The following is a 57,671-nucleotide window of genomic DNA, read 5'->3' on the forward strand; positions in this document are numbered from 1 at the left end:
ATGGTAAACCAAGGAAGTTCGATACGATGATAAACATGATAAGCGTAACGCCAAGCGTTAAGAAACGTCCACCTGTTTTCCAGTCCATCGTACTATTGATAATCCCTTTCACGAAGTCAAACACCCATTCCATGAAGTTTTGCATCCCGGTTGGGCGAAGAGCTAAGCTGCGAGTTCCGATAACAGCGATTAAGAAAACAATAACTGCTGCTACAGTAACCATCATAACTGATGACAAATCGAACGTTAAACCTAGAAATTCAACTAATTTACCGTGTTCCACTAGTAATTCACCTCTCTTCCCTGCTCTTATACTCTAAATAAAGAAAATCTATGATCATGACAAGGTATCCTGTCAGCAATCCTACACCTAGGCCCCACATCGCGATTAACTCTTGATATTTGGCTGCAAATAAAATTAATAACCCAATCGTGGCGAATCTTGAATATGTACTTACCGCTGTTGCCTTGAACTTCACGTTTTCTCCATTTGTTACGCGATCTAGCAGCTTGTCTGTTCTACGTGCAATGATGCGCAAACTAAGAAAACTGAAAATCGTACCGATAATCAGTCCAAGAAATACATCCTTGTAAGAGGTAAATCCCCATCCTAGCACTAGAAGCGCAAGCAAGTAGTACATATATTTCTTTTGTCTTTGGACAAGTCCATGTACGTCTATCATCATTGCTCTCCCGAATAGTAATGTCGAATGAGTCGAATCATTGCGTATACCCCTGTTCCTAGTCCGAGTAATAACCCTATAATAAGAAACAACGGAAACGTTCCAACCTTATTATCAATCCACTGCCCACCAAAGATTCCAACAAGAATAGAACCGACTAATTGAGCAAGAATACCTGACATTAAAGCATAAGCTTTTATATGGCTGCGATCGTTTTTTTGCAAGGATTCATCCCTCCAATATGTAACCCTCATTCACGATGTGTTAATAATAACTCATTTTTTTGCATAAATCCTATACAAAACAAAAAGTTTACATTTTCGTCACGGAATAGATGTAATTTTGTCACTGAAAGCCCTACCATCTATCCCCGTTGTTAGCATACAATAGGGTATTAACAGTGTCAACGAGAAATCGTAAAAAATCTAAAAATTTGAGTATTAGGCATTTCCTCCCAAAAATGAAAACGTTCCCCTTCTAAATACTGGTTACATATATGCAATTTCTAACAGTTTTCTCTTTATAATAGAAGGAAATGTTCACAAGTTTGTCACTATTATATTTTCGAGATATAACGCTTTTCTTCCATAATATAGTGTTCCTCAGACGTAAGACTTCTATATTATATGTGAGGTGTATGCAACTTATGTTGTATATACGATGTATATTTATCCTCTCCCCCTCCCCTACTTGCTTACAGCAAAAAAGACGAGCTGGGGAATCTCCCCTGCTCGTCAGTTGTCTTACTTCGTTCCGAATAAACGGTCACCAGCATCACCAAGACCTGGTACTACATATCCGTGGTCATTTAATTTCTCATCTAATGCTGCTACATAAATATCAACATCAGGATGTTCTTCTTGTACTACTTTTACCCCTTCTGGAGCTGCAACGATACACATTAATTTAATTTGTTTCGCACCGCGCTTTTTCAGAGAGTTAATTGCTTCAGCCGCAGAACCACCTGTTGCTAGCATCGGATCTAGTACGATAAAGTCACGCTCTTCTACATCCGTTGGAAGTTTCACATAGTATTCTACCGGTTGCAATGTTTTAGGGTCACGGTATAAACCAACGTGTCCTACTTTTGCTGCTGGAATTAATTTCAGAATTCCATCAACCATTCCTAAACCTGCACGTAAAATCGGAATTAAACCAAGTTTTTTACCAGCGATCACTTTTGTTGTCGCTTTGCTTACAGGTGTTTCAATTTCAATGTCCTTAAGTGGAAGGTCGCGAGTAATTTCGAAAGCCATTAAGCTTGCTACTTCGTCCACTAATTCACGAAAATCTTTCGTACCTGTATTCTTATCGCGAATATATGTAATCTTATGTTGAATTAACGGGTGATCAAATACATACAGTTTTCCCATGTGAATCTCTCCTTTAGATGATATTCATGCGTTTGCACGCTTTTTTACACTATTTACGATTGTAAAGAAAACGCTACTAATATTCAAGGGCAAATTTGGCAAAATCATGATTTTACAATGAATCTATCTAGTATCTTTACCAATTATGGGAGCTGTATCCTTCATTATATCGCCAAAATTTATTCATCATTTGTATACATACTTTAAAAATAATATATGTCCAAAAAAAAGACCGCCAAAACAATTAAGTCTCAGCAGTCTTCTTCAATCTATTATAGATTTGGATACATTGGGAATTTGCTAGTTAACGCTTCTACACGCTTACGTACTTCTTCTAACGCAGCTTCATTTTCATGATTTTTTAATGTATAAGCAATAAGTGACGCAATTTCATCCATTTCTTCTAAACCGAAACCACGAGATGTTACAGCTGCTGTACCGATACGTACACCACTTGTTACAAATGGGCTTGCTGTTTCAAATGGAATTGTATTTTTGTTCACTGTAATACCAACTTCATCTAATACGTGCTCTGCTACTTTACCTGTGATTTCTAAGTTACGAACATCAATCAAGATTAAGTGATTGTCTGTTCCGCCAGAAACAAGTGTAAGTCCTTCTTTTTGAAGACCTTCAGCTAAGCGGTTCGCATTGTTAATGATATTTTGTGCATATGTTTTGAAATCATCTTGAAGTGCTTCACCAAATGCAACAGCTTTTGCAGCAATTACGTGCATAAGTGGACCACCTTGAATACCAGGGAAGATTGATTTATCAATTTGTTTTGCAAATTGCTCTTCACATAAAATCATACCACCACGCGGACCACGTAACGTTTTATGTGTTGTCGTTGTAACGAAATGTGCATGTGGTACTGGATTTGGATGTAAACCAGCAGCTACTAAACCTGCGATATGTGCCATATCAACCATTAAATAAGCGCCCACTTCATCTGCAATCTCACGGAATCGCTTGAAATCGATAACACGAGGGTATGCACTTGCACCTGCAACGATTAATTTTGGTTTATGTTCTTTCGCTTTTGCTAATACATCATCGTAATTAATACGGTGAGAGTCAGCATCCACGCCATATTCTACGAAATTATATTGTACTCCACTGAAGTTAACAGGGCTTCCGTGTGTTAAGTGACCACCATGAGATAAGTTCATACCAAGTACTGTATCGCCTTGCTCTAAAATCGTGAAGTATACTGCCATGTTCGCTTGTGCACCAGAGTGTGGTTGAACATTTACGTGCTCTGCGCCGAAAATTTCTTTCACGCGATCACGTGCGATATCTTCTACTACGTCTACGTGTTCACAGCCACCATAGTAACGTTTTCCAGGATATCCTTCAGCATACTTATTCGTTAAAACAGAACCTTGTGCCTCCATTACTGCTTCACTTACAAAGTTTTCCGAAGCAATTAACTCAATCTTTGAACGCTGTCTTCCTAGTTCTGCCTCAATTGCAGCAAATACCTTTTCATCTTGACGTTTTAAATGATCCACCAAAATCCCCCTTTTCTGAACGAATTACATCGATTCCCAACAGTTTTTTCTTATTTATTCAGAAAAAACGAAAATTCAGGTTGTAATTCTTTCGAACCTTCATGTTTTCAACTACATTCTAACATGACTTTCTATATCATAAAAGAAAAAAAAGACCGAAAATCGGTCTTTTCTTTCTACTATTATAAAGTCAGACAACATACCTTTTACCTTATGATAAACAGGTACTATATGACTTTCTAATTTCTCATATTTAACGGCAAGTGGTAGTCTCTTCCACTGCCGCATAGACAGCACGTGCTCCACCAATTAGTTTTCCACGTGTTTTGGCCATCGTTACATGCGCACTTCCAATTTCCTTCACACTTGTACGAACCGGAACAGCTACATGCTTTAAATGCATACCGATAAATGTATCACCAATATCCATTCCTGCATCAGCTTTAATAAACTCAACTACTACCGGATCTTTCAAATTGTGATACGCATATGTCCCCAATGCACCACCTGCTGATCTAACAGGCGTAACTGTTACAATTTCAAATTGATATTTTATCGCTACTTCTCTCTCAACTACTAAAGCACGGTTTAAATGCTCACAACATTGAAACGCTAATTCAATACCTGTTTGCTCTTGAAATTGTTTTAACTCAGAGAAAATCGCCTCTGCTACTTCCATCGTTCCTGATGTTCCAATTCTTTCGCCTAGCACTTCGCTCGTGCTACAACCCACTACAAAAATTTGACCGCTTTGTAATGAAGCTTGTTCTTGGAAATCAGAAAGCGACATTTGTAGCTGTTCTCTTACCTTTACGATTTCTGTCATTACGCCTCTTCCTTTCACAGGTTGGTTCACCAAATTATATTTCACACTACTGATAGTTAGAATCTATTACTTTGTTTCGTATGTTTTAATTTTTCCTACGCGGTTTTCGTGACGACCACCTTCATAATCAGTTGTTAACCAGATTTTCGCGATATCACGCGCTAGACCAGCACCAATTACACGCTCGCCCATTGCTAGCATGTTAGTGTCATTATGCTCTCTCGTCGCTTTCGCGCTGAAAGTATCATGAACTAACGCACAACGGATACCATTTACTTTGTTTGCTGCGATTGACATACCAATGCCTGTCCCACAAACTAAGATACCACGATCTACTTCACCATTCGCTACCATTTCAGCTGCTGGAAACGCAAAGTCAGGGTAATCAACAGAACCAGCTTCACATTCACAACCTAAATCAATATATTCAATATTTAACTCTTCTAATAAATTTACAAGTTCTTTGCGGATATTCATACCGCCGTGATCAGATGCTATTACTACTTTCATTTTTACCCCTCCAAAGTTTCAATCAATTATCTTCATTTCACACTCGCTACCTCATATAGGAAGAAGTGATCTCCAATATCGTATTATACACGAAACATCAACCTACTGAATGTTTTTTCAGTAAAGTTTGTACAAGTTTTTCCATCTCATCTAACGTTTCTTTATAAATAGAAAGCGAGCCTCCAAATGGATCTGAAATGTCCTTGCCTATACCTTCAGTTAATCCATATAACGTATTTAATTTCTTTTCAACGCTCGGATAATGCCCAAGTACAATTTGCTTATGGTTTTCTGTCATCGTTACGACAATATCAGCCCAATCAAGCAAAGTTTCATTTACTTGCTGCGCCGCATGATCAATTGAAATTCCTTTTTCAGCTAAAGCTTCCTTCGCATGTACCGATGCATCGCTCCCAGGATAGGCGAAAACACCAGCAGATTGCACTTCAAACTTATCTCCTCCGTGATGACGAAGCAACGCCTCAGCCATTGGACTACGACATGTATTGCCAGTACAAACAAATAACACTCGTTTCATTCAAACCCACCCCTATATTCGATTTCTTATCATTCATCATAACTTACATTAGAATAGAACAAAAGAAATGTGAATATACAAAAGGCGCATTTCTCTTATATTTTTTCTAAGAAAAATGCGCCTTATCCACATATATGTGAAACCCTATTTCCAAGTGCCTAGAGTATTTTAACATACATACTGAACACGCAACAAAAATAAGGAATCCATTTCATACGAAACGGATTCCTCTTATATTGCAATTATTTCATTGTAACTTTCATTACTTCTGTTGAACCTTTTGTAGCTGCTACGCCTACAGTTGTCTTAATAGACTCAGCTGCATCTGTGTTTGTAATAACAATTGGAGTAATTGTGCTTTTCGCTTTTTCACGGATTAATTCTAAGTCGAATGAGATTAATTTATCTCCAGCTTTTACAGCTTGGCCTTCAGAAACGTGAGCTTCGAAACCTTCACCTTCCATTTTTACAGTTTCTAATCCAACGTGGATTAAAATTTCTGTACCGTTTTTCGCTTTAATTCCGATAGCATGTTTTGTGTGGAATAATTGTACGATTTCACCATCAACTGGAGATACAACTACACCTTCAGTAGGATCAATTGCAACACCGTCACCCATCATACGACCAGCAAATACTGGATCTGGTACTTCTTCAATATTTTTCACTGCTCCAGTTAATGGAGCTACGATTGTTTCTTCATTTGTTTTTGAACCAAGACCGAATAATTTTTTAAACATAGGATAGTCCTCCTTATAATTTACCTAAAAGTTTATAGGGCAATCCCTAGTAAAACTCGGGATACATGTAAGACTTCATACTTCGAATATTATACTGTAAAAACGCTTTCGAAATAAATTATGTCATTACTAATAGACTCTTATTGTAGCGCTTCACAAAATTCCAGTCAATTCTGATTGTCTGAATAACAATAAGAAGTTAACTTCTATTTATATTTTCTCTTTTTTTGTCCAACTTGTCTAGAGGTCTTTACTACATTTTATTTTTTGTTGTTAATTTGTAAAATTTAATTCAAACTTTTTTCAAAATCCACTTGACTATAGTAAGTAACTATTTTATTATTACTTACGTAAGGTAAGTTAATAACTTTTAGGAGGTTTTAAAAATGATGGATTTCGGTCTACTTATTATTCGTCTTATTATAGGAATTACATTCATGGGTCATGGCGCTCAAAAATTATTTGGTTGGTTCGGCGGTTACGGTTTAAAAGGAACAGGTGGCTGGATGGAGTCAATCGGTTTACGTCCTGGTGTATTTATGGCATTTATGGCTGGCGCAACTGAATTACTAGGTGGTTTCTTATTCGCATCAGGTATTTTCATTGTAGTTGGTTCATTATTTATCGTTGGAACAATGTTAATGGCTATCTTCACTGTTCACGGAAAAAATGGTTACTGGGTAACACAAAACGGATATGAATATAACTTAATGTTAATCGCTGTCGCTGTTGGTGTAGCTTTAATTGGACCTGGCGCATACGTCTTACTTTAATTTTTATCTCAAATTTGAGATTCTTGAAAAAGAACTTACTTCATTACAATTGAAGTAAGTTCTTTTTATGAAACAAAATATTATTTCCAGCAGGATTTTCTCATCGTTATCTTGTAAACAAACAATAAGTATTCATATTTAGAAAGGGGATTACAAGCATGTTATCCATTAATCCAAATGAACAAACTGAAAAAGATAATTACAAATTACTTACCGGAAGTATCATCCCTCGTCCTGTCGCATTCGTTACTTCTGTAACAAAAGAAGGTGTACTAAACGGAGCACCATATAGTTATTTCAATATTGTCGCTGCTAATCCACCACTTATCTCAGTATCTGTACAACGAAAAGCAGGAGAAAGAAAGGACACTTCCCGAAACGCAATTGAAAAAGGAGAATTTGTCGTACATATTTCTGACGAATCATATGTAGCAGCAATTAACGAAACAGCAGCTAACCTCCCGCCAAATGAAAGTGAAATTGAACTAGCAAAACTAACACCAATCGAAAGTGAAGTCATCTCTGTTCCAGGTGTAAAAGAAGCAAATATTCGAATGGAATGCGTATTAGAACGTGCAATTCCACTTGGCGGAACGGAAGACTCACCAGCTTGTGATCTACTAATTGGACGCGTCGTTCGTTTCCACGTTGCCGAACATCTATATGAAAAAGGGCGCATTCACGCAGAAGGACTCAAACCAATAAGCCGCCTAGCAGGACACAACTATGCAAAATTAGGAGAACAATTTGAATTAGTTAGGCCAGTTTAAAAGTGGAAGTGGCCCGTTTAGCTCTGACCAGCTAAGGTTCTCTCGCACAAAAGGTGCTTTTTACCTTTCGTGCGGGAGGTTCTTAGATGCGAAGAGCTGGCCACTGGAACTGGATAATATCTAAAAGCGGAAGCGGCTCGTTCAGAATGGGAGGAGGATGGAGCTTCTGACGTAGAGGCGCTTTTTGCCTCACAGGAAGACGCGAAGCCACCGACCATTCTAGCCGCTGAAGCTGGATAATATCTAAAAGTGGAGGCAGCTAGATTCCTCCCATCACTCAAATATAAAATCCCCTGCTTTTTAGCAGGGGATTTTATCATTGTAATTCTTCCTTCTTTTCCTCTAAAGTAGGCATTTTCTCTTTTTTCGGCTTCCCTAGCTTAATTACGAAGAAGTATAGGGAAAGCAATGTAATAAGAAAAACAATTAAAAACGGGTACGGAGAGTAAAAAGCACGCGCCGCCTCAGTCTTTCCCGCAACAAATTTCAATGACTCAATATCTAAAAACTCAGCAAACATTTGTACACCGAGCATACTAAACCAAAAAACAAAAAAACTAATAATAATACCAAAAACTTGCTTCAATCTCGTCATTCATCTCATCCTTTCTATATCTGTAATTTTTAGCGTAATAAATATAGTACAAACAAAATATTCACAGAAAGGAACTATCTCACCATTCACGAATTAACTTAATCCAACCTAACATCGAAATTTGCAAAATAATACCCCAAATTATAAGTCTTCTTAGCCATCGAGGAAAGAAGGTTAAAAATTTAACATACCATTCCAATAGCTTGTTCATAATTCCCTCCTACATAAAATTATATAGGAAAAAGGATATATAATCCAAACCCAACCAAAATGATACCACCTACTATCTCACCGTATGTACCGAGCATATCTTTCGCATGTCTCCCAATTAATAAACCAATCCACGCTAATAACATGCTAACAAATCCAAACAGTAAAATCGTAATAATTGTCTGTGCCCCATAAATACCAAGACTAAGCCCTACTGAGAAACTATCTATACTGACGCCAAATGCAAATACGAATAAACTAATTCCAATAGGGGCAGTTCTAGTCTCTTCATTTTGTAAAATGGTCGAATATACGATATAAAACCCTAGTCCGATTAATAAAATAGCACCCGCAAAATGTGCGATATCTCCATATTTCTCTGATAAAAAACGACCTAGTACCATTCCTATAAACGGCATAATAATATGAAATATCCCTATCGTCATACCAATATACAGGATTTGTCTTAACTTTAGGGGCATCATCCCCATACCAAGACTCACCGAGAACGCATCCATCCCTAAGGCGAATGCCATAATTATTAAAGGTATTAGCTGTTCAAACGTCATTCATGCCCCTCCTTGGACGTGCTACTTCAAAATATGCTTATCCAAGGAGAAATATTCTGTTTGCTAATCTTACCTTATCATTCAATAATAATATGATGTCCTGCCGCTTTTGTTAAACGATTCATAATTGCATTCCCTATTCCTTCATTAGGGAATGACTCACTAAAAATAACATCCACTTCACTTGCATCAAATGTTCTAAGTACATCATATAATTTAGTCGCAACGCTAGCTAAGTCACTTCTAACACCACAAGATAATATAACATCTGCACTATATACATACTGGTACTCTTCTGTCGTTAATACGCCTACTTTAAATCCTTCTTTCTTTTTCTCATCCACAAGATGCTGAATAAACTCACGTGAGCCCTCAACAATACTAAGTGGTGCTTTCGGCGCATAATGTGTGTATTTCATTCCAGGCGATTTCGGTTTTTCCTTCTCATCCTTTAAAGCTGGATCTAAAGAAACAGTACCTATCACCGCTTCTAATTGTTCTTTCGTAATCCCACCTGGACGTAATATTGTTGGAACCGTGCTTGTACAATCAATTACAGTTGATTCAACGCCTACTCCAGTTGCACCACCATCAACAATACCTGCAATCTTCCCATTCAAATCTTCATATACGTGAGAAGCTAATGTTGGACTTGGACGCCCTGAACGATTCGCACTTGGTGCCGCAACAGGTACATTCGCCTCTTCAATAAGAGCAAGTGCAATTGGATGATCAGGCATTCTTACTCCAACCGTATTAAGTCCTGCCGTCACCTTCTCTGAAATTCCTTCTTTTCTCGGCAAAATAATTGTTAATGGTCCTGGCCAAAAATGCGCCATTAACTTCTCTGCAACTGGTGGAATTTCTTTCACAATCCCATCTAACTGAGATTTTGTACCTATGTGGACAATGAGTGGATTATCACTCGGTCTTCCTTTCGCTTCGAAAATTTTCGCGATTGCTTCATCATCCATCGCGTTTGCCCCTAACCCATATACTGTTTCCGTAGGGAAAGCAACCGCCTCATTTTCTCTTAATAATTTTGCTGCTTCTTGTAACTGTGGATAATATTTTTTTCTTTCCACAACATTATCCACAACCCACATATTTGTATGCATTTTTTTCCACGTCCTTTTCTAGCCTTAAATACTTGTCTATTTTTAGTTTACTATGAGATTTATCCAAAAGACAAACAAGGTTTATCCACAAAATGTGGATAAACCTAATTAATCCGTGGATAACTTTGTGAATAGCTGACAATTTAGTATTATTGCATTCTGCTCTTTTATATTTTTACAAAAATGTTCTAGCTGTTGAATTCCCTCTGGAACCTCATCCTTTTCTATAGTAAAAAAGTCAAAGAACTGAAAGATCGGTACAGATTGTGGATGATTTGTTAGTAAGTACAATTGTTGAACACTTTTTTCTTTCATATACTGCAAAAACATTTCAAAAAAATATAAGAAAGTCTGTTTATCCACATGAGGTGTGAATAAACAAGAACGAATAAGTACATCTTCCCCACTTTGTTCATAACCAATTACAGCTCGTATTTCTTCCGCCTCTTCCAAAATCATAAATTGTGCGTACAACTCATTTATTTTATCATCTTTTTTATTAGCTTGTCCGAAAAAAGAATGTAATCTTTCCACATCTGCTTTCGTAGCAAAATACACTTTCTTCATAATAAATCCCTCCTCATTTTTATATATGAGGAGGGATTTATTAATAGTACTATTTAGAGAATAAAGATGTAAAAGCTTCTACAATAAACAATTTAACTTCTGGCTTTTCTTCTTCCTCTTCTACTTTTACATACTCATTTTGCTTTTCTTGTTTTTTCTCCACAGGTTTCTCCACTTTTTCCACATTTTTTGTTTCTTCTTTACTTACAGGCTGCTCTTCGACTTTTGTTTCATTTTTCACTACTTTCTTTTCAGAAGCTGTTACTTTTTTTACTGCTTCCCGCTTTACAACTTTCGTTTCTTTTACCTCATCCTCTTTTTTCTCTTCTACATTTACTACTTCTTCATTATCTATTTGTTTTACTTGCTCCTCTTCAGGAGATTCAGCCTTCACAACATGTTCTTCTTTCCTTACAGCTGTACCACTTGAAAAATCTAAGAAACACATCGGTGGAAATAATACACACCACCAGTTTGCCCCTTCACCTTCCCCAATTGTAATTAAGACTGCTTCATATTCCCCTGCCGGATAAATAAAATTCCCATATACCTTTGTAGGAAACTTAACATTCTTACTAAATTTCACTTGAAATGAATCTTTACTTCCTTCTCTTTTTAACGTATTTTCCACCGTTTTCTCGATTTCTGGAATATGACTTTGAATTACTTTGCGTGCCTCTTCAAATGAAGTTAAATCCGCTACCCATCCATCAATTTGTGCTTTTACTTCATCACGCACTTTACGCTTCAATGCCTGGTCTTTATCTGAATCACTATTTGCTAAAATTCGTAATCGAACGGCCTCTTTCGGAATAACTGAAGGCCCTTTCGCATCAGCTTTCATATATCCAAACTGCACAAGTAACTGTGCACCAATTAATAGTATAAGAAGATAAGCAATAACTTGTTTTTTCATTTCCTCCACCGTCCCTTCTACAAACAGTGTGGACAGACTTTCATCTTTCTAAACTATTAAATTCAAAATCTATATGAATTTTCCCACAAAAAAATAGAGTAAGGTGTGAACCTTACTCCATCTCTGCAAATACCATACGATCTTTTCCGTTAATATCGAAAACAACCTCAACATGAGCATGTGGAAAAGCTTGTTGTAACAATCTTTTTACATCCTCACCTTGTCCTACTCCAATTTCAAACGCCACAATCGCTTTCTTCTGCAACACATTCGGCAATTCTTCCATAAAACGGCGATAGAAATCTAATCCGTCTTCACCACCAACAAGTGCTCTCTTCGGCTCATGCTCTTTCACAACAGGAGAAAGACCACGCCAATCCTCTTCCGGTATATATGGAGGATTTGAAACAACAACATCTAGCTTTTGACCCGTTTTATGAAATGGTGACAATAAATCACCGTGATAGAACGTTACTTCTGCACCTAAAGCTTTTGCATTTTCTTTTGCAACTTCAATCGACTCTTGTGCAATATCTACTGTATACACATGAAGATTTTTATTTTCTAAAGCAAGCGTAATAGAAATCGCTCCACTACCTGTACCTATATCTGCTACATGTAGTTTCTCATCACCAAAATGGCGCTCGATTCTTTCTAATACTCCCACTATAAGCTCTTCTGTTTCCGGCCTTGGTATTAATACTTCTTCATTCACAAAGAAAGACCGTCCATAAAATATTTCATAACCAATCATATATTGAATAGGAATACCTTCTACATGCTTATGGATAAACTCCGTAAAGCTTTTCTCTTGTTCCTCAGTTATTTCTTCACGCATATTCATAAGTAATCCTGTTCTGTTCACCTTTAATACATGACAAAGGACAATTTCTCCCGCATTTTCATCTCGTCCATTTTCCTGTAAAAAAGAAGAAGCCCATTTCAGGGCTTCATAGACACGCATTACTCAGCTGCCTCCATCTTTTGAGCCTGATCTTCCATCACTAAGGCATTGATGAAATCATCTAACTTACCTTGTAAGATTTGATCTAGCTTTTGAATCGTTAAACCGATTCGATGGTCTGTAACACGGTTTTGCGGGAAGTTATACGTACGAATACGCTCTGAACGATCTCCCGTACCAACAGCTTGTTTACGGTTTTGATCATACTCAGCTTGCGCTTCTTGTCTAAACTTATCATAAACACGTGCGCGTAATACTTTCATCGCTTTTTCTTTATTCTTGATCTGTGATTTCTCATCCTGACAAGATACAACTACACCAGTCGGTAAATGCGTTAAACGCACCGCTGACATCGTTGTATTAACGCTCTGTCCACCAGGTCCACTAGAAGCGAATGTATCAACACGAACATCTTTCTCATGAATATCAATTTCTACTTCTTCTGCCTCTGGTAATACAGCTACAGTTGCTGTAGATGTATGAATACGTCCACCAGATTCCGTTTCAGGAACACGTTGTACACGGTGAGCACCATTCTCGAATTTCAGCTTCGCGAAAGCACCTTTACCATTAATCATAAAGATAATCTCTTTATATCCACCTAACTCTGTATAGCTAGCCTCAATAATCTCCGTTTTCCAGCCCTGTACCTCAGCGTAACGGCTATACATACGGTATAAGTCACCAGCAAATAAAGCTGCCTCGTCTCCACCAGCAGCTCCACGAACCTCAACGATAACGTTCTTATCATCATTAGGGTCTTTTGGAACAAGTAAAATTTTCAGACGCTCTGATAATGTTTTATCTTGTGATTCTAACTCAGAAACTTCTTCTTTTACCATTTCACGCATTTCTGCGTCTAACTTATCTTCTAACATTGCTTTCGCATCTTTTAATTGCTCACGAACATCCTTATACTCACGATACACCTCTACCGTTTCCTGTATATCAGACTGTTCCTTTGAATATTCACGAAGCTTATTTGAATCACTAATAATCGCTGGATCACTTAACAATTCATTTAACTTCTCATAACGATTTTCTACAGCTTGCAAACGATCTAACACATCATTCACCTCTACATCCTAGTATCTAATACAAATAGTATATGGTACTTACTCAAAAAAACGCAAATTATATTTAAAAGTGGTGGTGGCTTGTTCAGCTCTGACCAGCTAAGGTTCTTTCGACCTAAAGGTGCTTTTTACCTTTCGGGCGGAAGGTTCTTAGATGCGAAGAGCTAGCCACCAGAACTAGATATATTTAAAAGCGCAAGCGGCTCGCTCAGAATCGCAGGCCATTGGAGCTCTCGACCTTGAAGCGCTTTTTGCTTCGAGCGAGAGAGCGAAATGGCCTGCGATTCTAGCCGCTGGAGCTAGATAATATATTTAAAAGTGGCAGTGGCTCTTTCAGCTCTGACCAGCTAAGGTTCTCTCGCACAGAAGACGTTTTTTGTCTTCTCGTGCGGGAGGTTCTTAAACGCAAGGACCTAGGAGGCGGAGCTAGATAATATCTAAAAGCAGCGGATCACACCACTCACACTCTCTATTTTGAAAAAAACCCGCCTTGCGCAGCGAGTTTTACTTATCTTTGTTTGCAGGTACTGCATGACAATGACGACAACGTGGTTCATACGATTCTGAAGCTCCAACTAAAATAATTGGATCATCAAATGCCGCTGGTTCTCCATCAATTAATCGTTGTGTACGACTTGCTGGAGATCCACATACAGAACATACTGCTTGTAGTTTTGTCACATGTTCAGCAATCGCCATCAGCTGAGGAACTTGTCCAAATGGTAGACCACGGAAATCTTGGTCTAAACCAGCTACAATGACACGATAGCCACGATTTGCCAATACTTGCACCACTTCCACAATGTCCCCATCAAAAAATTGCACCTCATCGATTGCAATAACATCCAGCTCTTCTGTAATATGTTCAAATATATCCTTTGAAGCTGAAACAGGAACTGCTTTTACCTTTAATCCGTTATGTGATACAACATCTTCTTCACTATATCGATTATCAATACATGGTTTAAATACAATTGCATGTTGTTTTGCAAATTGCGTACGGCGCACACGGCGGATTAGCTCTTCTGACTTGCCAGAAAACATACTACCGCAAATCACTTCAATCCAGCCATTTTGATTTATTAAGTACATGAAGCTCTCCTTTCATCTACTTTTCAGTTAAAAGTAGGGTAAAGGTATAATATTTTCGCAAAAAAAACAGACAAGCGAATACATACACTTGCCTGTTTTATGTTTTTATTACTTAAGACCGTATTTCTTATTGAAGCGGTCAACGCGTCCGTCTGCAGTAGCAAACTTCTGACGTCCAGTGTAGAATGGGTGAGAATCAGAACTGATCTCAACTTTTAGTAATGGATAAGTGTTACCATCTTCCCACTCAACAGTTTCGTTAGATCCTTTAGTAGATCCGCTTAAGAATTTGAAGCCTGTGTTTGTGTCCATGAATACAACTTTCTTGTAATCTGGGTGAATTCCTGCTTTCATTCTTTTCATCTCCTTCCGCCCTGAATCATTTTCGAAACAGAGTTTTTCATCTTCAGCTGCATACACAACTATATTGATGAAACACATATGATGAAATTATAACAAGGCTAACTTCATTTTGCAACTACCTGTTTTTGTCTTTTGAAATTAAAAGTGTAGACGGCTCGTTTAGCTCTGACCGGCTAAGGTTCTCTCGCCCTAAAGGTGCTTTTTACCTTTAGGGCGAGAGGTTCTTAGACACGAAGAGCTAGCCGTCGGAACTAGATACAATTTAAAAGCAGAAGCGGCTCGTTCAGAATGGGAGGGGATGGAGCTTCTGACGTAGAGGTGCTTTTTACCTTGTAGGAAGACGCGAAGCCACCGACCATTCTAGCCGCTGGAGGGAGCTCATCCAGCTCTGACTAACTCAGGTTCTTTCACTTATTTCTCTCTTTAATATCACCTAAACAGCATAAAAAACTCGCTTACTATAAAATAAGCGAGTCTTGATTTTTTCCCTTTACTTAGTTGTTACATACCTTTTCGAGTCTGCAACAATGTTTTGTAAAAACTCTTCATTTGTCTTCGTTTGACGAAGCTTACGTAAGAAACTTTCAACAAAGTCTGGTGTATCACGCATTGTCTTACGAATGCCCCATAACTTGTCTAAATGTTCTTTTGGAATTAATAGATCTTCTTTACGTGTACCAGAACGACGAATATCAATCGCTGGGAAGATACGACGTTCAGCTAATGAACGATCTAAGTGAAGTTCCATATTTCCAGTTCCTTTAAATTCCTCGTAAATAACATCGTCCATACGTGATCCTGTATCAACAAGGGCTGTTGCTAAAATTGTTAAGCTACCGCCTTCTTCAATATTACGTGCAGCTCCAAAGAAACGCTTCGGTCTATGGAAGGCAGCTGGATCGATACCACCTGATAATGTTCTACCACTTGGTGGAATAACGAGGTTGTAAGCTCGAGCTAAACGGGTAATACTATCCATTAAAATGATAACATCTTTCTTGTGCTCTACAAGACGCATCGCACGTTCTAACACAAGCTCAGCTACTTTAATATGATTTTCTGGTACTTCATCAAAAGTAGAACTTACAACATCTCCTTTAACAGAACGTTCAATGTCTGTTACTTCCTCTGGACGCTCATCAATTAAAAGTACAATTAGTTCTGCTTCCGGATGATTTGTTGTAACACTGTGCGCGATTTCTTTTAATAGACTTGTTTTACCAGCCTTTGGAGGCGCAACAATTAAACCACGTTGTCCAAATCCAACTGGTGCGATTAAATCCATGATGCGTGTCGGTAACTTTTTCGGTTCCGTTTCCAATTTCATTTGGCGATCTGGGTATAATGGTGTTAATGCAGGGAAATGCACACGCTCTTTTGCTGAATCTGGATCATCTCCGTTTACAGCTTCAACTTGTAATAACCCAAAATAGCGTTCATTTTCTTTCGGAGGTCGTACTTTACCAGAAACCTTATCTCCATTACGTAAATCGAAACGACGAATTTGCGAAGCTGAGATATAAATATCTTCTGAGCTTGGAGAATAGTTGATAGGACGTAGGAATCCAAATCCTTCTGATTGAATAATTTCTAATACGCCTTCCATGAAAAAGAAACCTTCTTTTTCTGCTCGAGCTTTCAAAATAGAAAAAATCAGCTCTTTTTTCGTTAACTTGCTATAATACGAAATCTTAAATTCTTTCGCAAGCTCGTATAACTCTTTTAATTTCATGTTTTCTAATGCTGCAATTGACAAATTCATTCAGACACCACACTTTAACGTTATTCTCTTTTTTCATGGGTAAAGGGAAAAAATACGGAAGGCAAATAATTAATAATGAAAGGCAATAAGTTCAAGTAGGGTAATATTCACTATTGTAACCCTTTTATCTAGTTTTAATCAATACGTTGGAACACAAATACAAGAAGCGAAGACAAGAAAATTTGTCTTCGCTTCTTATTTAATTTAGTTCCAGCTCCGATAGTTAGAAAGATCGACCATTTTAACCTTTCTGAAGGAGCTGCTTACGCTTTTTATTTAATCCAGCTCCGGTCATTTTACTCTCTCACTCGAAGCAAAGAGCGCTTCAAGGTCGAGAGTTGAAAGTTTCCTGCGATTCTGAGCGAGCCGCTTCCACCTTTTACTTAATAACCAAGTTCGGTTTTTTATTTAAGCTATGACGACCATCTACGAAGCGAACTGTGCCTGATTTTGCGCGCATAACAAGGGATTGCGTTGTTCCTACGCTACCTTTAAATTGAACACCGCGTAATAGTTCTCCATCTGTTACGCCTGTTGCTGCAAAGATTGCATCGTCACCTTTTACTAAGTCCTCCATGCGAAGGATACGATTAATGTCTTCTATGCCCATTTTTTTACAACGTGCTAATTCAGCTTCGTTTTGTGGCAATAGTTTTCCGTGAATTTCTCCACCTAAACATTTTAAAGCAACTGCTGCTAATACACCTTCAGGTGCTCCACCAGATCCAAATAAAATATCTACACCTGTACGATCAAACGCTGTATTAATCGCTCCAGCTACATCTCCATCATTAATCAATTTAATGCGCGCACCAGCTTTACGAATTTCTTCAATAATTTCTTGATGACGTGGACGATTTAAAACTGTCGCTACAACATCTTCAATATCTTTATTTTTCGCTTTCGCAACTGCACGTAAGTTATCAATAATAGGCGCATCAATGTCGACCGCCCCAACTGCTTCTGGGCCAACCGCGATTTTATCCATGTACATGTCAGGGGCATGTAACAAATTACCGTGGTCTGCAATTGCAATGACAGCAAGAGCATTCCAGCCACCAGCTGCTACGATGTTTGTCCCTTCTAAAGGATCAACCGCAACGTCTACACGTGGTCCATATCCTGTACCTAATTTCTCTCCGATATATAGCATTGGTGCTTCATCCATCTCACCTTCACCAATTACAACTGTACCTTTCATCGGAATTGTATCAAATACATCACGCATAGCTGATGTTGCTGCACCGTCTGCCTCATCCTTTTTCCCGCGCCCCATCCAACGCGCTGATGATAAAGCTGCAGCCTCTGTTACACGTACTAACTCCATAGATAAACTTCTTTCCACGATAATCCCTCTCCTTTAAGCCTTTATATTTCTGCCGTATTTTGTGAACCGTGTTTTTCTATAAAGTGTACTTCCGCAAGTAGTGATGCTTCGCTTCCCCCTTGCGGAAGTATCACTTATGCGTTCTTCATTTCTTCAATTTCTTGCTTTGTCATTTGTTCTCGCCAAATGTTTGCACCAAGCCCTTTAAGCTTGTCCACTATATTCTCATAACCTCGATCAATATGCTCAAGTCCTGTTACTTCTGTAATTCCATCTGCCATTAACCCTGCAATAACAAGTGCCGCTCCTGCTCGTAAATCACTCGCCTTCACTTTTGCACCTTGCAGTAACACAGGACCAGTTACAATTGCCGAACGACCCTCTACTTTAATTTGAGCATTCATACGACGTAATTCATCAATGTGTTTAAAACGGGCACCGTAAATTGTATCTGTTACAACTCCCGTCCCGTGTGCCTTTGTTAAAAGCGTCGTAAACGGCTGTTGTAAATCCGTTGGAAAACCTGGATATACAAGCGTTTTGATATCAACTACTTTTAACTTTCTATTACCGTTCACCGTAATTTGATCATCGTTCGTTTCAACTTGAACACCAGCTTCTCTTAGCTTTGCAGTAACTGATTCTAAATGCTGAGGAATAACGTTATCAACCGTTACTTCTCCTCCTGATGCAGCTCCTAGAATCATATACGTACCAGCTTCAATACGATCTGGGATGATAGTATGGTGACAACCATGTAAAGAGTCAACACCATCTATTCGGATTACGTCAGTACCAGCACCTTTAATACGTGCTCCCATGCTTGTTAACAATGTAGCTACATCAATGATCTCAGGCTCTTTCGCTGCATTTTCAATAACAGTTCTACCTTTCGCTCGTACAGCTGCTAGCATAATATTAATCGTAGCTCCTACACTAACAACATCTAAATAAATACGTGCCCCGCGTAGCTCATCTGCTCTTAAATAGATGGCACCTTGTTCATTCGTAACATGTGCACCTAGCGCTTCAAACCCTTTAATATGCTGATCAATCGGCCTCGGTCCTAAATGACATCCACCCGGAAGCCCAATAACAGCTTTTTTAAAACGGCCAAGCATTGCACCCATTAAATAATAAGAAGCGCGCAATTTTTTCACTTTTCCATTTGGCAAAGGCATTGCAACCATGTTAGAAGGATCGACTACCATCTCTTCCTCCTGTCCATAAGTTACTTTCCCTCCAATTTCCTCTAGTAAGTCTCCTAACATTTTCACGTCCGAAATATTAGGGACACCACCAATAGTTACTGGAGTATCTGCTAAAATTGTCGCTGGAATTAATGCAACGGCACTGTTCTTTGCACCACTTACTCGAATTGTTCCATTTAAAGCTCTTCCGCCTTCAATTAGCAATTTTTCCATATTGAGCTCCCTTCTTGTGAATGTATTTACTTTCTATCTTTTTATAGAAAGCTCCCCTTAAGAATCTCAATTACTCTTTCCATCCCAAAACTCAATAAATAGGAAACCATTATCTTCATTTCTCCTGTAGCACGAATAGATAAAGATCAACTATTCATCGAATTTACTTTATCAATTTAGATACGTTATCACATTTATTAATAGGACTATGCACATTATTTTCTATTTAAAAACCAAAAATGATAAAATCTTTAGACTTGTTCACGCTTTCATTATACAACGAAAGGAAACCGTCTAAAAGACTAGACGGTTTCCAAAACGGAATTTTATTCTTACGCTTTACCGTTAGAACCGAATTCGCGAATTTTACCAATAACAGTTGCTTTGATAGCGTCGCGGCCAGGTCCGATAAATTTACGAGGATCGTAAACTTCTTGGTCTTTATTTAATACTTCACGAACAGCTTTTGTAAACTCGATTTGGTTCTCAGTGTTTACGTTGATTTTTGAAGTACCTAAAGAGATAGCTTTTTCGATATCAGCAGTTGGGATACCAGTACCACCATGTAATACTAAAGGTACGCCAGTGAAGTCACGAACTTGTTCCATTTCAGCGAATCCTAAGTTAGGCTCACCTTTGTAAGGACCGTGTACAGAACCTAAAGCTGGAGCTAGGCAATCGATACCTGTTGCTTCAACAAGGTGCTTACACTCTGCTGGGTCAGCGTAAATTACGCCTTCAGCGATTACGTCGTCTTCTTGTCCGCCAACTGTTCCAAGCTCAGCTTCAACAGATACGTTACGAGCGTGTGCGTATTCTACTACTTGTTTAGTAGTTTCAACGTTTTCTTCGAATGGGTGGTGAGAAGCGTCGATCATTACAGATGTGAAACCTGCATCGATTGCTTCTTTACATTTTTCGAAGCTTGAACCATGGTCAAGGTGAATCGCTACAGGAACAGTGATGTTCATTTCTTCGATTAAAGCTTTAACCATAGCTACAACTGTTTTGAAACCAGTCATATGACGAGCTGCACCCTCAGATACACCTAGGATTACAGGAGATTTTTCTTCTTCCGCAGCAGCTAAGATAGCTTGAGTCCACTCTAAGTTGTTCATGTTGAATTGACCAACTGCGTATTTTCCTTCTAGTGCTTTGTTTAGCATTTCTTTCATAGAAACTAAAGGCATGGTGAATCCTCCTAAAAAACGTTTTTTGTATCCGATAAGTTCTTATCGCTGGTAGTATGACCAGAATAAGGTAAAATATGTATATCTACATACCGGACTTTTTTCTACACTCAATAGGATAACAACTTGTACTCAAAAACTCAACCGTATTCACCTGCACAATAGTCCATGTAAACGCTTTTTTCCATATTTTTTATAAAAAATTCATTTTTATGCCTCTACAGCGAGCTCATTTCTCACAGCTTGACGAATTTCATCAATATCAAATGGTTTAGCAAAATGCATTAAAGCTCCTAAATCTTTTGCTTCTTGGATCATATCAAGCTCTCCATAAGCAGTCATTAAAATTACTTTAATACTCTCATCAATTTCTTTTACATGCTTTAAAATCTCTATACCATCCATGCCTGGAATTTTCATATCTAACACTACTAAATCTGGATTATCTTTTTTCACGATATCTAAAGCTTGAAATCCATTCGCTGCTTGGAATGTCTGATAACCTTCTTTTTGGAACACTTCATGTAATAACACACGAATCCCATATTGATCATCAACGATTAAAATTTTACCTTCCATAATTCCCAACCTTTCTGTGTAAGTACAAGATTTAAAGCTTCTTATATCTTAACGATTTAATTTCGCTATTCTTTGGCAAATTCCTTCCTATTCTTTCTTATTTTACCGTTTCCTATTTTGTTATGCTACCCTACGATTTCACCTTTCTAAAAAAATAAATTATAATGAAAGCCGGCAAACACGTACGAAGGGAGTAACATTATGTTAAAAATTTTTTCAACTCAATTAAGTGGTTATTTCTCCAGAGTTTCTCAAAAAGAAGAAATGAATATAGAAGATAGCGCTCGTTTACTTGCTCAAGCACTAGTTGGCGATGGTTTCATTTATTTACATGGTACAAATGAAATGGAGGGCGTTGTTGCCGAGGCACTATTCGGTGCTGAACCAATGAAGCAAGCAAAACGCTTATTTGAAAATGGTAAAGAAGCAGAAGTAACCTCTGCGGATCGTGTACTTCTTATTAGCCGTTTTTCAACAGATGAAGCGGTTGTAGAAATTGCAAAAAAACTACAAGAAGAGGGACACTCTATTGTGGGCATTTCTGCTCTTCAAGAAGGGACAGAATCACTGGAACGATATACAGACGTACATATTGATACAAAACTGTTAAAAGGTCTTATTCCAGACGATGAAGGTAATCGCTACGGATTCCCAAGTTTAATAGTAGCTTTATTTGCTTATCACGGGATTAAATTTACAATCGATGAAATGTTAAATGAATATTAAAAAAAGCGCCTTATTTCAGGCGCTTTTTTTATTACTTGCTCTCTTTATTCGTAATAGAAGCTCTTACGAAGTCATGGAACAATGGTTGTGGACGGTTTGGACGAGAAACAAGTTCTGGGTGGAACTGTGCTGCCACGAACCAAGGATGATCTTTTAATTCAATGATTTCAACTAGACGACCGTCTGGGCTTGTACCAGAGAATACAAATCCTTCTTTTTCCATATCCGGACGGAACTGATTGTTGAACTCATAACGATGACGATGACGCTCATATACAACCGGCTCATTATAAGCATTGTAAGCATTTGTTTCTTCAGCAAGCTTACATGGGTATAGACCAAGACGAAGTGTACCACCTAGGTCCTCTACATCTTTTTGTTCTGGTAATAAGTCGATGATTGCATATGGTGTGTCAGGGTTGATTTCAGAAGAGTTAGCACCTTCTAAACCTAATACATTACGTGCGAATTCGATTGATGCAAGTTGCATACCTAAGCAAATTCCTAAGAATGGAACTTTGTTTTCACGAGCATATTGAATCGCAACGATTTTACCTTCTACACCACGATCGCCGAAGCCACCTGGTACAAGGATACCGTCTGTATCGCCAACTAATTCTTTTACGTTTTCTGCTGTTACGTGCTCAGCATTTACCCATTTTACTTCTACATCTGTGTCGAATGAGTAACCAGCATGACGAAGTGCTTCTACAACAGAAATATAAGCATCTTGAAGTTCTACATATTTACCAACAAGAGCGATTTTTGTTTTCTTAGAAAGATTACGCACTTTGTTAACTAGAGCAGTCCACTCTGTCATATCTGCAGCTGGATTGTCTAATTTTAAGTGGTCACAAACGATTTGGTCCATATTTTGTTCTTGAAGAGATAATGGAACCGCATATAAAGTATCTGCATCGCGAGCTTCGATAACCGCTTTTGTATCAATGTCACAGAATAATGCAAGCTTGTCTTTCATATCTTGAGAAACAGGCATTTCTGTACGAACAACGATAATGTTTGGTTGAATACCTAAGCTACGAAGTTCTTTAACACTATGTTGTGTTGGTTTTGTCTTCATTTCACCCGCTGCTTTTAAGTACGGGATTAACGTACAGTGAATGTACATTACATTGTCACGACCGATGTCGCTCTTAATTTGACGGATTGCTTCTAAGAATGGTAGAGACTCGATGTCACCAACAGTTCCACCGATTTCTGTAATAACAACATCGGCATTTGTTTCACGACCAGAACGATATACGCGTTCTTTAATTTCGTTAGTAATGTGAGGAATAACTTGAACTGTTCCTCCTAAATATTCACCGCGACGCTCTTTTTGAAGAACTGAAGAGTAAATTTTACCTGTTGTTACGTTGCTGTATTTGTTTAAGTTAATGTCGATAAAACGCTCATAGTGACCAAGGTCTAAGTCAGTTTCTGCGCCATCATCTGTTACGAATACCTCACCGTGTTGATATGGGCTCATAGTCCCTGGGTCTACGTTAATGTATGGATCAAACTTTTGAATCGTTACGTTTAAACCACGATTTTTTAAAAGTCTTCCAAGAGATGCTGCTGTAATACCTTTTCCTAAAGACGATACTACACCGCCTGTTACAAAAATATACTTAGTCATGAAAAAGCTCCCTTCTATTTTGCTGTTATATAATCACCGTTGCAAAGCGCAACGTATGTAGATAACACTGTATCCATCTTATTGTTAGACTCTTTTTATTTTCTAAACAAAAAACAAAAAAGAAAATTGCTCCCCTCATCACAAAAAGTAATAAGTAGGGAGCAATTTTCTTTTATATTTACACTTTAAAAGTATTATCGTCCTTTTTTAAAGAGCCCAAAAATGATTCTACATGGACGATAATGAAAAGTCAAGAACTACAGTTCTTCCTCTTCTTCTTCTTCAGTTTCGTCATACTCAAGTTCTTCTTCAGCGAAGTCGTCGTCATCTTCGTCTAAATCATCAAGATCGTCGTCATCTCCGTCTTCTTCTTCAAGAACCTTGTCCAAATCTTCTACATCATCATCTTCGTCTTCATTTACATCTGCATCGTCGAAGTCATCTTCATCTTCTTCAATGTAGTCGTCAAAACCGTCTTCTTCAACTTTACGTTTCTTCTTCGGTTTTGGTTGAGGCAAGATTTCTTCATCAATTTGCTCGTATGGGTACCAGCTGCGTAGCCCCCAACGATTTTCTCCTAAATTAATGAAACGTCCATCGATGTTTAAGTCTGTATAAAATTGTGCGATTTTCGCATTAACTTGCTCTTGAGATAGTCCCAGCACTTGAGCGATTTCTTGAACCAACTCGTTGAATGTCGTTGCTTGTTTTTTATCCCCTAAAACGCTATGTACAACTTCAATCATTGAACATTCTTTTAGCTCTTCTGGTGAATATTGCTTAAAATCCACTTATGCGGCACTTCCTTTCATCAAATATAACCTTATATATAACGGCCTGCTTAAAAAAATCCATACTATTCATTATAAACAAAAGTCGCACAAATATGCTACAAAAAAAACGGGAAACTTTTATAGGGTAGTAAAATTATAATTTGTCTGTTCCTTATTTCGGAAGCATATGGGCCCCTTGCAATACATACCTAATTTGCATTTCTGTATATTCTTCGAGCGTATACAGTTTTTGCAGCGCCCAGCGTCTAAATCCCCACATCTGTCCTTGTATAAAAATATTATGGGCAAGAAGCTGTATTTCTTTTTTATTTAATGTAAATGTTCCATTTTCCGTACACTGTTCTAAAATATTCTCGAACATTCCTACCATTTGAAACTCCTTTTCTAATACATACGGAAGTGATTCTTTCGGTAAAAAGCGTACCTCTTGATACATTATCAATACTTCTTCCTGTAATTCATCCATCACTTTAAAGTAATTCGTTATTGCTATCTTTAAACTTTCTACACTCCCTTTTTCTGTACAAACTACTTCCTCTAATCTTTCTTTTACATGTTCATAAATACTATCACAAACTAAATACAAAACATCATCTTTTGTACGAATGTACTCATAAAGTGTCCCTATACTAAATCCAGCCGCTTTTGCAATTTCTCTCGTTGTTGTACGCGGAAATCCTTTTTGTTTAAACAGTTGCACCGCACCTTTAATCATTTGCTCACGTCTTAACGCAACTAATTTTTCATCTTTCACCGATGCATGTACATTATGTTTAACCATTCCCTTCACCTCTCTCTATTATTTTTTGGAAGGAAAAAGCGTAGGAAAATACCTACGCTTTCGTTCCTACTTCGTTAACATACGAGAAATTACAAGCCTCTGAATCTCTTGTGTTCCTTCATATATTTGTGTAATTTTTGCATCTCGCATATAACGCTCTACTGGATAATCTTTCGTATAACCGTAACCACCAAATACTTGCACCGCTTCAGTCGTCACCCTCATCGCTGTATCTCCTGCAAATACTTTTGACATCGCTGACTCTTTTCCATACGGAAGCCCTTCTGATTCAAGCCAAGCCGCTTGATATGTTAAAAGGCGTGCCGCTTCTACATCTGTTGCCATATCCGCAAGTTTAAAGCCAATCCCTTGCTGCGCCGCAATTGGTTTTCCAAATTGATGGCGCTCCCTTGCATATTCTACAGAAGCATCTAAAGCCCCTTGTGCAATACCAACAGCTTGCGCCGCAATACCGTTACGACCTCCATCTAATGTTTGCATCGCAACTTTAAACCCTTGCCCCTCTTCTCCAAGTAGATTCTCTACAGGAATACGGCAATCTTCAAACATAATTTCAGTCGTTGGTGAAGAGCGAATCCCTAGCTTGCTCTCCTTCTTCCCAACTGAAAATCCCGGTGTATCACTTTCTACAATAAATGCACTCGTACCGCGCTGCTTTGATTCAGGATCAGTTAGCGCAAAAACAACGTAAATATCAGCAATACCGCCATTTGTAATGAAAATTTTTGATCCATTTAAAATATAATGGTCTCCATCTCTCTTTGCGATTGTCTTCATTCCACCAGCATCCGATCCAGATCCTGGCTCCGTTAAGCCGTATGCACCAATTTTCTTTCCTTCAGCCATCGGTCGTAAAAACTTTTGCTTTTGCTCTTCCGTCCCAAATTTAAAAATTGGCCATCCCGCAAGTGAAGTATGCGCGGACAGTGTTACGCCTGTTGAAGCACAAACGCGGGATAATTCTTCAATAGCGATTACGTACGCTAAGTAATCGCTTCCAATTCCACCGTACTCTTCAGGCCACGGAATACCGGTTAAACCAAGCTCTGCCATTTGATCAAATAATTCTCGATCAAATCGCTCTTCCTCATCACGCTCAGCTGCTGTTGGTGCCACTTCATTTTTAGCAAAATCTCGAACCATTTTTCTTATCATTTCATGTTCTTCTGATAGTTTAAAATGCATCTCCGTCTCCCCCTCGCCCTTTTATAAAGCACGGCTAATAACAAGTTTCTGTATTTCACTTGTTCCTTCATATATTTGCGTGATTTTCGCATCACGGAAAAATCGTTCTACTGGATAGTCTTTCGTATAACCGTAACCACCGAACACTTGCACCGCCTCAATCGCGACTTCAACCGCTGTCTTAGAAGCAAATAATTTCGCAATAGATGCTTCTTTACCGCATGGTAATCCCTGTGCCCTAAGAGATGCCGCTCTATATACGAGTAACCTTGCTGCTTCGACACTTGTTGCCATATCTGCAAGCTTGAAGCCAATCCCTTGCTGCGCCGCAATTGGCTTCCCGAATTGCTCTCTTTCTTTTGCATAATCAATTGCACAGCCAAGCGCCGCTTCAGCAATTCCTAACGCCTGCGCACCGATTCCAATTCGCCCAACATCTAAATTCGCCATTGCCACCTTAAATCCTTGTCCTTCTTCCCCAAGTAAATTCTCAGCTGGTACTTTCATATCTTCAAAAGTAAGTTGTACTGTACGAGAACCGAGAAGTCCCATCTTATGTTCATCTTTTCCGATGATTAAACCAGGTGTATCTTTCTCTACTATAAATGCAGAAATACCACTTTTTCCTGCCTCTGGATTTGTAGAAGCGAATACAATGTATGTACTTGCTTCACCACCATTTGTAATAAACACTTTCGATCCATTAATAATATAATGATCACCTTTTTTCACAGCTCTTGATTTCAAACTCCCTGCATCTGATCCTGCATTTGGCTCTGTTAAAGCAAATGCACCTAAATATTCCCCAGTTGCAAGTTTAGAAACATATTTTTTCTTCTGTTCTTCTGTTCCGAAATATAAAATCGGATTCATTCCAACTGACGTATGTACAGCTAAAATTACACCAACTGTTGCACTTACCTTTGAGATTTCCTCAATTGCTAGAATGTAAGATATAAAGTCCATTTCTGCCCCACCGTATTTTGCAGGCGCTGGAATACCCATTAATCCAAGCTCACCCATCTTTTGCAAAATCTCTTTCGGGAACACCCCTTGTTCCATACTAGGAACAAAGGGAGCTATTTCCTTCTGTGCAAAATCCCGAACCATTTTCCTCATCATTTGCTGCTCTTCATTAAAACGAAAGTTCATATATTCCGCCTCCATTTGCTATATATCCTTTAAATAATTTGGTAAGACCACTATGTTGTAACAAAGGGGGCATTTATTCGTAAACGTAGAATCCACGACCTGTTTTACGCCCTAACCATCCTGCATTCACATACTTACGTAATAACGGACATGGGCGATATTTACTATCTCCTAATCCTTCATGCAACACTTCCATAATGTATAAACACGTATCTAAACCGATAAAATCGGCGAGTGTCAAAGGCCCCATCGGATGGTTCATACCAAGCTTCATGACTTCATCAATTGCTTCTTTCGTCGCTACACCTTCATATAACGTATAAATTGCTTCGTTAATCATCGGTAGCAAAATACGATTTGATACAAAACCTGGGAAATCATTCACTTCAACTGGTACTTTCCCAATTTTTTTCGTAATATCTTCAATTGCTTCATATACCGCATCATCGGTAGCCAAACCACGAATAATCTCAACAAGCTTCATAACTGGAACTGGATTCATAAAGTGCATACCGATTACTTTTTCCGGACGCTTCGTTACCGCTGCAATTTCTGTAATTGGCAGAGATGACGTATTCGTTGCTAAAATTGCGTGTTCTGGAGCAATTTCATCTAGATTCGCAAAGATTTTCTTTTTAATATCCATTTTCTCAACAGCTGCTTCAATAATAAGATCCGCTTCTTTCACACAATCTAAATCAAGCGTTACTGTAAGACGATTTAATATGGCTTCCTTCTCTTCTTCCTTCATACGTCCTTTTTCTACTTGCCGTGCTAAGTTTTTCGTAATGATAGCCAATCCTCTATCTAATTGCTCTTGCTTTAAATCTTGTACCTTCACGTCATATCCTGCCATTGCACATACTTGTGCAATTCCTGATCCCATTTGCCCTGCACCAATTACAACAATGTTTTGTACACCCATTTTTTCTTCCCCCTTAATTGTTAATAAATTTTATACCCTCGAACTTTAATTAGTGAACTTCAATCATCACTGCGTCCCCTTGACCGCCACCGCTACAAATCGAAGCAATTCCAATTCCGCCGCCGCGCTGCTTAAGTGCATGGATTAGTGTAACGATAATGCGCGCTCCGCTTGCTCCAATTGGATGTCCCATCGCTACCGCGCCGCCATTTACATTCAATTTTTCCGGATCAATTCCTGCGATTTCTGTACTTGCAATTGCTACCGCTGCAAAGGCTTCATTAATCTCGAATAAATCAATGTCTTCAATTGTCTTTCCTGTTTTTTCAAGCAATGCGTTAATTGCATAACCTGGAGTTCTTGGGAAATCTTTAGATTCCACTGCAATTGCTGTATGCGCCAAAATTGTCGCTAATGGCTTTCTTCCTTCTTGCTTCGCTCTGTCTTCGCTCATTAATACAAGTGCGGCACCACCATCGTTTAGTCCCGGCGCATTACCAGCTGTCACCGTCGCTGTCTTATCAAATACAGGTTTTAACTTTGCTAACTTTTCAATCGTTGTATCTTCACGTGGCGCCTCATCCTTTGCAACGACAATAGGATCGCCTTTTCTTTGCGGAATCGTTACTGGCACGATTTCCTCTTCAAAACGCCCTTCTTTATGCGCTGAAACCGCACGCTGATGGCTACGATATGCCCATTCATCTTGTGCTTCACGAGAAATTCCATCTTCCTTTGCAACTTCTCCACCATAAACGCCCATGTGTGTACCTGAAAATGCGCATGTTAAACCGTCAGCAACGTTTAAATCAATAACTTCGTTGTTGCCCATTCTGTATCCCCATCTTGCTCCACGTAAAATGTAAGGACTGTTACTCATCGACTCCATACCGCCAGCTACAATCAGTGATTGATCGCCAGTACGAATAATCTGATCCGCTAACGTAACCGCACGAAGCCCTGATGCACAAACTTTATTCACTGTTTCCGTTTGCACTTCCCAAGGGATTCCAGCAGCCCTCGCAGCTTGGCGCGATGGAATTTGTCCCTGCCCACCTTGAATAACCGTTCCAAATATAACTTCTTCAACATCACTAGCCGCAACATTTGCTCTTTCAAGTGCTGCTTTAATTGCAATTCCTCCAAGTTCCGTCGCTTTTACATCCTTTAAAGATCCTCCAAATTTTCCAACTGGTGTTCTTGCAGCACTTAAAATAACTGTTTTACTCATGTTTCTTTCCCCCATTTCATTTTTTAACACTGAGCGCTCGCTCGGTATCCCTACGTTGAGAAGAGGTGCAATCATTGCACCTCCTTCTAAAGTTGTATACATTCTTACAAACTACATTGCTTCTTTTTTCTGTCCGATAACAGATCGTTCTAAAATCTCTGTCACATCAAGAGTTTGAACTTTCTCTTCTACCTCTTTCGCTTTCGTTCCATCACTGATCATCGTTAAGCAATATGGACAACCTGTACCGATAATGGATGGCTGTACAGCTAATGCTTGTTCTGTACGAGCAACGTTAATACGAGAACCTGTTGTTTCTTCCATCCACATTAAGCCACCACCTGCGCCACAGCACATTCCAGTTTCACGGTTACGTGCCATTTCTACAAGATTCACTCCAGGAATCGCTTTCAAAATGTCACGTGGCGCTTCGTACACTTCGTTGTATCTTCCTAAATAACAGGAATCATGGTACGTAACTGTTTCTTCAATAGCGTGAACAGGCTTTAAGCGCCCTTCTTTCACCCACTGAGCTAACAATTCTGTATGATGATAGACTTCTGCTTGCAAGCCAAAGTCCGGATACTCATTTTTAAATGTGTTATAAGCATGAGGATCAATCGTAACGATTTTCTTCACTCCTGCCTTTTCAAATTCTTCGATATTCTTTGTCGCCATCTCTTGGAATACAAATTCATTTCCGAGGCGGCGTGGTGTATCTCCAGAATTCTTTTCTTTATTACCGAGAATTGCGAATGAAATGCCTGCTTCGTTCATTAACTTCGCAAACGATATCGCAATCTTCTGACTACGATTGTCGTATGATCCCATTGAACCAACCCAGAATAAATACTCGAATTCCTCCCCAGCTTTTGATTTTTCTTTTACAGTTGGAACTGTTACTTCGTCATCACCTTGGCGCCATGTTTCACGCTCTTTACGGTTCAGACCCCACGGATTCCCTTGACGCTCGATATTTGTCATCGCGCGTTGTGCTTCCGCGTCCATTTTTCCTTCTGTTAAAACGAGATATCGACGTAAATCAATAATTTTGTCAACATGCTCATTCATAACTGGGCATTGATCTTCACAGTTACGACACGTTGTACATGCCCAAATCTCTTCTTCTGTAATAACATCTCCGATTAAACTCGGATCGTAAGCGAGCGTTGTAGACGCTGATTCTTGTTGTCCTTTTCCAGCTGCCATCATCGCTAACTGATTTCCTTGTGTATTATTGAAGGCAACTACTGGAACCCACGGTGCTTTTGATGTTACCGCAGCTCCTTTATCAGTTAAATGATCGCGAAGTTTTAAAATTAAGTCCATCGGCGATAACATTTTTCCTGTTCCTGTTGCCGGACACATATTTGTACAACGGCCACACTCTACACAAGCGTATAAGTCAATAAGTTGATTTTGTCTAAAGTCTTCAATTTTACCAACACCAAATGTTTCTTGCGTTTCATCTTCAAAATCAATCTTTTCAAGCTTCCCTGGGTTTGAAAGACGACCGAAGAATACATTAGCTGGTCCTGCAATTAAATGCGCATGTTTTGATTGTGGAACATACACTAAAAACGTTAACAAAATTAGTAAATGCACCCACCAAGAAAAATAGAACACTGAAATGGCTACGGTTTCATTTATCCCGCTAAAAACGTAAGCGATTGCAGAAGCAATTGGTTCACTCCATGAAAGCTCCTCGCCATGCCAGATAAGTCCCATACCGTTACCAAGTAGCACAGAAATCATTAAGCCACCGATAAAGATAAGAACAAGACCTGATTTGAAGTTACGTTTTAAACGAACAAGCTTTTCTACATAACGTCTATGAAAAGCCCAAAATACTGCAATTAAAATAACAAGTGTGACAATTTCCTGGAAGAATGTAAATGCAGGGTATAGTGGTCCAAGTGGAAGATGTGATCCTGGTGCGAGTCCTTTCCAAACGAAGTCAATTGCTCCAAATTGGACAAGAATAAATCCGTAAAAGAACATAACGTGAATGATGCCGCTTTTCTTATCTTTCAGCAGCTTTTTTTGACCGAAAACATTGACCTTAAGGAGATCCCAACGCTCTTTAAAACGACGGTCAAATTCAATTTTTTTTCCTAATTGTATGTAGGCCATTCTCGTCCGTATAAGATATACAAACAAATATCCTGCATAAGCAATAACAGCAATGGCAGCCAGCCAATTAATGATCAGTAAGCTATTCATTTTTATGCTACCCCTCTCTTTGTAAGCCCTCTTTCTTTTTTGAATCTTCAAAAATATATAATTTTCTGAATTATATCCCCTATCCCCATTATATAATGAGTGAGCATTCAGTCAACAGTTTTTTGTTATAGAACAACACATTTTTTCATAAAGCTGTTTATTTCGGTGAAACTATAAAGTGAAACTTTAATCAGCAGGGGTGGTTCATCCCCCGCTGATTATTAGTTGAACCAATCGGGCTTTTACGGGCAGTTGATTTCCAAACTAGCTTCTGCTTATTCATCAATTTTTGAAATAGGAAGCTTACTGCCCGTTAAAACGGGATAAAGTGAAACTTTAACCAGTACAAGATCTATCCTCTAAAGAAATTTATAATAACAGCCGTGCTACCCGTATCATTTGTAACACACTGAAGGTGAAAAGAATGCGAAGGAGGGAATTCACTAATGCTCTACTTATCTCTTTTGTTAATATCCATTGCTCTTTGGATTACAATTGACCTTTCATACGGGAGACTTCTTCATTTAAAACGAGTAAGCTCTCGCACTTTCCCTTTACGTCAAAGTGATTTTCACCTTTATACATACGGGAAAGATTTGTATGACGCTTTATTTACTGATATAAAACAAGCACAGCATCACATTCATATTTTATTCTTCATTGTAAAAAACGATAAAATCAGTCGTGAATTTTTAAAATTGCTGATTGATAAGGCTCAGGAAGGAATTGAAGTACGACTTTTACTTGATCGATTTGGCAGCCATTCTTTATCAAACGAAGCTATTCGCTCCCTGCAAAAACATGGTGTATCTTTTTCATTTTGTCATAAGGTAAAATTTCCTCTGCCTTTCTTTTCTGCCAATCAACGAAATCATAGGAAAATTACAGTGATTGATGGGAAAACCGGCTATATCGGGGGATTTAATATCGGTGAAGAGTATCTAGGGCATAATGAATATTTAGGATTATGGCGAGACTACCATTTACGTCTTACAGGAGAAGGGGTTCAAGATTTACAAAAGCAATTTTTGCATGACTGGTTTGATGATACGAAACAAAATGTATTAGATGCTTCTCTTTATTTTCCAAAACAAAACCCAGGTACCATCCTGCATCAATTTATTCCGACTGATGGGGCTTATTTACAGCATACTTTTTTACATTTAATTAACGCGGCAAAAAAAGAAATCTGTATCGGTACACCATATTTCATTCCTGGAAAAAAAATTATGAATGCCTTATTAAAAGCAAGAGAAAGAGGGGTTCAAATCACAATTCTTGTTCCAGAAAAAGCTGATCACCCTCTTGTTCGAGAAGCCAAATTTCCGTACTGCCGAAAATTAATACAGGCTGGTTGCAATATTTATGCATTTCAACAAGGTTTTTTTCACGCCAAAATTATTATAGTAGACGATGATATTTGCGATATCGGAACAGCAAACTTTGATATGAGAAGTTTATATATTAACCATGAAATAAACTGCCTGTTATATAATAAACATTTCATTCAAACAGTAAAAAAGAAATTCCATGAAGATCTAGAGAATGCATCTGTACTTTCCTATAGCGATGTAAACCCGCCTTCTCTTATCGATAGAGGAAAGGAATGGATTGGAACAATGTTTGCTTTCTTTTTATAGGAAAGACAATGAATAAAAGAGGTGTATCTCATATGCTTATACGGTTTGGATATGTCTCACATGCAATGGCACTCTGGGACTGTTCTCCTGCCAAAACAATGACGTTTACAAGCTTTAAGAAACTCAGCAAGCAAGAGCGAGAAGACAAACTGTACCATGTTATAAGGCAAAATTTAGAGCACACAATACGTATCCTTCATTACAATATAGCGCATGAAATCCCACTATATCGCCTATCGTCTTCCATCGTCCCACTTGCAACACATCCCGAAGTCGAGTTTGACTATATTGGGGTATTCACACCACTTTGGCGTAAAATAGGGGCTTTAATTAAAGAACACAATTTACGAATAAGTTTTCATCCAAATCAATTTACGCTATTTACAAGCGACAAGCCACATATTACTACTAACGCTATTACGGATATGACTTATCATTATAAAATATTGGATGCTATAGGCATTGCAGATTCTTCTTACATTAATATTCATGTAGGTGGAGCCTATGGAAATAAAGAAAAGGCAATTGAGCGCTTCCATGAAAACATAAAAAAACTTCCTACACATATAAAAAAACAAATGACTCTTGAAAATGATGATAAAACCTATACAACCGCTGAAACTTTATCAATTTGCCAAAAAGAAAATATTCCATTTGTATTTGATTATCATCATCATATGGCCAATCTTTGCGAGGAACCACTAGAAGAGTTGCTTCCTGCAATTTTTGAAACTTGGTCACATACAAATATCTCTCCTAAAGTTCACATTTCCTCCCCGAGATCGGAAAAAGAATTTAGGGCTCATGCTGAATATATCGATTTAGAGTTTATTAAGCCTTTCTTACACATTGCAAAAAAACACAATCATAATTTCGATATTATGATTGAAAGTAAACAAAAAGACTTAGCATTATTCCAATTAATAGATGAACTTTCTGCTATAAGAGGAATTAAAAGAATAAGTGGTGCAATGTTACAGTGGTAAATTGTAACTTTGCACCATTTTTTCAAAAAAGTAATTTTTATAGTAAAAAACATCCTATTTTATATGCTATTATTTAAATTAGCATTCCCTCGAGATTCAACTTTATTGAAACGGAGTCATAATATGATTAATCAAAAAAAATATGTACAATTTGTCATAATATACATATCTATATTTGCTCTTTGGATACTCTTTATTCCAAATGAGTCGCATATAAAGGAGATTGGAATTCTTTTCTTATTCTGTTTCGCTGCACTTTTTTCTTGTCACTGTTTATATAAAGCTATTAAGAGAATGAAACGCAGTGATAAACTATTTTGGATTTTATTACTATGTACTTGCCTATGTGGGTTAGTTATGGAGATAACCCTATTTCTTAGTTCACTTTCTATACATGATCAATCTATATTTTCATATAAAGCATTACCTTTTTTTATCATACAATATATTTTGCTCTTTGTTGGATTTGCTATAAAGTTTATAAAAAATTATTCTATTAAGGGGCTTTCTCAATTTTCATTCGATAGCATCTTTATTATTATTATGAACATTTATTTCACCTTAACTTTTATCTTAGACCTTTCAAGCTTCCGCATGTTAACAAAGGATACTTGGATTTTAATTGGGTATTTCATTGCACAATCATTAGTAATTTACGCCGTTATTAGCCTATATAGAAGAGAACAATATTCTTCTAGTAGAATTGCATTAATTATCGGTTTCACTATTATACTCGTATACGGTTACATTCATCTGTTTCAATTGAATTTTGGGATGAAAACTTCTGCTGAAATTAATTATTTAATACACACTGCTTCTATTTTATTAATTGGACTTTCTTCCATACTATATATTTTAGATAAACCAATGCAGCATGAAACGAAAGCAAAATATTACCGATTCGATTATGTACGTTTTATACTACCTTATTTTAGTATAATTATTACTTTTGCCTTTATTATCATTCAACCTTGGGATGATAAATTCATGTTAATCGGTCTCGTATTATCACTTATTTTGTTATTCTTGCGGCAACTTTACATGTGGAAAGATAATCAAGCACTAATTCATACATATGAACAGTTGACTACACAACTAGAGGACGAAGTTGAAGAAGGTGCATTTGCATTATCAAAAAGTGAACAACGTTATAAATCTTTATTCGAGGACCATCCCGATGCCGTTTTCTCTTTAAATATGAATGGCATTTTTCAACAATCTAATAAGGCGTGCGAAAGCTTATTTACTGCCTATTATTGCGAAGTGGCAAGCTATTCTCTGGTACACTTCATTGATTCAAAAGACCACGAACTACTAAAGAAGGCTTTACAAATTACAAAGGAAGGTAGGCCACAAACGTTAGAAGTTCGTACAAAAGAACAAGAAGGCTATTATTATTATCTCCATATTACACTTATCCCTACTTTTATAAACAAAGAAGTGGTCGGAATGTTTGGGATAGCGCGTGATATTACCACTTTATATGAAAAACAAAAACAAGTAGAACATTTAGCCTTTCACGATGCACTTACTGGATTACCAAATCGTCGAAAGTTCGAAAAAGATTTAAAAGCCATTTTAAATACAGCTCAAACTAACGCAAATGATGTCGCCGTCATATTCCTTGATTTAGATCGATTTAAAAAAATTAACGATAGACTTGGTCATGACGTCGGAGATTTATTATTAATTGAAGTAGCAAAAAGATTACGCGGTTGCTTGCGTTCAAAAGATATCGTCGCTCGCCAAGGTGGAGATGAGTTTACAATTCTATTACCAGAAATGTACTCAGAAAAAAGTGCAATTTTTATAGCTGAACAGATTTTAACTATTTTAAACAAACCATTCTTCATTCAAGGCGAAGAACTCTCTATTACACCAAGTATCGGAATTGCGATGTACCCTGATTATGGAACTGATGTAAATGAGTTAATGAAAAATGCTGATATGGCTATGTATCGTGCGAAAGCAAATGGAAAAAACAGATTTGTTTTCTTCTCAAAAGAAATGAGTATCGCTCAAAATGAAATTCAATTCTTAGAAGGTGAACTTTCAAAAGCATTACAACAAAATGAATTTTTCCTTGAATACCAGCCACAAGTAAGTACAAAAACAAAACAAATTATCGGTTTTGAAGCATTAATACGTTGGAAGCATCCAAAACTCGGTATCGTATCTCCTGCCCAATTTATCCCTCTAGCAGAGGAAACTGGTTTTATTATTGAACTTGGCAATTGGATTTTACGTACTGCTTGTTTAGAGGCAAAAAGATGGCATAATCAAGGTTTCTCTCACTTAAAAGTTGGTGTAAATTTATCTGTTGTTCAATTTAACCATGCAGATTTAATCCCAACTATTTCAAAGGTATTGGAAGAAACAGAACTGAAACCAGAAGCACTAGATATTGAAATTACGGAAAGCATCGCAATTAATCAAAATCAATCTGTAGTTGCAAAACTAGAACAACTTCAAAATCTCGGTATTCAAATTTCAATCGACGACTTTGGAACCGGTTATAGTTCTTTAGCTTATTTAACAAAATATCCAATCAACACATTAAAAATCGCTCGAGAGTTTATTTGTGGAATTACAACTAGCCCTTTAGAAGAAGCAATTGTCTCTTCCATTATTACACTATCAAAACAACTAAATTTAGAAGTGATTGCAGAAGGTGTAGAAACGGAAGAAGAATGGGAATTTTTACATAAACAAAATTGTGATCACATTCAAGGATTCTTTATTAGCAAACCTGTTTCTAGTAAAGACGTTTGGATGTTACTCCATAAAAAAACAACCGCCTAAGTAAGACGGTTGTTTTTTAATATTCAAAAGGTAAATCTTTAGCTAATTGTACCTCTTGATCGTTATGAGAAATTATATGGCTTTTCTCTAATGCCGTATCGCCTAATGAAATACCCCATGCCATCGCTAACGTTAATAAACTACCAATAAGTAATTTCTTCATATTCCATCACCCACATTTTTTATTTTAATATATCATGAAAATTTATCTCTATTATATGCAATTATGCATACCCATTTTTTAGGATATTTATCTACTGATTTTATTTACGAGAGCTTCTTTATATGTATGCATTTCTAATATATCAAAAAAGAAGCTTGCCTTTTTATATGCATCTTCAACCTCTGCCCCATCGTACTCCAACTTCCCTAGGCATTCACCTCTTTGATAATATAGCTGTCCAATTAATGCCATACTATTAATTCGGCATGATATTTCAATCGCTTTATTTACTTGATAAAGTGACTCTTCATATTGATTATCTAAATATAATGCTTTCGCATGATTATATCTTACCTTCACTTCAAATTCTTCATTATCATGCAATACCTCTAATTGTTTTAATATATCTTCAAATAACTCAATACTCTTCTTAAAATAGCTATTTTCAGCATAAATATTTGCAATCGCATTTTCTATATAAAGATTTTGGTATACGTCTATTCCAGCTAACTGTTGATTTAACAATTTTTTTAATTCTAAAATACAATATTCGTAATCGATTTTCTTTAATATGTAAGCTGCTACATGATATTGCCATTGAAGAAATTGCTGGAATTCAGGATGATATTCTTCCTTTTTCAGCTCATTCCATACTTTATTATAAATTTCTTTATATCTTTTTTGCTTACAAAGCATAATGATTTGATCTTTAAACTGTTTTTTTCTTTCAATATCGGAATAAATGAGTACCTCATAAAAATGAATAATAGGAACTTGTAATTTTGCTGCGATACCTTGCAATATATCCATACTTGGGTATACCGCACCCGATTCAATTCTACTCACTTCCGATTGATGACATATATTATCGGATAACTGTTTCTGTGTTAATCCTCTCATCACCCTAATTTTCTTAATTTCACTTCCTAATTTTTCTGCGTGCATACTTACTCACCATCCCATTAGAACAATCTAATTTTTTGAGTTGTCATACCACTACAATAATGTGAATTCGACAATTTTTGATATGAAATAATGCATAATATATATAAAATTCGGCAAATTTTTCATACAATTCATCTCACATACAATAATAGATTAGGAGTGTTATAGATGAATTATAGAAAACTTGCTAGTGCTTTCGTTACATTCGGTCTTCTTTGCCCTTTATCAACAGAAGCTATTCATGCTCAAGAATTAGACAAAAGTGCAGTCAAAGTTGAAATTGCTCAGCCTGGTTTAACAATCGGGAAATTAACACAACCTCAAAATGATACGAAAGAAAATATTGCTAAAAAGTATTTAAAAGGTGAGGTAAATGGGGCGAAAGCTCAACAAGAACAAGTCACTACTGAAAAAAATGTAGATTTCCAACCTACAAATAAAGAAACCAAAGAAAATCAAACCGAAGTTCGCCTTGCACAAACATATAAAAACTATAAAGTATATGGCCAAGATCTCATTGTAAAAGTAGATAAAAATGGAGTAATCACAACTGTTAGTGGTAAAGTTGTTCAAAATTTAAATCAACAACCTAATCTTACTATAACAAATTTTTTGTCGAAAAATGAAGTAAAATCTAAATTACGCGATATAGTTCAAATTCCAAGCGATGCAGTTGAGACAGAATTCTCTAGCGAAACCGTTGTTTATAAGAAAAAAGATGGCTATTATACATTCGCAACTGTTATTACATTTACTTATGAAAACAATGAACAAATTATAAACGGCAATGCTATCGTTGATTTAAAAACTGGAGAAGTACTTTTCCAAGAAAAGTTCATTAAAAACAAAGAGAATAAGACTATAAATCAAGTAACATCACCTAGATTATCCCCTGCAAGTGAGCAAGGAACTGGGAAAAATGCACTTCAAGAAAACATCTCTTTCAATATTGCCAAAGGAACTGATGGAAAATTTTATTTAGCGGATTTATCACGCGGAAATGGTATTTATATTTATAATGCAAACTACGCCGATTCCCTTGGAGGATATAGTCAAGCTGGTTATCCAGGGACACTAATTTCAAGTAGTACTCCTAATTTTGCAGATAAAGAAGCCGCGGGCGCTATGAAGAACATGAGTGATATTTACGATTACTTTAAGAAAGAACATAATCTAAAAAGTTACGACAATAAAGATTCAAAAGTTGTTGCTAGTGTACACGGTTTTGATTCTACTGAAGTTAGTGATGGTGTAAAAGAAGACTATGTAAATGCATTTTGGCATCCCGCTTGGAACCAAATGGTATTTGGTGATGGTTTAGACGGAAAACTAACATCCGCTCTTGATGTAACAGCTCATGAATTTGGACATGCTGTATTCAGTGGCACGACGAAAAATAAAGTCGTGAGATATCCAAGCGCTGAAACATCTGCACTAAACGAGGGATTAGCGGATTTCTGGGGTACACAAATCGAATATTACGTAAAGAAAGATAAAGGAAACTGGATTATGGGCGATACATTAGGTGGCCTAACAATTCGTGATATCCCAAGGGAAATTGGTGACGGCGGTCATAAACTATATACAAATTTACAAGATTTCTATAACGATGGTAATAATCAAGAATCACACGTGAATTCTGGTATTATCAGTCACGTATTATATCAATTAGCTGAAGGTAAAACATATAACGGTGTTGCTGTTCAAAAACAAGGAAATGAAAAAGTAAGTAAAGTTGTTATGCGTGCATTGCAAAATTATGCAACTTCCGCTGAAGACTTTGAATCACTTCAATCTCATATCGTACAAGCTGCAAAAGATTTATATGGCACTGCCGTATCAAATGAATTTGCAAAGGCATTTGAAGCACACGGTTACAAACCGTTACAAAAAGTAAATCAAGTAATAGAAGTACAATAATTATAAAAAGAAGGTTACCTCTCATAGGTAACCTTCTTTTTATATCCAACCCTTTTCTTCCGCAATTGTAATTGCCTCAATTCTATTTTTCGCATCAAGCTTCGCTAATACTTCAGAAATATAATTACGTACTGTACCCGGCGAAAGATAAAGTGCCTTCGCAATTTCGTTTGCCGTCTTTCCTTCTTTCGCAAGCAACAATACTTCCTTTTCGCGATCTGACAACGGATTTTGCTCCTGCCATAAGCCAAACATTAAATCTTGGGAGACCTCTCGTTTCCCCTTCATTACATTACGAATTGCTGCCGCTAAATCTTCACTTGGGCTATCCTTTAATAAATAGCCGTGCACACCAGCTTTCATTGCTCTTTCAAAATATCCCGGCCGTGCAAATGTTGTTAAAATCATTACTTTGCATGATGATTTTTCTTTCTTTAAAGTCTCAGCGACATCCAATCCACTTTGAATCGGCATTTCAATATCCATAATACTTACATCTGGCTTTAACGATTCAATTAATTCTAACGCCTCTTCCCCGTTCGCAGCTTGCCCAATTACTTCGATATCATCTTCTAGATCAAGCAGGGCCCCTAATGCACCACGAAGCATCCGCTGGTCTTCTGCAATAATAATTCGAATCATGCCCTCACCTCATCTTTTCCTGTTCTAATAACAACTGGAACTTTTACCGTTAATAACGTCCCTGGATTGATTGTACCTAGTTCAACAAATCCATCAATAAGAGCAATTCGTTCTTTCATGCCGCGAATACCATTTCCATCATGATTTTGATCTGTTAAACCGATTCCGTTATCTTCTACTTTCAAAATCAGTTCACCTTGTGATTCTAATACAGAAACTGCGCACCGCGTTGCCTTACTATGTTTTACAACATTTGTAACGGCCTCACGTAAACACATCCCGACAATATTTTGTTCAATTGGTGATAACGAGCTCGATCTTGCTTCTTGCCTCACTTCTAATTCAATATTAGCTGCTTGTAAGATCGCTTTTATTTGCTCTAGCTCTTCTTCTACCGTAATCATACGCATATCAGAAATTAATTCTCTCAGCTGTTTTAAAGCTGTACGAGACGTTTGTGTAATTTCCTTCGCTTCCGCACTTGCACGCTCTGGATTTTTCACAATTAACTTCTCTACAAGCTGGCTTTTCAAAGTAATAAGAGATAACGTATGCCCTAATGTGTCATGAAGATCTCTTGCAATCCGCTGCCGTTCTTCACGTTTTACTAAGTCTTTAATTTGCTCGTTCGCCTGATCCAATTGATTTCTTAACATCTTTTTCTGATTAAAATTGCGCATACCAAATGGCGTAAGAAGCATTAGAATAAACATTGGAACGATATTTACTAAACTTGTAGTTGTTAGTTGATTCATATTTACAAATAAAAATGCTCCAAGCATGATAACTAACGAACATAACAGCACTCGAAATACTTTCTTATTTGGCGCAAATCCCATCGCACTTGCTGTGAAAAAGCCAAAAAATATCATAAAAGGATTATAAAATAAAGCAAATAAAAAAATGAGTACCATTTGAATACACGCCCAAAAAACAAACGTCCTCTGAACAAAATAAAGCTGACGGTATGTGACGATAAAAATTATCAACATACCGCTTCCTATTACAAGCTTCCATCCTGATGCCTGCGCTAAGTGATAAATTGGAAATAACAGATAAACAAACCACATATACGGGAAGAATCCCATATGTTTCGGAAAAATCTCAATCCTCTTCTTCTCTATCATTTATACCGCTTCCTGTCTTTTTCTTATATATATTGATACTACAACAAATATAAGGAAATAACCTCCTAATACCGCGATATTTTCCCATCCAATTGATTTTCCAGCTACAATATCCCACGCACCACTTCCGAAATGGTATGTCGGTGTCCATTCACCAATCGTTCTTAATATTTTGGGGAATACTTCAATCGGCATCCATAACCCGCCAACTATAGCTAAACTCATATTTAAAATATTTGCTAAGCCAGCAGCTGCGTCCGCCTTCTTAATGGAACCTATTACTGTTCCTAACGCTAAAAATGGTGTTACCCCTAACAATAACCATAATCCCGCACCTATCCATTGCCCTACCGTTAACTCAACATGATTAATTAGTATTCCTGCAATAAAAATAACTAATATTGAAAAAGCATTTACTACTGTTTGAGCGATAATTTTTGCTGTTAAATATGCTCCCTCTGGAAGCGGTGTAATTTTTAGAAGATGTGTCCATCCTTGCCCTCTTTCCTGAGAAAGTCTCACACCGAAACTAAAGAGTGCAGTCCCTACAATACTGAAAGTTGCCATCGAAATTAAATAATGTGCTTTCCACGCATCTCCGTTTTGTGGTACTTGAACAACATTTGTGAAAATGTAGTAAAACATAACAGGCATTAATAATGAGAAAAAGATAAATAATTTATTGCGGAATGTACGTAAAATTTCTATTTTGCATTGCATCCATAATGCTCTCATGCCATTTCCTCCTTCTGATTTGCGACAAACTGTTCGAATGCTTCATCAAGACTTCCACGTTCAACTGAAACATCTGTTACAGGTAAACTCTTTTGATAAATGGCTTTTAAAGTTGTATCCGTATCCTCCGTTGTTAAAATGAAGCGTCCTTCGCTTGACTTTACTTCTGTTACATTTGGTAATTCCTTTAGTAATTTTGTAGGAATGCTTTCCTTCGAGTAAAATGTGATTGTTTTTCGCGAAATCGTCGCTTTCATTTCGTCTGGTGTACCATCTGCGATAATCTTTCCGTTCGCAAATAATAAGATACGATTTGCTAAAGCATCTGCTTCTTCTAAATAATGCGTCGTTAAAATAATTGTTTTCCCTTCACTTGCTAACTTTCGAATCGTTTCCCAAAACATTCTTCGAGACGTAATATCCATTCCGACTGTCGGCTCATCTAAAAATAACAAATCTGGATTTCCCGCAAGTGCAAGCGCAAAATTCAACCTTCTTTTTTGCCCACCTGATAACTTCTCACATCTTTGCTTTCGCTCTGGTTCTAAATTTGATAACTGCAGTAACGTTTCTTTCGCTATAGGATTCGTATAATAACTACGGAATAACTCGATTGCCTCTTCCACCGTAATACTATCAATGACACTTACTTCTTGCAGCATCGCACCGAGGCTATTACGAACATCTCTATGCTTTGGACTCTTTCCAAATATAAAGACCTTACCTTCTGTCGGGTCCTTTAATCCAAGCATCATCGACATCGTCGTTGTTTTCCCCGCACCATTCGGACCAAGTAACGCTACTATTTCCCCTTTATTTACATGAAATGAAACATTATTTACTGCGTTTTTATGTTTAAATGTTTTAGAAACACCATTTACTTCAATAATCTTTTCCATCTCTCCACCCCCGCTGTTTCTTATATTTACATTGTATTACTTGGAAAACTTAGGAAACAGTATGATGCGTCATGACATCGATATGACAATTGTCATGTATTCTTTATGAGAGGAATCAACCCGCATACCGCAAGCGAGTAGCAGGACGAAAATAAACATGATACAATCGGATAAGATATATATTCGAGGAAGGACAGTGGTTTTCATGATTATTCGTAATGAACAAGATTTAGAAGGCTTACGAAAAATCGGCCGCATCGTTGCGCTTGCACGTGAAGAAATGAAAAAACAAGCGAAGCCAGGTATGACAACGAAAGAGCTTGATTTGATCGGTAAAAAAGTATTAGATGAGCATGGTGCTATTTCTGCACCTGAAAAAGAATATGATTTCCCAGGTGTAACTTGCATTAGTGTAAATGAGGAAGTTGCTCATGGTATTCCAGGAGATCGCGTATTAAAAGAAGGCGACTTAGTAAACGTCGATGTATCTGCTGCACTTGATGGCTATTATGCAGATACAGGTATCTCATTTGTTCTTGGAGAAGACGAAGCAAAAGAAAAGCTTTGCCAAGCAGCGGTTGATGCATTTTGGGCAGCAATGAAAAAGGTTAGAGCTGGCTCAAAACAAAATCAAATTGGTCGTGCTGTTTCAAACTTCGCACATAAAAGTGGATACAATGTTATTCAAAACTTAACTGGTCACGGCATTGGTCTTAGCTTACATGAAGCACCAAATCACATTTTAAGTTACTATGATCCAATGGATAATGCGCTTCTAAAAGACGGTCTTGTTATCGCTGTAGAACCGTTCATCTCTATGAAAGCTGATCATATTATTGAACGTGGTGACGACGGCTGGACATTCGTTACACCCGATAAAAGTCTTGTTGCACAATGTGAACATACGGTTGTCGTAACGCGCGGCGAACCAATAATTTTAACAGAAATCTAATACCAAAAACGGCTGTTTTGTAGATTTATTCCACATAAAACAGCCGTTTTTATTTTTGGGAAAATATGTGAACTACTGTTGAACTCTTTATCATTTAAGTATATAATCTTTAGCGGAGGTTACTTAAGCTTATCTTTACTAAAAAGATATTGTAACTAAAAACACCTTCTTTCTTATTGTTTAAACAGTCTCAAAAATGACCGTAGTAACGTGTTAGTCGAATATTCTGTAATCCTTATATTCCTCTAACAATGTAAGAAACTATCATCTTTCAACTTCGGTCCACTAATCGCACAACTCTCTTTAGACAAAATAAATGACTATTTTCAAAGTACGTATTGTCTTCATTCTGACCAAAACCAACCCTATCTAGCTTTTTATCTCCACATAACTTTAAGGCAAAAATAAGCCTTCACAAAGGGATACACTACATTGGTTAGTATGTATCGTAAAACTTACCTTTATAACCATTCTTTTTTACTAGATATACATGAAAACTATCTCACATATAAAGGTCTGATATCATTCTTTATATCAGTATTTTTTTCGACATTTTTTGTCGAATTGTGTATATTTCCATAGAACTGTGTAAATATACATTTTGTTTTACGTTAAACAATTTTACTTTGAACATAATCCTGTTTGTCTGAGAACGCGTATAGAAACGGAGGGATAGCAAAAATAAATAGCTTATAACAAATACTTTTAATATTCCATTTGTTCATGTGGAATAAGTCCCCAATGGACAAATGAATGTTCAGAGGAGGAAAAATGAAAAAACTTTTCAATGTATGTTTAATTGTATTCGTACTATTTTCGCAACTTGCTAGTTTTCCATACAATCAAGTAAAAGCGGAAACCTTAACAGGAGATTCCTTATTTGACACTGTTGAAATGAAAGATGCAACGAATCATATTATTGACGAAGCATTAAATCCTAAAAACTTAATAAATGCAGGATCAATCATTCACCTAGAATATGCTTGGTCAATAAAAGATCATCAAATTGCACAAGAAAAAGATGCAACAGTTCTTCAAATACCTAACGCATTAAAAGTAAAAAATGACCAACAAGGAAACTTGATGGCAGATCAACAAATTATTGGTCAATATTTTGTTACGGCAAACGATAACAAAATGAAAATAGTCTTTAACAATTCAGTAAAAGATTCAAAAGGTGTTAAGGGAAAAATTAAATTTGACACTGTATTCAATCCAGATTTAAAACCTGGCATAAAAGCCGTCCCACTCACTTTCCCTCTAGGTACAGTAGCTAAGACTATCTCAGTTCCTGTTCAAGTAGATAACCCTACTTCACCTACTATTAATAGTGATGATGCTAAGCAGACTACCGAAGAGCAAAAGAACGGTGACGCACAGCAACCTACTGAACAGCCAAAAGATGGTGAAACACAGCAGAAACCTGCGGAACAACCAAAAGATGGGAATCCTCAGCAGCCTGCGAAACAGTCAAAAGATGGTGAGACACAGCAGAAACCTGCGGAACAACCAAAAGACGGGAACACTCAGCAACCTGCGGAACAGCCGAAAGACGGGAATCCTCAGCAGCCTACTGAACAGCCAAAAGATGGCGGGACACAGCAACCTACTGAGAACCCTGGTGATAACACAACAGGGCAACCTGTTGAAAATCCAGACCCATCACCTAAGCAAATTAAAGAAAATATTTTAACAAGCGTAAAATTAACAGATAAAGACGGAAAACCATTTAATGATACAGATAATCGTCCAAATCCTGATTCTGCTGCCAATATCGATTTTACATGGGAAGTTTTAGAATCATTAAAAGTAAAAAAGGGAGATTACTATATTTTCCAACTTCCGGAATATTTTATCGTCCACAACACCATTACACAGCCTTTAGTTGATGGAACAGGACATGAAATTGGGACGTTCGTTGTTGACTTAAACGGAAAAGTAACTATGACTTTTAACGAGTACGTTGAAGACAATCCTAATATAGATGGTCATTTAAAAGTTGGTACGGAATTCAATAAAACAAAAATTAAAGGGACTACGGAACAAAAAATTCCTTTCCCAATTAAAGAACAAGACGTTATTATCGAGCTTGATTTCAAACCTAATGTAAAGAAATCTATGAATAAAAAAGGTATACCTGATAGACCGATTAATACGAATCAAATCAATTGGACAGTCGAAATGAACAAAACAAAAGACATTCTTACAAACGCTGTCTTCCAAGACAATATTCCAAATGGAGCCAGTCTCAATGAAGATTCTATTAAGGTTTATGAGTTAGAAGTAGATATTAACGGGAAAACGACTCGTGGAGCCGAAGTTAGTAAAGAAGAATATACACTCACTTCATCCTCCGATAAATTAAATATCGCTTTTAAAAATGAAACGAAAAAAGCATATCAAATTGAATATGCGACAAAAATTACTGACGAAAGTGTTACTAGTTTCAAAAATGAAGCAAAAGTATCCAGCAAGAATCAAGGAGATGTATCCGCAAATGCAACTGTAACTGTTTCACGCGGTACACATCTAGAGAAAACTAGTAAATATAATCCAAAAACACAAACAATTGAATGGACAATTACTTTCAACGGTGACCAAAGAGATATTAAACAATCTGATGCGCTTTTAAAAGACATCTTGGACAAATCTCATAAAGTTGATGCAAGTTCTATCGTGGTTAAAAATGCTTCTTATGATAATAACGGAAAACTTGTTACAGGTGACAACGCCACAAACTTTACTGTAAAAGAAACCGATGAGGGATTTGATTTACAATTTAATGAAGATATTAATAGTGCCTATGTGATTACTTATACATCGAAAGCCAAGAATGATGTTATACAAGATGGCGAAATCGAAAATACAATTATTGCAGATGGAAAATGGAGTAAAACAAACAAAGTTACATTACAACAACAAAACATCATAAAGAAACATAATAAAAATGCAAACGATACAGATTACAATAAGAAAACAACGAAATGGACAATTATTGTAAATGATAACAATTACGTGTTAAATGATGCTGTTATCACTGATACGTTTGACTATAGTGGACTTACATTACAAAAAGATAGTTTCAAAATTACTGATGGATCAACTGAACTGAAATTAGACTCTGATTACACACTTGATGTAACAGCTGACGGATTCAAAGTAACACTAGCTGGTAGTTATAAGTCTAATATGGATAAAACTTTAACCATCACGTACACAACAGACTTTAATTACGAGACTCTATCTAAAAAGGATGATAATAAATCATTCAAAAATACAGCTGAGTTATCATGGAAAGATATAAATGGGAACGATAAAAATAGTAAATCTCATGATAGATTCAATCCTGACGGCTATACAAAAGGAAACGGATTTAAATACGGTTCTTACAATGCCCAAACGAAAGAAATCAAATGGGACATAGGGTTTAACTATAATAACAGGACTATTAAAGACCCTTCTATCGTTGACGTACTAGAAAACAATCAAAAACTTATACCAGACTCCATTGAGATTCATCATATGGAATTAACTGGTGGTGCAGACGGTTATAAATTAGGGGCACTTGTTTCCCCTGACGAATATACGGTAGAAAATGCAACGAAAGATAATAAAAATACATTAACGATTCATTTTAAAAATGAAATTAAAACAGCGTACCATATCAGCTTTAAAACTTCACTTGCAGGTGAAGAAATTAATAAGCGCTATGATAATTACGCCAAATTAAAAGATGGATCGGAAACTATCGCCAATATTCATGGTGCATTCGAGATCAAAAATGGTGGTAGCGGCGTTACGAAAAAAGCAAAACAAAATGACAAGTACATTGATTGGAGCGTTTCTATTAATGCAAGTCAATCAACGATTGAAAATGCTGTCGTAACAGACGATCCGACAGACAATCAAATTCTCGATGAAAAGTCATTCCACCTATATGGGACAACAGTAGCCGTGGATGGCACTTTAACGAAAGATACAACAAACGAATTAAAAGAAGGAAAAGACTATAAACTCAAAATAACAACAGACAACAATACGGGGAAACAACAATTTACAATTGAATTTCTTCATACTATTGATCGAGCTTATATTTTAGAATACCGTTCACTCATTAATGCAGATAATAATGAAAAGGTAAGCAATAAAGCGAAGATTACTGGTAATAGTTTGAAATTAACAGAAACTGAAAAAATTGAAGAAATAGTAGTTAAAGTATCTTCTGGATCTGGAGGCGGTTCTGCTACTAAGGGACGCGGAAACCTTCAAATTAAAAAAGTAGATAATGCAGATCCAAATAAAATTTTATCTGGCGTAGTATTTACTTTATTCGATCGCACAGGTACAACTGCTATTCGAACAATTACAACAGACAAAAATGGTATCGCTCAGTTTAACAACTTAAAACGCGATGAATATCTGCTCAGAGAAATGAAAACTCTTGATGGCTATGTCATTAGTAAAGAATTAAAAGCAGGTAAACTTGTTAAGCTTGGTGCAGAAGAAACTACAACATATACTCTTAAAAACGAGAAATTTGTTGGAAAAGTAGTACTTACAAAGACTGATGCTCATAACAAAGAAAAGCTTAAAAATGCAGTTTTCTCTCTGCTTGATCAAAACCATAATGTCATTCCTGAACATAAAGAATTAATAACAAATGATAAAGGACAAATTACTGTAGATAATTTAAAACCAGGAACTTACTACTTAAAAGAAATAAAGGCTCCTGAACATTATCAATTAGATGATCGACTTATTGAATTTACAATCGAGGAAGATCAAACAACAGTAATTAATAAAGAGGCCCAAAACAACTTGATTAGAGGCTCAGTTATCCTAACAAAAGTTGATAAAGAGGGTAATACTTTAGAAGGTGCAGTATTTAGTGTACGGGACCGAAATAACAAAAGAATTCCTGGTTATACCAAATTAACGACAAATGGTAACGGACAAATCGAAGCGAAAAATTTACTTCCTGGAGAGTACCAATTTGTTGAAGAAAAAGCACCTGAACATTATGAAATAGATAAAAAACCGCTTAAATTTACAGTTGAAAAGAGCCAACAGAAAGCACTTACTGTTACAGCGACAAATCACCTCATTAAGGGTGGTGTCACTTTAACGAAAGTCGATGATGTCGATGGCACTGCCCTTGAAGGTGCTGTATTTAAAATTGTCGATGCGAATGACGAGAAACAAGTAATTCGTGAAAATATAAAAACAGGTTCAGATGGAAAAGTTACCGTTAAAGATTTAGAGCCTGGTGCTTATAAATTTATCGAAACAGAAGCTCCTAAGGATTATACGTTAAGTACAAACCCTATCGAGTTTACAATTGATAAAAGCCAACAAGCTCTTGCTACTGTTACGGCAAATAACAGCTTAAAAACGGGCGAGGTTGAATTATTAAAAGTTGATGAGTTTGGTGAGAAAAAACCACTAGAAGGTGCGGTATTCAAACTTGTCGATACAAATAATAATGACGTTTCCCCTCACACTAACTTAACTACTGATAAACACGGTAAAGTTAAAGTTAGTAACCTACGTCCTGGTACGTATAAATTTATTGAAATAGCTGCTCCTGAACATTACGTTTTACGAGCAGAACCTATTGAATTTACAATCGATAGAAGTCAGAAAGAAACTCTACTTGTGAAAGCTGAAAATGCTTTAAAACCAGGAGATGTTGAATTAACAAAAGTTGATGATATCGATGGTACAGCTCTTGAAGGTGCTGTATTTAAAATTGTTGATGCAAATGATGAAAAGAAAGTTATTCGCGAAAATGTAAAAACTGGTGCGGATGGTAAAGCTATCGCTACTGGCTTACGCCCTGGCGATTATAAATTTATCGAAGTAACAGCACCGAAGTATTACGACAAAAATACAAAACCAATTAAATTTACGATTACAGAAAGTCAAACAACTCAGGCTACTGTTACCGCTAAAAACAGCTTAACAAAAGGCGGTATTGAGTTAACAAAAGTGAATGCTGCAGATGAAAAGGAAACACTTGAAGGTGCAGTATTTAAAATCGTTAATAGAGATACTAATGAAGATGTTCGTACGGACCTTGTTACGAATAGTAAAGGAATGCTAGTTGTAGATGACTTACGTCCTGGTAACTATAAGCTTATCGAAACAAAGGCTCCAACTTATTACGATGTAAATGTAGAACCAATTGAATTTACAATCGAAAAAGGACAACAAAAACTCCTTCCACTTACATTTAAAAATAGTTTAACGAAAGGAAAAGTTAAACTTATTAAAGAAGATGATGTGGAAAGTAGTAAAGCTCTTGCCGGCGCTGTATTCACATTGCAAGATGCAACTGGCAAAGAAATTATGAAAGATTTAACAACAGATGATTACGGAGTATTAGTTATTCCTGATTTAGCACCAGGGGATTATCAATTTATCGAAACAAAAGCCCCTGAACATTATAAATTAGACAAAACACCTATTAAGTTCACAATTAAAAAAGGTAGTAAGGAAGATCTTCCTATCCCTGTTACTGTAAAAAACAGTTTACTTACAGGTGGCGTCACTTTAACAAAAGTTGATGATGTTGATGGCACTATTCTTGAAGGTGCAGAATTTATAATCGTTGACGCTCATGATACTAAAAAGGTAATTCGCAAAGGTTTAACGACTGATAAAAACGGTAAAATTTCTGCTTCTGATTTACGTCCTGGAGACTATCAATTTATTGAAGTAAAAGCTCCAAAAGACTATACCTTAAGCAAAGACCCTATTCCATTCACTATCGAAAAAAGTCAAAAAGAGAATATTACTGTTACTGCTACTAACAGTTTAAAGAAAGGTGCAGTAACATTAACAAAAATTGACGACATCGATCGTACGATGCTCGAAGGTGCAATCTTTAAGATTGTTGATATGAATGGTAAGGAAGTTCATACGAATCTTGTTACAGATAAAAACGGTAAAATTTCTGTTTCTGATTTACGCCCTGGAGACTATCAGTTCATTGAAACAAAAGCTCCTGAGCACTATGTATTAGATGAAACAACGATTCCATTTACAATTGAAAGAAGTCAAACGAAAGAGATCAATGTTACAGGCAAAAATGCTTTGAAAAACGGTAGCGTTGAACTAACAAAGATTGACGATATTGATATAAATACAAAACTTGCTAACGCCGTATTTAATTTATTAGATGCAGACGGAGAGCTAGTTAAAGAAGGCTTAAAAACAAATGATGAAGGTAAAATTGTTGTTGAAAACCTACGTCCTGGTACGTATCAATTCGTTGAAACAATTGCTCCTGAACATTACGATTTAGATAAAAGACCTATCGTATTTACAATTAAAAAGAGCCAAACTGAAACTCTTCATGTCACTGCTACAAATACTTTAACAAAGGGTGCAGTTAAACTTTCTAAAGTTGATGATGTTGATGGCACTGTTCTTAAAGATGCAGTATTTAAAATTGTTAATATGAATGGTGATGTAGTTCATAAAGACCTTGTTACAAATGAACAAGGAATAATCGAAATTAACGACCTACGTCCTGGTGATTACCAATTTATCGAAACGAAAGCTCCGAAGCATTACGTTTTAGATGAAACACCAATCAAATTCACTATTGAAAAAGGACAGAAGAAAGCTATTTCTTTAACTGCTACAAATAGCTTAAAACAAGGTAGTATCGAATTACTTAAAGTTGATGATTTAAACACTCAAACAAAACTTGCTGATGCGGTATTTAATTTACTGGATCAAGATGGCAAAGTACTTAAAACAGATTTAAAAACAAACAGCGAAGGTAAAATCGTTATCGAAAACTTACGTCCTGGTACGTATCAATTCGTTGAAATAACGGCTCCTGAACACTATGATTTAGACAAAAAACCAATTATATTTACAATTGAAAAAAGCCAAAAAGATATTGCTACCGTTACTATGAAAAATAGTTTAACAAAAGGCGGCGTGGAACTTTCTAAAGTGGATGACGTCGATGGCACTACTCTTGAAGGCGCAGTATTTAAAATTGTGGATATGAATGGTACTGTAATTCGCAAAAATCTTGTTACGAATCAACAAGGTAAAATTAGCGTTTCTGACCTACGTCCTGGTGATTATCAATTCATCGAGACAACGGCTCCGAAACACTACGATTTAAACAAAGAGCCAATTCCATTCACAATTACAAAGAGCCAAGCTGATCCTATCTCCGTTACAGCTACAAATAGCTTAACGAAAGGCGCTGTGGAACTTTCTAAAGTGGATGATGTAGATGGTACTGCTCTTAAAGATGCGGTATTTAAAATTACTGATCTGAATGGTAACGACATTCGTACTGAGCTTACAACAGATGTACACGGAAAAATTTCTGTTTCTGATTTACGTCCTGGGGACTATCAGTTTGTTGAAACGAAAGCTCCTGAACACTATAAATTAGATAGTACACCTATTAAGTTTACAATTAAGAAAAGCCAAAAAGAAAAGCTCCAAGTTACTGCTACAAATAGCTTAACTGAGGGTGCTGTAGAATTAGTAAAAGTGGATGATATAAATCCAGATACAAAACTTTCTGATGCAGTGTTTAACATCATCGATGCGAAAGGTAAAATTGTTCGCACTGATTTAACTACTGATAAAGATGGGAAGATTACTGCTACGAACTTACGCCCAGGAGACTATCAATTCATTGAAACGAAAGCTCCGAAAGATTACGATTTAAATAAAACACCTATTAGCTTCACTATCGAAAGAAGTCAACTAACTCACGCTTCTGTTACTGCTAAGAATGGCCTAACAAAAGGTGGCGTGGAATTAACGAAAGTTGACTCTATAGATAAGAAAGAAATGCTAGAAGGTGCGGTATTTAAAATTACTGATCTGAACGGTAACGACATTCGTACGAATTTAGTTACCAATAAAGACGGAAAAATCATCGCTAAAGACTTACAACCAGGAGACTATCAATTTATTGAAACAAAAGCTCCTAAACATTACGACTTAAATGAAGAACCAATTAAGTTCACAATCGAAAGAAGTCAAACAAAGCATGTCTTCGTTACAGCTATTAATAGCTTAACGGAAGGTAGTGTTGAGTTAATTAAAGTTGATGATGCCAAGCAAAACACAACACTTGAAGGTGCAGTATTTAAAATTGTTAATAAGGATGGACACGATGTTCGTACCGATTTAACTACTGATAAAAACGGCCGTTTAGTTGTGGATGAATTACCGCCAGGAGACTATGAGTTTATCGAAACGAAAGCTCCTGAACACTATGACTTAAACAAAACACCTATTAAGTTCACAGTTAAAAAAGGACAAGAAAAAATCGCCTCTGTTACTGCTACTAACAGCTTAACTAAAGGCGCAGTTGAATTAACTAAAGTTGATGACATCGATGGTACTACTCTTGAAGGAGCAATCTTTAAAATTGTAGATATGGACGGCAAGGATGTTCGTTCTGATTTAACTACTGATAAAGATGGGAAGATTTCTGTTTCTGATTTACGTCCGGGAGATTATCAGTTCATTGAAACGAAAGCTCCAACTGGCTATGATTTAAACATTAAACCAATTCCTTTCACAATTACGAAAGGACAATCTCAGATTACCTCTGTTACAGCTTTAAATAGTTTAACAACAGGTTCAATTGAGTTAACTAAAGTTGATATTGATCACCATGGAACACTTGAAGGTGCCATTTTCAATATTTTAGACCAAGATGGAAAAATCATCCGAGAAGGTTTAAAAACAGACCAACACGGAAAAGTAATCGTAAATGATTTGAAACCTGGTAATTATCAATTAGTAGAAACACAGGCTCCTAAAGGCTATCAATTAGATGCATCACCAATAAACTTTACAATTGATAAAGCCCAAGCTACACCACTACAAATTACAGTTTCAAATAAAAAGATTGAATCTTCGTCAGGTGGAGATGACAAGCCAGTTACTCCTCCAAATAAAGAAGAGAACAAAGGCAATGAAACATCTGAGAAACACGAAAACGGAACTTCCGAAGAAACATCGAATAAAACAGATAACAAACAGCAAGATGATCGAAATACGGATAAACACCTTCCAAATACAGGTCATAAAGAAGACCCTACACAAACAGTAGGTATCCTTCTTCTACTAGCTGGATTATTAAGTATTTTGGCTACAAAACGCAAAAAAAATTATTAATAATTTTTTCACATCCAATCAATCTCTCAATTGATTGGATGTTTTTTTATACAAAAAGGACGATACATAAAGTATCGTCCTTTTAACGGGGTGAGGCTGCCCAAAAGTACGGAAAACCTTTGAACAGCCTCTTATTTTCATATGGATGCCTTACATATATCACTGATAATAATTATGAAATGCGGAAACATAATTACCATCAACTGATTCAAACATGAGAAATGAAACCCTACAGTGGTTCCATTTCTCTACATAATCTAAAGTTTGGGTACACTAGATTCATGCAATGTAGGAGCTTTCAGAGTAGAAAGCGAACCTTCGTTTAAAATGATAGCATACATATCTTCCTCAAAAATATGCAAATATGCATATATTGTTTTTATTTCTCAATGTCAGAATATTGAAAAACAAAAGACTCGAAGGTAAAATAAAGTCATTATCCGTCTTCTTTTGTCAGTCACAGAGAATAGAAGAATAGGAGAGGAAAAAATGAGAAAATCATTGAAACAAAAAATAGTAAGCTCTTTGCTTGCTGTATCACTCGCTGTTAGCTTAGCTCCAATTGGGCAAGCAAAAGCGGATTCCACGTCAGAGGTTACACAAACTCCATCTATTACAAAACAGATTGATCCAAACCGCGCGATTGAACATGTTCGTTTCTTATCTGAAACAATTGGTCCTCGCCCCGGTGGAACAAAATCCGAAGAATGGGCTTCTCGTTACATTGGTATGCAGCTTAAATCAATGGGCTATGACGTAGAATATCAACCATTTCAGGTGCCCGATCAATACGTTGGATTCATTGAATCACCACTATCAACAAAACGTAATTGGCAAGCTGGTGCTGCTCCTAATGCACTCATTTCTACAGAAGCTATTACAGCCCCCCTTATCTTTGTTCAAGGTGGGACAAAATTAGAAGATATTCCAAATGAAGTAAACGGTAAAATTGTTTTATTTGAAAGAGGAACGACAGTTACAGACTATAATAAACAAGTTGAAAATGCTGTTAGCAAAGGTGCAAAAGGTGTTCTTTTATACAGTTTAATTGGCGGACGCGGAAATTATGGACAAACCTTCAATCCCCGCCTAACGAAAAAGCAGTCTATCCCTGTCTTTGGTCTTGCTTATGCGCAAGGAAATGCATTTAAAGAAGAAATCGCTAAAAAAGGGACAACAATTCTTTCCCTAAAAGCGAGACATGAATCTAAATTAACATCTCTAAATGTTATCGCCAAAAAGAAACCAAAAAAGAGTACAGGTAATGAGAAAGCAGTCGTTGTAAGCTCGCACTATGATAGTGTTGTCGGAGCACCTGGCGCAAATGATAATGCTTCTGGAACTGGATTAGTATTAGAACTAGCTCGTGCTTTTCAAAATGTAGAAACTGATAAAGAAATTCGCTTTATTACCTTTGGTTCTGAAGAAACTGGATTACTTGGTTCGGATTATTACGTGAATAGTCTATCCCAGAAAGAACGCGACCGTATTTTAGGTGTCTTTAACGCCGACATGGTTGCAACAAATTATGATAAAGCAAAGAATTTATACGCTATGACACCTGATGGCTCTACAAACTTTGTAACAGACGCTGCCTTGCAAGCAAGTAAACAACTAAATAATGACCTCGTCCTACAAGGTAAATTTGGTTCTAGTGATCATGTTCCATTTGCTGAAGCTGGTATTCCTGCTGCTCTATTCATTTGGATGGGTGTCGATAGTTGGAATCCATTAATCTATCATATTGAGAAGGTATACCATACACCTCAAGATAACGTATTAGAAAACATTTCACCTGAACGAATGAGAATGGCATTAGACGTTATCGGAACAGGAGTTTATAACTCGCTTCAAAAACCTGTTCCTCAAACTGAACAGAAAGCTGCTTAATCATTTAAAAGACCACTGATTTTATCAGTGGTCTTTTATTGAGAAAAAATATATATGCATAAAAGCATATTTTATCCTACCCATTATCGTATACAATATTAATTGTAACAACACCGATTACAACTAATAAGGAGGCTTTTTCTATTATGAAAAAAATAATTTTAGCAGGTGCATTAACTTTAGCAGGAATTACTGGAGCTACTGCGTTTATTCCTGAAACAAAAGTCGCTGCTGCCGCTCAAGAACAAAGCTTTACAAAATTTTATTCTTTGCAAACTGGAGGTAGTTCTGAACAAGAACCTATTTTCCTTCAAAAAGGACAAGAACTAACAATTCATCCTAACAGCAAAACTCCTAGTTACAGTGTTTATGACTCAAATCATAACCTAATTGGACGTTATTCTGATGGTTACGGCCGAATTTTCACTGCAAAAACAGATGGAAATATGTATGTTCAATTTCATGCACCTTACGTTTACTATAGTCCTGTTAGTTTTTCTGTTACTTATACTATTCAATAAAAAAGAGGTCCTTTATAGGGCCCCTTTTATTTCTCTTGCCAATTCACTTTTACGAATCCATCTTTCACTTTTAATCCGCTTATATTCAATACATACTCTTCATTTGCTTTTAAAGTAACT

51 protein-coding genes (2 of these 51 cut by a window edge) are annotated in these 57,671 nt (G+C 36.9%); 11 read left to right on the forward strand and 40 right to left on the reverse strand.

What is annotated here, in order from left to right; genetic code table 11:
* The 10 genes from atpB to ACX9TM_RS26860 all read right to left on the reverse strand — a co-directional run.
* Window positions 1-283, reverse strand: partial view of a F0F1 ATP synthase subunit A gene (gene atpB, locus ACX9TM_RS26815; RefSeq protein WP_000399871.1) — the beginning only. Its footprint begins 437 nt before the window's first position; the window shows 283 of its 720 coding nt (coding positions 1-283); it begins with the start codon at window positions 281-283; its stop codon lies off the left edge, out of view.
* Between the two features lie 7 nt (window positions 284-290).
* Complete coding sequence (locus tag ACX9TM_RS26820) at window positions 291-683, reverse strand: ATP synthase subunit I (RefSeq protein WP_000567600.1); 393 nt, start codon at window positions 681-683, stop codon at window positions 291-293.
* Complete coding sequence (locus ACX9TM_RS26825) at window positions 683-907, reverse strand: AtpZ/AtpI family protein (protein ID WP_001171223.1); 225 nt, start codon at window positions 905-907, stop codon at window positions 683-685. The genes ACX9TM_RS26820 and ACX9TM_RS26825 overlap by 1 nt, the downstream gene beginning before the upstream one ends.
* A 26-nt stretch (window positions 908-933) precedes the next feature.
* Window positions 934-1,047, reverse strand: coding sequence for a DUF4024 domain-containing protein (locus ACX9TM_RS26830; RefSeq protein ID WP_000232962.1), 114 nt, complete (start codon window positions 1,045-1,047; stop codon window positions 934-936).
* A 379-nt stretch (window positions 1,048-1,426) separates the two neighbouring features.
* Complete coding sequence (gene upp / locus ACX9TM_RS26835; RefSeq protein WP_000517539.1) at window positions 1,427-2,056, reverse strand: uracil phosphoribosyltransferase; 630 nt, start codon at window positions 2,054-2,056, stop codon at window positions 1,427-1,429.
* 272 nt (window positions 2,057-2,328) lie between these two features.
* Window positions 2,329-3,570: a serine hydroxymethyltransferase gene (gene glyA, locus ACX9TM_RS26840; protein ID WP_000349806.1), complete on the reverse strand. Its 1,242-nt coding sequence runs from the start codon at window positions 3,568-3,570 to the stop codon at window positions 2,329-2,331.
* A gap of 253 nt (window positions 3,571-3,823) precedes the next feature.
* The gene (locus ACX9TM_RS26845) at window positions 3,824-4,396 is read right to left on the reverse strand and encodes a TIGR01440 family protein (RefSeq protein ID WP_000136379.1); all 573 of its coding nucleotides are present in this window, start codon (window positions 4,394-4,396) and stop codon (window positions 3,824-3,826) included.
* A 66-nt stretch (window positions 4,397-4,462) separates the two neighbouring features.
* Window positions 4,463-4,906, reverse strand: coding sequence for a ribose 5-phosphate isomerase B (gene rpiB / locus ACX9TM_RS26850; protein WP_000869538.1), 444 nt, complete (start codon window positions 4,904-4,906; stop codon window positions 4,463-4,465).
* A 97-nt stretch (window positions 4,907-5,003) separates the two neighbouring features.
* On the reverse strand, window positions 5,004-5,444 hold the full coding sequence (locus tag ACX9TM_RS26855) for a low molecular weight protein arginine phosphatase (protein ID WP_000832373.1): 441 nt from the start codon (window positions 5,442-5,444) through the stop codon (window positions 5,004-5,006).
* A gap of 242 nt (window positions 5,445-5,686) precedes the next feature.
* Window positions 5,687-6,184 carry a PTS sugar transporter subunit IIA gene (locus ACX9TM_RS26860; protein ID WP_000473665.1) on the reverse strand — a complete coding sequence of 166 codons (498 nt, stop codon included), beginning with the start codon at window positions 6,182-6,184 and terminating at the stop codon, window positions 5,687-5,689.
* Window positions 6,185-6,570: 386 nt separating this feature from the next.
* On the opposite strand from ACX9TM_RS26860, the gene ACX9TM_RS26865 reads away from it, so the two are divergent.
* Entirely contained in the window at window positions 6,571-6,957 is a 387-nt protein-coding gene (locus ACX9TM_RS26865) for a DoxX family protein (protein WP_000968616.1), read from the forward strand.
* Window positions 6,958-7,115: 158 nt separating this feature from the next.
* A complete protein-coding gene (locus ACX9TM_RS26870; RefSeq protein WP_000949055.1) occupies window positions 7,116-7,727 on the forward strand; it encodes a flavin reductase family protein in 612 nt (203 codons plus the stop codon).
* 316 nt (window positions 7,728-8,043) lie between these two features.
* Here the strand turns inward: ACX9TM_RS26870 and ACX9TM_RS26875 are convergent, their stop codons facing one another.
* The 15 genes from ACX9TM_RS26875 to spo0F form a co-directional block, all read right to left on the reverse strand.
* Window positions 8,044-8,322 (reverse strand): DUF3935 domain-containing protein, encoded by a 279-nt coding sequence (locus ACX9TM_RS26875; RefSeq protein WP_000197472.1) that lies wholly within the window; start codon window positions 8,320-8,322, stop codon window positions 8,044-8,046.
* Window positions 8,323-8,401: 79 nt separating this feature from the next.
* Window positions 8,402-8,533 (reverse strand): hypothetical protein, encoded by a 132-nt coding sequence (locus ACX9TM_RS26880; RefSeq protein ID WP_001037634.1) that lies wholly within the window; start codon window positions 8,531-8,533, stop codon window positions 8,402-8,404.
* A 19-nt stretch (window positions 8,534-8,552) separates the two neighbouring features.
* Window positions 8,553-9,101 carry a manganese efflux pump MntP gene (locus ACX9TM_RS26885; protein WP_000142475.1) on the reverse strand — a complete coding sequence of 183 codons (549 nt, stop codon included), beginning with the start codon at window positions 9,099-9,101 and terminating at the stop codon, window positions 8,553-8,555.
* A gap of 77 nt (window positions 9,102-9,178) precedes the next feature.
* Window positions 9,179-10,219, reverse strand: coding sequence for an L-threonylcarbamoyladenylate synthase (locus ACX9TM_RS26890; RefSeq protein ID WP_000557354.1), 1,041 nt, complete (start codon window positions 10,217-10,219; stop codon window positions 9,179-9,181).
* 108 nt (window positions 10,220-10,327) lie between these two features.
* Window positions 10,328-10,786 carry a GNAT family N-acetyltransferase gene (locus tag ACX9TM_RS26895; protein ID WP_000758437.1) on the reverse strand — a complete coding sequence of 153 codons (459 nt, stop codon included), beginning with the start codon at window positions 10,784-10,786 and terminating at the stop codon, window positions 10,328-10,330.
* 49 nt (window positions 10,787-10,835) lie between these two features.
* Window positions 10,836-11,702 carry a stage II sporulation protein R gene (spoIIR, locus tag ACX9TM_RS26900; protein ID WP_065382051.1) on the reverse strand — a complete coding sequence of 289 codons (867 nt, stop codon included), beginning with the start codon at window positions 11,700-11,702 and terminating at the stop codon, window positions 10,836-10,838.
* A gap of 112 nt (window positions 11,703-11,814) precedes the next feature.
* Window positions 11,815-12,666 carry a peptide chain release factor N(5)-glutamine methyltransferase gene (gene prmC / locus ACX9TM_RS26905; protein ID WP_001267061.1) on the reverse strand — a complete coding sequence of 284 codons (852 nt, stop codon included), beginning with the start codon at window positions 12,664-12,666 and terminating at the stop codon, window positions 11,815-11,817.
* Window positions 12,666-13,733, reverse strand: coding sequence for a peptide chain release factor 1 (prfA, locus tag ACX9TM_RS26910; protein WP_000887064.1), 1,068 nt, complete (start codon window positions 13,731-13,733; stop codon window positions 12,666-12,668). Before prfA ends, prmC begins: the two co-directional genes overlap by 1 nt.
* Before the next feature lie 513 nt (window positions 13,734-14,246).
* Complete coding sequence (locus tag ACX9TM_RS26915) at window positions 14,247-14,834, reverse strand: thymidine kinase (RefSeq protein ID WP_000280859.1); 588 nt, start codon at window positions 14,832-14,834, stop codon at window positions 14,247-14,249.
* A 108-nt stretch (window positions 14,835-14,942) separates the two neighbouring features.
* Window positions 14,943-15,188: a type B 50S ribosomal protein L31 gene (locus ACX9TM_RS26920; RefSeq protein ID WP_000643433.1), complete on the reverse strand. Its 246-nt coding sequence runs from the start codon at window positions 15,186-15,188 to the stop codon at window positions 14,943-14,945.
* A 499-nt stretch (window positions 15,189-15,687) separates the two neighbouring features.
* Window positions 15,688-16,959 carry a transcription termination factor Rho gene (gene rho, locus ACX9TM_RS26925; RefSeq protein WP_001053903.1) on the reverse strand — a complete coding sequence of 424 codons (1,272 nt, stop codon included), beginning with the start codon at window positions 16,957-16,959 and terminating at the stop codon, window positions 15,688-15,690.
* Between the two features lie 379 nt (window positions 16,960-17,338).
* Window positions 17,339-18,304 (reverse strand): class II fructose-bisphosphatase, encoded by a 966-nt coding sequence (gene glpX, locus ACX9TM_RS26930; protein ID WP_000442340.1) that lies wholly within the window; start codon window positions 18,302-18,304, stop codon window positions 17,339-17,341.
* A gap of 116 nt (window positions 18,305-18,420) precedes the next feature.
* Window positions 18,421-19,710, reverse strand: a complete 1,290-nt coding sequence (gene murA / locus ACX9TM_RS26935) for a UDP-N-acetylglucosamine 1-carboxyvinyltransferase (protein ID WP_000413254.1) — start codon at window positions 19,708-19,710, stop codon at window positions 18,421-18,423.
* A 332-nt stretch (window positions 19,711-20,042) separates the two neighbouring features.
* Window positions 20,043-20,900, reverse strand: a complete 858-nt coding sequence (locus ACX9TM_RS26940) for a class II fructose-bisphosphate aldolase (protein WP_001131855.1) — start codon at window positions 20,898-20,900, stop codon at window positions 20,043-20,045.
* Between the two features lie 210 nt (window positions 20,901-21,110).
* On the reverse strand, window positions 21,111-21,479 hold the full coding sequence (spo0F, locus tag ACX9TM_RS26945) for a sporulation initiation phosphotransferase Spo0F (RefSeq protein WP_000398594.1): 369 nt from the start codon (window positions 21,477-21,479) through the stop codon (window positions 21,111-21,113).
* A 201-nt stretch (window positions 21,480-21,680) separates the two neighbouring features.
* Between spo0F and ACX9TM_RS26950 the strand changes: the two genes are divergently transcribed.
* Window positions 21,681-22,205 (forward strand): DUF2529 domain-containing protein, encoded by a 525-nt coding sequence (locus ACX9TM_RS26950; protein WP_000912402.1) that lies wholly within the window; start codon window positions 21,681-21,683, stop codon window positions 22,203-22,205.
* A 31-nt stretch (window positions 22,206-22,236) separates the two neighbouring features.
* Here the strand turns inward: ACX9TM_RS26950 and pyrG are convergent, their stop codons facing one another.
* From pyrG to ACX9TM_RS26990, 8 genes are all read right to left on the reverse strand, one after another.
* The gene (pyrG, locus tag ACX9TM_RS26955; RefSeq protein ID WP_000170460.1) at window positions 22,237-23,844 is read right to left on the reverse strand and encodes a CTP synthase; all 1,608 of its coding nucleotides are present in this window, start codon (window positions 23,842-23,844) and stop codon (window positions 22,237-22,239) included.
* 257 nt (window positions 23,845-24,101) lie between these two features.
* A complete protein-coding gene (gene rpoE / locus ACX9TM_RS26960) occupies window positions 24,102-24,635 on the reverse strand; it encodes a DNA-directed RNA polymerase subunit delta (RefSeq protein WP_000346278.1) in 534 nt (177 codons plus the stop codon).
* A 154-nt stretch (window positions 24,636-24,789) separates the two neighbouring features.
* Entirely contained in the window at window positions 24,790-25,419 is a 630-nt protein-coding gene (locus ACX9TM_RS26965) for a TetR/AcrR family transcriptional regulator (RefSeq protein WP_000238605.1), read from the reverse strand.
* 66 nt (window positions 25,420-25,485) lie between these two features.
* Window positions 25,486-26,625 (reverse strand): acyl-CoA dehydrogenase AcdA, encoded by a 1,140-nt coding sequence (gene acdA / locus ACX9TM_RS26970; protein WP_000545544.1) that lies wholly within the window; start codon window positions 26,623-26,625, stop codon window positions 25,486-25,488.
* Window positions 26,626-26,646: 21 nt separating this feature from the next.
* Entirely contained in the window at window positions 26,647-27,777 is a 1,131-nt protein-coding gene (locus tag ACX9TM_RS26975) for an acyl-CoA dehydrogenase (protein WP_001011179.1), read from the reverse strand.
* A gap of 73 nt (window positions 27,778-27,850) precedes the next feature.
* Window positions 27,851-28,702 (reverse strand): 3-hydroxybutyryl-CoA dehydrogenase, encoded by an 852-nt coding sequence (locus ACX9TM_RS26980; RefSeq protein ID WP_048656349.1) that lies wholly within the window; start codon window positions 28,700-28,702, stop codon window positions 27,851-27,853.
* Between the two features lie 49 nt (window positions 28,703-28,751).
* Window positions 28,752-30,035 carry an acetyl-CoA C-acetyltransferase gene (locus tag ACX9TM_RS26985; protein ID WP_002195957.1) on the reverse strand — a complete coding sequence of 428 codons (1,284 nt, stop codon included), beginning with the start codon at window positions 30,033-30,035 and terminating at the stop codon, window positions 28,752-28,754.
* A gap of 9 nt (window positions 30,036-30,044) precedes the next feature.
* The gene (locus ACX9TM_RS26990; RefSeq protein WP_001086776.1) at window positions 30,045-32,156 is read right to left on the reverse strand and encodes a (Fe-S)-binding protein; all 2,112 of its coding nucleotides are present in this window, start codon (window positions 32,154-32,156) and stop codon (window positions 30,045-30,047) included.
* A 446-nt stretch (window positions 32,157-32,602) separates the two neighbouring features.
* Between ACX9TM_RS26990 and cls the strand changes: the two genes are divergently transcribed.
* The 3 genes from cls (at window position 32,603) to ACX9TM_RS27005 (ending at window position 37,584) form a co-directional block, all read left to right on the forward strand.
* On the forward strand, window positions 32,603-33,796 hold the full coding sequence (cls, locus tag ACX9TM_RS26995; RefSeq protein WP_065382212.1) for a cardiolipin synthase: 1,194 nt from the start codon (window positions 32,603-32,605) through the stop codon (window positions 33,794-33,796).
* A 32-nt stretch (window positions 33,797-33,828) separates the two neighbouring features.
* A complete protein-coding gene (gene uvsE, locus ACX9TM_RS27000; RefSeq protein ID WP_011110499.1) occupies window positions 33,829-34,782 on the forward strand; it encodes a UV DNA damage repair endonuclease UvsE in 954 nt (317 codons plus the stop codon).
* A 123-nt stretch (window positions 34,783-34,905) separates the two neighbouring features.
* On the forward strand, window positions 34,906-37,584 hold the full coding sequence (locus ACX9TM_RS27005; RefSeq protein ID WP_065382213.1) for a DUF4084 domain-containing protein: 2,679 nt from the start codon (window positions 34,906-34,908) through the stop codon (window positions 37,582-37,584).
* A gap of 16 nt (window positions 37,585-37,600) precedes the next feature.
* On the opposite strand, the gene ACX9TM_RS27010 is transcribed toward ACX9TM_RS27005, so the two are convergent.
* Together ACX9TM_RS27010 and plcR are read right to left on the reverse strand one after the other, a co-directional pair.
* Window positions 37,601-37,747, reverse strand: a complete 147-nt coding sequence (locus ACX9TM_RS27010; RefSeq protein WP_000734730.1) for a quorum-sensing peptide PapR — start codon at window positions 37,745-37,747, stop codon at window positions 37,601-37,603.
* A gap of 87 nt (window positions 37,748-37,834) precedes the next feature.
* The gene (plcR, locus tag ACX9TM_RS27015) at window positions 37,835-38,692 is read right to left on the reverse strand and encodes a transcriptional regulator PlcR (protein WP_000542912.1); all 858 of its coding nucleotides are present in this window, start codon (window positions 38,690-38,692) and stop codon (window positions 37,835-37,837) included.
* A gap of 168 nt (window positions 38,693-38,860) precedes the next feature.
* Between plcR and ACX9TM_RS27020 the strand changes: the two genes are divergently transcribed.
* Window positions 38,861-40,612 carry a M4 family metallopeptidase gene (locus ACX9TM_RS27020; protein WP_001109512.1) on the forward strand — a complete coding sequence of 584 codons (1,752 nt, stop codon included), beginning with the start codon at window positions 38,861-38,863 and terminating at the stop codon, window positions 40,610-40,612.
* 39 nt (window positions 40,613-40,651) lie between these two features.
* On the opposite strand, the gene ACX9TM_RS27025 is transcribed toward ACX9TM_RS27020, so the two are convergent.
* Genes ACX9TM_RS27025 through ACX9TM_RS27040 form a run of 4 tightly spaced genes read right to left on the reverse strand, consistent with a single transcriptional unit; the run spans window position 40,652 to window position 44,015 of the window.
* Window positions 40,652-41,254 (reverse strand): response regulator transcription factor, encoded by a 603-nt coding sequence (locus ACX9TM_RS27025; protein WP_000619237.1) that lies wholly within the window; start codon window positions 41,252-41,254, stop codon window positions 40,652-40,654.
* Window positions 41,251-42,381, reverse strand: a complete 1,131-nt coding sequence (locus tag ACX9TM_RS27030) for a sensor histidine kinase (RefSeq protein WP_000570607.1) — start codon at window positions 42,379-42,381, stop codon at window positions 41,251-41,253. The genes ACX9TM_RS27025 and ACX9TM_RS27030 overlap by 4 nt, the downstream gene beginning before the upstream one ends.
* Window positions 42,382-43,116, reverse strand: coding sequence for an ABC transporter permease (locus tag ACX9TM_RS27035; RefSeq protein ID WP_001202431.1), 735 nt, complete (start codon window positions 43,114-43,116; stop codon window positions 42,382-42,384).
* Window positions 43,113-44,015 (reverse strand): ABC transporter ATP-binding protein, encoded by a 903-nt coding sequence (locus ACX9TM_RS27040; RefSeq protein WP_048656348.1) that lies wholly within the window; start codon window positions 44,013-44,015, stop codon window positions 43,113-43,115. The genes ACX9TM_RS27035 and ACX9TM_RS27040 overlap by 4 nt, the downstream gene beginning before the upstream one ends.
* Before the next feature lie 157 nt (window positions 44,016-44,172).
* On the opposite strand from ACX9TM_RS27040, the gene map reads away from it, so the two are divergent.
* The 4 genes from map (at window position 44,173) to ACX9TM_RS27060 (ending at window position 57,551) form a co-directional block, all read left to right on the forward strand.
* Window positions 44,173-44,967, forward strand: a complete 795-nt coding sequence (gene map / locus ACX9TM_RS27045; RefSeq protein ID WP_003313889.1) for a type I methionyl aminopeptidase — start codon at window positions 44,173-44,175, stop codon at window positions 44,965-44,967.
* A gap of 771 nt (window positions 44,968-45,738) precedes the next feature.
* Entirely contained in the window at window positions 45,739-55,140 is a 9,402-nt protein-coding gene (locus ACX9TM_RS27050) for a SpaA isopeptide-forming pilin-related protein (protein ID WP_065382250.1), read from the forward strand.
* 489 nt (window positions 55,141-55,629) lie between these two features.
* Window positions 55,630-57,030 (forward strand): M28 family metallopeptidase, encoded by a 1,401-nt coding sequence (locus tag ACX9TM_RS27055; RefSeq protein WP_072770152.1) that lies wholly within the window; start codon window positions 55,630-55,632, stop codon window positions 57,028-57,030.
* A 146-nt stretch (window positions 57,031-57,176) separates the two neighbouring features.
* Complete coding sequence (locus tag ACX9TM_RS27060) at window positions 57,177-57,551, forward strand: hypothetical protein (protein ID WP_017672902.1); 375 nt, start codon at window positions 57,177-57,179, stop codon at window positions 57,549-57,551.
* Window positions 57,552-57,577: 26 nt separating this feature from the next.
* On the opposite strand, the gene ACX9TM_RS27065 is transcribed toward ACX9TM_RS27060, so the two are convergent.
* Window positions 57,578-57,671: the final stretch of an ECF-type sigma factor negative effector gene (locus ACX9TM_RS27065; RefSeq protein ID WP_001001596.1), read on the reverse strand. The gene runs 578 nt beyond the window's last position; only the last 94 of its 672 coding nucleotides appear in the window; its start codon lies off the right edge, out of view; it ends in the stop codon at window positions 57,578-57,580.

Source organism: Bacillus sp. LH1, from assembly GCF_057924895.1.

Bases quoted from the DNA above. Each gene is read 5' to 3' on its own strand.
- ACX9TM_RS27010 (WP_000734730.1), bottom strand. From the start codon at position 37,747: ATGAAGAAATTACTTATTGGTAGTTTATTAACGTTAGCGATGGCATGG.
- ACX9TM_RS26860 (WP_000473665.1), bottom strand. From the start codon at position 6,184: ATGTTTAAAAAATTATTCGGTCTTGGTTCAAAAACAAATGAAGAAACA.
- ACX9TM_RS27050 (WP_065382250.1), top strand. From the start codon at position 45,739: ATGAAAAAACTTTTCAATGTATGTTTAATTGTATTCGTACTATTTTCG.
- ACX9TM_RS26880 (WP_001037634.1), bottom strand. From the start codon at position 8,533: ATGAACAAGCTATTGGAATGGTATGTTAAATTTTTAACCTTCTTTCCT.
- ACX9TM_RS26965 (WP_000238605.1), bottom strand. From the start codon at position 25,419: ATGGTTAAACATAATGTACATGCATCGGTGAAAGATGAAAAATTAGTT.
- ACX9TM_RS26855 (WP_000832373.1), bottom strand. From the start codon at position 5,444: ATGAAACGAGTGTTATTTGTTTGTACTGGCAATACATGTCGTAGTCCA.
- ACX9TM_RS26975 (WP_001011179.1), bottom strand. From the start codon at position 27,777: ATGAACTTTCGTTTTAATGAAGAGCAGCAAATGATGAGGAAAATGGTT.
- ACX9TM_RS26830 (WP_000232962.1), bottom strand. From the start codon at position 1,047: ATGGTAGGGCTTTCAGTGACAAAATTACATCTATTCCGTGACGAAAAT.
- prmC (WP_001267061.1), bottom strand. From the start codon at position 12,666: ATGCGTGTCTATGAAGCCCTGAAATGGGCTTCTTCTTTTTTACAGGAA.
- ACX9TM_RS27025 (WP_000619237.1), bottom strand. From the start codon at position 41,254: ATGATTCGAATTATTATTGCAGAAGACCAGCGGATGCTTCGTGGTGCA.
- ACX9TM_RS26980 (WP_048656349.1), bottom strand. From the start codon at position 28,702: ATGGGTGTACAAAACATTGTTGTAATTGGTGCAGGGCAAATGGGATCA.
- ACX9TM_RS26890 (WP_000557354.1), bottom strand. From the start codon at position 10,219: ATGCATACAAATATGTGGGTTGTGGATAATGTTGTGGAAAGAAAAAAA.
- ACX9TM_RS26950 (WP_000912402.1), top strand. From the start codon at position 21,681: ATGTTAAAAATTTTTTCAACTCAATTAAGTGGTTATTTCTCCAGAGTT.
- plcR (WP_000542912.1), bottom strand. From the start codon at position 38,692: ATGCACGCAGAAAAATTAGGAAGTGAAATTAAGAAAATTAGGGTGATG.
- map (WP_003313889.1), top strand. From the start codon at position 44,173: ATGATACAATCGGATAAGATATATATTCGAGGAAGGACAGTGGTTTTC.
- uvsE (WP_011110499.1), top strand. From the start codon at position 33,829: ATGCTTATACGGTTTGGATATGTCTCACATGCAATGGCACTCTGGGAC.
- ACX9TM_RS26990 (WP_001086776.1), bottom strand. From the start codon at position 32,156: ATGAATAGCTTACTGATCATTAATTGGCTGGCTGCCATTGCTGTTATT.
- ACX9TM_RS27035 (WP_001202431.1), bottom strand. From the start codon at position 43,116: ATGAGAGCATTATGGATGCAATGCAAAATAGAAATTTTACGTACATTC.
- rpiB (WP_000869538.1), bottom strand. From the start codon at position 4,906: ATGAAAGTAGTAATAGCATCTGATCACGGCGGTATGAATATCCGCAAA.
- ACX9TM_RS26865 (WP_000968616.1), top strand. From the start codon at position 6,571: ATGATGGATTTCGGTCTACTTATTATTCGTCTTATTATAGGAATTACA.
- cls (WP_065382212.1), top strand. From the start codon at position 32,603: ATGCTCTACTTATCTCTTTTGTTAATATCCATTGCTCTTTGGATTACA.
- ACX9TM_RS26920 (WP_000643433.1), bottom strand. From the start codon at position 15,188: ATGAAAGCAGGAATTCACCCAGATTACAAGAAAGTTGTATTCATGGAC.
- ACX9TM_RS27040 (WP_048656348.1), bottom strand. From the start codon at position 44,015: ATGGAAAAGATTATTGAAGTAAATGGTGTTTCTAAAACATTTAAACAT.
- acdA (WP_000545544.1), bottom strand. From the start codon at position 26,625: ATGCATTTTAAACTATCAGAAGAACATGAAATGATAAGAAAAATGGTT.
- spoIIR (WP_065382051.1), bottom strand. From the start codon at position 11,702: ATGAAAAAACAAGTTATTGCTTATCTTCTTATACTATTAATTGGTGCA.
- ACX9TM_RS26940 (WP_001131855.1), bottom strand. From the start codon at position 20,900: ATGCCTTTAGTTTCTATGAAAGAAATGCTAAACAAAGCACTAGAAGGA.
- ACX9TM_RS26820 (WP_000567600.1), bottom strand. From the start codon at position 683: ATGATAGACGTACATGGACTTGTCCAAAGACAAAAGAAATATATGTAC.
- ACX9TM_RS26885 (WP_000142475.1), bottom strand. From the start codon at position 9,101: ATGACGTTTGAACAGCTAATACCTTTAATAATTATGGCATTCGCCTTA.
- murA (WP_000413254.1), bottom strand. From the start codon at position 19,710: ATGGAAAAATTGCTAATTGAAGGCGGAAGAGCTTTAAATGGAACAATT.
- ACX9TM_RS27020 (WP_001109512.1), top strand. From the start codon at position 38,861: ATGAATTATAGAAAACTTGCTAGTGCTTTCGTTACATTCGGTCTTCTT.
- ACX9TM_RS27030 (WP_000570607.1), bottom strand. From the start codon at position 42,381: ATGATAGAGAAGAAGAGGATTGAGATTTTTCCGAAACATATGGGATTC.
- ACX9TM_RS26845 (WP_000136379.1), bottom strand. From the start codon at position 4,396: ATGACAGAAATCGTAAAGGTAAGAGAACAGCTACAAATGTCGCTTTCT.
- ACX9TM_RS27055 (WP_072770152.1), top strand. From the start codon at position 55,630: ATGAGAAAATCATTGAAACAAAAAATAGTAAGCTCTTTGCTTGCTGTA.
- upp (WP_000517539.1), bottom strand. From the start codon at position 2,056: ATGGGAAAACTGTATGTATTTGATCACCCGTTAATTCAACATAAGATT.
- ACX9TM_RS26915 (WP_000280859.1), bottom strand. From the start codon at position 14,834: ATGTACTTAATAAATCAAAATGGCTGGATTGAAGTGATTTGCGGTAGT.
- ACX9TM_RS26875 (WP_000197472.1), bottom strand. From the start codon at position 8,322: ATGACGAGATTGAAGCAAGTTTTTGGTATTATTATTAGTTTTTTTGTT.
- ACX9TM_RS27060 (WP_017672902.1), top strand. From the start codon at position 57,177: ATGAAAAAAATAATTTTAGCAGGTGCATTAACTTTAGCAGGAATTACT.
- pyrG (WP_000170460.1), bottom strand. From the start codon at position 23,844: ATGACTAAGTATATTTTTGTAACAGGCGGTGTAGTATCGTCTTTAGGA.
- ACX9TM_RS26870 (WP_000949055.1), top strand. From the start codon at position 7,116: ATGTTATCCATTAATCCAAATGAACAAACTGAAAAAGATAATTACAAA.
- ACX9TM_RS26985 (WP_002195957.1), bottom strand. From the start codon at position 30,035: ATGTATACAACTTTAGAAGGAGGTGCAATGATTGCACCTCTTCTCAAC.
- ACX9TM_RS27005 (WP_065382213.1), top strand. From the start codon at position 34,906: ATGATTAATCAAAAAAAATATGTACAATTTGTCATAATATACATATCT.
- spo0F (WP_000398594.1), bottom strand. From the start codon at position 21,479: ATGGAAGGTAAAATTTTAATCGTTGATGATCAATATGGGATTCGTGTG.
- ACX9TM_RS26895 (WP_000758437.1), bottom strand. From the start codon at position 10,786: ATGAAGAAAGTGTATTTTGCTACGAAAGCAGATGTGGAAAGATTACAT.
- rho (WP_001053903.1), bottom strand. From the start codon at position 16,959: ATGAATTTGTCAATTGCAGCATTAGAAAACATGAAATTAAAAGAGTTA.